The 46,559-nt window shown below is 38.5% G+C and carries 39 protein-coding genes, 2 tRNA genes and 1 pseudogene; 15 read left to right on the top strand and 27 right to left on the bottom strand.

Annotated features, from left to right (window positions below; all coding sequences use genetic code 11):
• Positions 1–103 precede the first annotated feature (103 nt).
• The 4 genes and pseudogenes from BVC88_RS21795 to BVC88_RS20600 form a co-directional block, all read right to left on the bottom strand.
• Positions 104–388: pseudogene (locus tag BVC88_RS21795) on the bottom strand (GIY-YIG nuclease family protein); the annotation flags it as partial.
• A 98-nt stretch (positions 389–486) separates the two neighbouring features.
• Positions 487–559 (bottom strand) — tRNA-Thr (locus BVC88_RS20590).
• A 99-nt stretch (positions 560–658) separates the two neighbouring features.
• The gene (locus tag BVC88_RS20595) at positions 659–2,797 is read right to left on the bottom strand and encodes a DUF349 domain-containing protein (protein ID WP_075352629.1); all 2,139 of its coding nucleotides are present in this window, start codon (positions 2,795–2,797) and stop codon (positions 659–661) included.
• 48 nt (positions 2,798–2,845) lie between these two features.
• Positions 2,846–3,415 (bottom strand): YqgE/AlgH family protein, encoded by a 570-nt coding sequence (locus BVC88_RS20600; protein ID WP_075352630.1) that lies wholly within the window; start codon positions 3,413–3,415, stop codon positions 2,846–2,848.
• A 101-nt stretch (positions 3,416–3,516) separates the two neighbouring features.
• Here BVC88_RS20600 and pdxH point away from each other — a divergent pair, with 101 nt between their 5' ends.
• Positions 3,517–4,149 carry a pyridoxamine 5'-phosphate oxidase gene (gene pdxH / locus BVC88_RS20605; protein WP_075352631.1) on the top strand — a complete coding sequence of 211 codons (633 nt, stop codon included), beginning with the start codon at positions 3,517–3,519 and terminating at the stop codon, positions 4,147–4,149.
• On the opposite strand, the gene bshB1 is transcribed toward pdxH, so the two are convergent.
• The 8 genes from bshB1 to BVC88_RS20645 form a co-directional block, all read right to left on the bottom strand.
• Positions 4,150–4,866 (bottom strand): bacillithiol biosynthesis deacetylase BshB1, encoded by a 717-nt coding sequence (gene bshB1 / locus BVC88_RS20610; protein ID WP_075352665.1) that lies wholly within the window; start codon positions 4,864–4,866, stop codon positions 4,150–4,152.
• Between the two features lie 13 nt (positions 4,867–4,879).
• Entirely contained in the window at positions 4,880–5,920 is a 1,041-nt protein-coding gene (locus BVC88_RS20615) for a peptidoglycan DD-metalloendopeptidase family protein (protein WP_075352632.1), read from the bottom strand.
• A 9-nt stretch (positions 5,921–5,929) separates the two neighbouring features.
• Positions 5,930–6,874 carry a thioredoxin-disulfide reductase gene (gene trxB / locus BVC88_RS20620; RefSeq protein WP_075352633.1) on the bottom strand — a complete coding sequence of 315 codons (945 nt, stop codon included), beginning with the start codon at positions 6,872–6,874 and terminating at the stop codon, positions 5,930–5,932.
• Between the two features lie 153 nt (positions 6,875–7,027).
• A complete protein-coding gene (locus BVC88_RS20625) occupies positions 7,028–7,891 on the bottom strand; it encodes a sigma-70 family RNA polymerase sigma factor (protein ID WP_075352634.1) in 864 nt (287 codons plus the stop codon).
• Positions 7,892–7,951: 60 nt separating this feature from the next.
• Positions 7,952–10,099, bottom strand: coding sequence for a polyribonucleotide nucleotidyltransferase (gene pnp, locus BVC88_RS20630; RefSeq protein WP_075352635.1), 2,148 nt, complete (start codon positions 10,097–10,099; stop codon positions 7,952–7,954).
• 99 nt (positions 10,100–10,198) lie between these two features.
• Positions 10,199–10,474: a 30S ribosomal protein S15 gene (gene rpsO, locus BVC88_RS20635; RefSeq protein ID WP_075352636.1), complete on the bottom strand. Its 276-nt coding sequence runs from the start codon at positions 10,472–10,474 to the stop codon at positions 10,199–10,201.
• A 60-nt stretch (positions 10,475–10,534) separates the two neighbouring features.
• Positions 10,535–12,352, bottom strand: coding sequence for an LptF/LptG family permease (locus tag BVC88_RS20640; protein ID WP_075352637.1), 1,818 nt, complete (start codon positions 12,350–12,352; stop codon positions 10,535–10,537).
• Between the two features lie 72 nt (positions 12,353–12,424).
• Positions 12,425–12,820: an START-like domain-containing protein gene (locus BVC88_RS20645; RefSeq protein WP_075352638.1), complete on the bottom strand. Its 396-nt coding sequence runs from the start codon at positions 12,818–12,820 to the stop codon at positions 12,425–12,427.
• Positions 12,821–13,240: 420 nt separating this feature from the next.
• Here BVC88_RS20645 and BVC88_RS20650 point away from each other — a divergent pair.
• A tRNA-Met gene (locus BVC88_RS20650) sits at positions 13,241–13,314 on the top strand.
• Between the two features lie 216 nt (positions 13,315–13,530).
• The gene (locus tag BVC88_RS20655; RefSeq protein WP_075352639.1) at positions 13,531–14,859 is read left to right on the top strand and encodes an Nramp family divalent metal transporter; all 1,329 of its coding nucleotides are present in this window, start codon (positions 13,531–13,533) and stop codon (positions 14,857–14,859) included.
• 51 nt (positions 14,860–14,910) lie between these two features.
• Here the strand turns inward: BVC88_RS20655 and rplT are convergent, their stop codons facing one another.
• The 6 genes from rplT to BVC88_RS20685 form a co-directional block, all read right to left on the bottom strand.
• The gene (gene rplT / locus BVC88_RS20660; protein WP_075352640.1) at positions 14,911–15,255 is read right to left on the bottom strand and encodes a 50S ribosomal protein L20; all 345 of its coding nucleotides are present in this window, start codon (positions 15,253–15,255) and stop codon (positions 14,911–14,913) included.
• A 107-nt stretch (positions 15,256–15,362) separates the two neighbouring features.
• Positions 15,363–15,557 carry a 50S ribosomal protein L35 gene (gene rpmI, locus BVC88_RS20665; protein WP_075352641.1) on the bottom strand — a complete coding sequence of 65 codons (195 nt, stop codon included), beginning with the start codon at positions 15,555–15,557 and terminating at the stop codon, positions 15,363–15,365.
• A 26-nt stretch (positions 15,558–15,583) separates the two neighbouring features.
• On the bottom strand, positions 15,584–16,138 hold the full coding sequence (gene infC / locus BVC88_RS20670; RefSeq protein ID WP_075352642.1) for a translation initiation factor IF-3: 555 nt from the start codon (positions 16,136–16,138) through the stop codon (positions 15,584–15,586).
• Positions 16,139–16,222: 84 nt separating this feature from the next.
• Entirely contained in the window at positions 16,223–18,169 is a 1,947-nt protein-coding gene (thrS, locus tag BVC88_RS20675; protein ID WP_075352643.1) for a threonine--tRNA ligase, read from the bottom strand.
• A gap of 109 nt (positions 18,170–18,278) precedes the next feature.
• Positions 18,279–19,418, bottom strand: coding sequence for a 6-bladed beta-propeller (locus BVC88_RS20680; RefSeq protein WP_245803695.1), 1,140 nt, complete (start codon positions 19,416–19,418; stop codon positions 18,279–18,281).
• A 119-nt stretch (positions 19,419–19,537) separates the two neighbouring features.
• Entirely contained in the window at positions 19,538–22,015 is a 2,478-nt protein-coding gene (locus tag BVC88_RS20685) for a DUF5686 and carboxypeptidase-like regulatory domain-containing protein (protein WP_075352645.1), read from the bottom strand.
• A gap of 165 nt (positions 22,016–22,180) precedes the next feature.
• On the opposite strand from BVC88_RS20685, the gene lhgO reads away from it, so the two are divergent.
• A complete protein-coding gene (gene lhgO / locus BVC88_RS20690; RefSeq protein ID WP_075352646.1) occupies positions 22,181–23,383 on the top strand; it encodes an L-2-hydroxyglutarate oxidase in 1,203 nt (400 codons plus the stop codon).
• Here lhgO and BVC88_RS20695 read toward each other — a convergent pair.
• The 6 genes from BVC88_RS20695 to BVC88_RS20720 form a co-directional block, all read right to left on the bottom strand.
• Positions 23,380–24,897 (bottom strand): FMN-binding glutamate synthase family protein, encoded by a 1,518-nt coding sequence (locus tag BVC88_RS20695; protein WP_075352647.1) that lies wholly within the window; start codon positions 24,895–24,897, stop codon positions 23,380–23,382. The two genes, lhgO and BVC88_RS20695, sit on opposite strands and share 4 nt — an antisense overlap.
• A gap of 56 nt (positions 24,898–24,953) precedes the next feature.
• On the bottom strand, positions 24,954–25,913 hold the full coding sequence (locus tag BVC88_RS20700) for a YheT family hydrolase (protein ID WP_075352648.1): 960 nt from the start codon (positions 25,911–25,913) through the stop codon (positions 24,954–24,956).
• Between the two features lie 149 nt (positions 25,914–26,062).
• Positions 26,063–26,410, bottom strand: a complete 348-nt coding sequence (locus tag BVC88_RS20705) for a hypothetical protein (protein ID WP_075352649.1) — start codon at positions 26,408–26,410, stop codon at positions 26,063–26,065.
• Entirely contained in the window at positions 26,407–27,621 is a 1,215-nt protein-coding gene (locus BVC88_RS20710; protein ID WP_075352650.1) for a BaiN/RdsA family NAD(P)/FAD-dependent oxidoreductase, read from the bottom strand. Before BVC88_RS20710 ends, BVC88_RS20705 begins: the two co-directional genes overlap by 4 nt.
• Before the next feature lie 21 nt (positions 27,622–27,642).
• Positions 27,643–29,172 carry a helicase HerA-like domain-containing protein gene (locus BVC88_RS20715; protein ID WP_075352651.1) on the bottom strand — a complete coding sequence of 510 codons (1,530 nt, stop codon included), beginning with the start codon at positions 29,170–29,172 and terminating at the stop codon, positions 27,643–27,645.
• An 88-nt stretch (positions 29,173–29,260) separates the two neighbouring features.
• The gene (locus BVC88_RS20720; RefSeq protein ID WP_075352652.1) at positions 29,261–29,668 is read right to left on the bottom strand and encodes a DUF4332 domain-containing protein; all 408 of its coding nucleotides are present in this window, start codon (positions 29,666–29,668) and stop codon (positions 29,261–29,263) included.
• Positions 29,669–29,852: 184 nt separating this feature from the next.
• Between BVC88_RS20720 and BVC88_RS20725 the strand changes: the two genes are divergently transcribed.
• Positions 29,853–30,560 carry a molecular chaperone DnaJ gene (locus tag BVC88_RS20725; protein WP_245803696.1) on the top strand — a complete coding sequence of 236 codons (708 nt, stop codon included), beginning with the start codon at positions 29,853–29,855 and terminating at the stop codon, positions 30,558–30,560.
• Positions 30,561–30,612: 52 nt separating this feature from the next.
• On the opposite strand, the gene BVC88_RS20730 is transcribed toward BVC88_RS20725, so the two are convergent.
• A complete protein-coding gene (locus tag BVC88_RS20730) occupies positions 30,613–31,215 on the bottom strand; it encodes a tetratricopeptide repeat protein (protein WP_075352654.1) in 603 nt (200 codons plus the stop codon).
• A 10-nt stretch (positions 31,216–31,225) separates the two neighbouring features.
• The gene (locus BVC88_RS20735; RefSeq protein WP_075352655.1) at positions 31,226–32,041 is read right to left on the bottom strand and encodes a 2,3,4,5-tetrahydropyridine-2,6-dicarboxylate N-succinyltransferase; all 816 of its coding nucleotides are present in this window, start codon (positions 32,039–32,041) and stop codon (positions 31,226–31,228) included.
• Positions 32,042–32,061: 20 nt separating this feature from the next.
• On the opposite strand from BVC88_RS20735, the gene BVC88_RS20740 reads away from it, so the two are divergent.
• From BVC88_RS20740 to mnmE, 8 genes are all read left to right on the top strand, one after another.
• Complete coding sequence (locus tag BVC88_RS20740) at positions 32,062–33,189, top strand: glycosyltransferase (protein ID WP_075352656.1); 1,128 nt, start codon at positions 32,062–32,064, stop codon at positions 33,187–33,189.
• A gap of 318 nt (positions 33,190–33,507) precedes the next feature.
• On the top strand, positions 33,508–34,167 hold the full coding sequence (locus BVC88_RS20745) for a metal-dependent transcriptional regulator (RefSeq protein ID WP_075352657.1): 660 nt from the start codon (positions 33,508–33,510) through the stop codon (positions 34,165–34,167).
• Positions 34,164–35,081 carry a metal ABC transporter solute-binding protein, Zn/Mn family gene (locus tag BVC88_RS20750; RefSeq protein ID WP_075352658.1) on the top strand — a complete coding sequence of 306 codons (918 nt, stop codon included), beginning with the start codon at positions 34,164–34,166 and terminating at the stop codon, positions 35,079–35,081. The genes BVC88_RS20745 and BVC88_RS20750 overlap by 4 nt, the downstream gene beginning before the upstream one ends.
• A complete protein-coding gene (locus BVC88_RS20755) occupies positions 35,078–35,866 on the top strand; it encodes a metal ABC transporter ATP-binding protein (RefSeq protein ID WP_075352659.1) in 789 nt (262 codons plus the stop codon). The genes BVC88_RS20750 and BVC88_RS20755 overlap by 4 nt, the downstream gene beginning before the upstream one ends.
• Position 35,867: 1 nt before the next feature.
• Positions 35,868–37,160, top strand: coding sequence for a metal ABC transporter permease (locus BVC88_RS20760; protein ID WP_075352660.1), 1,293 nt, complete (start codon positions 35,868–35,870; stop codon positions 37,158–37,160).
• Positions 37,147–38,046, top strand: a complete 900-nt coding sequence (locus tag BVC88_RS20765) for a metal ABC transporter permease (protein WP_245803697.1) — start codon at positions 37,147–37,149, stop codon at positions 38,044–38,046. The genes BVC88_RS20760 and BVC88_RS20765 overlap by 14 nt, the downstream gene beginning before the upstream one ends.
• 1 nt (position 38,047) lies before the next feature.
• Entirely contained in the window at positions 38,048–38,509 is a 462-nt protein-coding gene (locus BVC88_RS20770) for a thioredoxin family protein (protein ID WP_075352666.1), read from the top strand.
• A complete protein-coding gene (gene mnmE, locus BVC88_RS20775) occupies positions 38,506–39,888 on the top strand; it encodes a tRNA uridine-5-carboxymethylaminomethyl(34) synthesis GTPase MnmE (protein WP_075352662.1) in 1,383 nt (460 codons plus the stop codon). Before BVC88_RS20770 ends, mnmE begins: the two co-directional genes overlap by 4 nt.
• Positions 39,889–39,898: 10 nt before the next feature.
• Here the strand turns inward: mnmE and BVC88_RS20780 are convergent, their stop codons facing one another.
• Positions 39,899–40,663, bottom strand: a complete 765-nt coding sequence (locus BVC88_RS20780) for an SDR family NAD(P)-dependent oxidoreductase (protein WP_075352663.1) — start codon at positions 40,661–40,663, stop codon at positions 39,899–39,901.
• 262 nt (positions 40,664–40,925) lie between these two features.
• Between BVC88_RS20780 and BVC88_RS21505 the strand changes: the two genes are divergently transcribed.
• Complete coding sequence (locus BVC88_RS21505; RefSeq protein ID WP_245803698.1) at positions 40,926–45,437, top strand: DUF7149 domain-containing protein; 4,512 nt, start codon at positions 40,926–40,928, stop codon at positions 45,435–45,437.
• Positions 45,434–46,528 carry a hypothetical protein gene (locus BVC88_RS20805; RefSeq protein WP_075352664.1) on the top strand — a complete coding sequence of 365 codons (1,095 nt, stop codon included), beginning with the start codon at positions 45,434–45,436 and terminating at the stop codon, positions 46,526–46,528. Before BVC88_RS21505 ends, BVC88_RS20805 begins: the two co-directional genes overlap by 4 nt.
• The last annotated feature ends 31 nt before the right edge of the window (positions 46,529–46,559 follow it).

The raw sequence follows: 46,559 nt of genomic DNA on the forward strand, positions 1-46,559 counted from the left end.
AATTGATCAACCGGATTTTTGCCTTAATCCGTGATAATAGAAAACACGAAAAAAATTATCAACCAAACCTTGCCTGATCCATAAGAATATCGCGGACAGCGACCTAATGATCGTGATCCAGATATTTATCGAGCAATCTTTGACCTATTTCAGGGAAACGAATACAATCCTCAACGTATTTTCTTGACCTGTTTTTCTTAATGTGGGCCTCTATTTTTATTGCCTGTTTCTTTGAGGAACAAGACATGCTTAGTTTCATTTTCCAATCAGATGCAATTTTAGTATATGAATCTTGATACAAATGAGAATTGTGTTCCATCAAACGACGATCAAGATCTTCTGTTTGACCGATGTAATACTTATCCGTTTGCTCCGAATAAAGAATGTAGACATAATGGTTTTGCCTTTGGAGATATTCTAAAAAGTATTAAGAGAAATAAAATAAGTCACAAAACAAAAAAACCACTCATTTCTGAGTGGTTTTTGAGCCTCTTGCCGGGATCGAACCAGCGACCTACTGATTACAAGTCAGTTGCTCTACCAGCTGAGCTAAAGAGGCCTTTTCCTTAATGGTGATGCAAATATAGACCTTCAGATCATTTGCTCCAAACACAGAATAAATAAAAATTATATCTTCCTTATTCTGAGTGAGATTAATTTAAAACTCTTTCAAAATTGAGAGTTTCTTCTTCAATTTCTCTACCTCTTCCTCAGCTTTTTGAATCTTCACATCAAACTGATCCCTGAGCTTATCTGCAGTTTTAGAAGCTGCAAAAAACTCCAAGTTATTTTTCCAAAGCGTGATGTTATTTTCCAATTCAGAAATTTGCTTCCGAATCCCATGCTCCTTTTTATTTAAGGTTTTGTTAGCATTAGGGTCAGATTGAATTCTATTCAAGTTCAATCTGAATAGGAAATCATCACGATCAGCACCCTCTGAACCTAATTTTTCCAAGTAAGTATCCACTGCAGTCTTGAACTCTGCCTGGATTTCTTTGATGTTTTTTCTTGGCACAAAACCAACCTCATTAAATTCTGTAATTAAGGCTGTTAATGCTTCCTCAGTCGGAGAATCTGTCGCTAATTCTATGATTTTTTGACAAATAGCCTTCTTTTTATTCAAGTTTTCTTCAAACTCGGCATTGGATTGTTGATTGGCATTTCTTCGATTATCAAAGAATGTATCACAAGCCTTTTTAAAACGCTTGTACAAGGAATCTCTATTTTTCTCAGGAGTTGGTCCAAGTTTTTTCCATTCTTGCTGAAGTTTGACTAACGCATTAGCCGTATTTTGCCAATCTGAACTCTCTGCCAGTTCGGTTGCTCTGTTAATTAGTTCTTCAGCCTTAGCCTGATTGGTAGCTCTAATTTCATCAAGTTCTTTAAAGAATAAATTTTTATTATGGAAAAACTGCTTAAATAAAGCCCAAAAGGATTTATTGATGTCTTTCCCAGATTCCCGAGTAACAGGACCGATTTTTTCCCAAGTCTTTTGAACCTCTAAAATCTCTTTGGTTTTAGTATTCCAATCTCTGATTCGATCAGCTTTGAACTCGGCAAAACCTTTTAATTTTTCGATCAAAAGCTCTTTTTCATCCTGATTCTTTTTGAAAACCTCTTTTTGACCTTCGTAAAAATCTTTTCTTCGATCATATACAGCGTCAGAAGCTGCTTTAAATCGCTGCCACAAAGATTCTTGATCATCTCTTGGGACAGGTCCTATATGCTTAAATTCTTCATGAAGATCATTCAATGATTTAATAGCATCTTTGAGATCCTTTACGTCCTTTAAAGCCTCTGCTTTCTCGCAAAGTTCATTTTTACTCTCCAGGTTTTTCTTTCTATCGAGTTCTTTTAATTCAAAATAAATGCTTCTATTGTCATAGAAACGATCCATTAGTGCATTAAAACTTGCCCATAGACTTCTATTTTGTGCAGCAGGTACTTGACCAATAGACTTCCAAGTTTCTTGAATCTCCTTAATGGCAGACATACTTAAAGTAGTCTCCTCCCCATCAACAAGTTCGCGAAGCTTATTCAAAAGCTCAGTTTTTGCATTGAAATTTGATTCTTTCTGCTTCTCAGCTTCTTTTCTCAAACTTCCAAGTTGCTTCTTGAATTCGTAATAATGTGAATTGAATTCCTTCTCTTCATCACTTGGACGGAAATCAAAGTCATCCTCTGCTCCACCTTCAGCCTTAAAACTTTCAAGTGCTTCTTCTTTTTCCTTATTGGTAAATTCATCAAAGGCAGCTTTGATTTCATGGACAATTTTATCCAATCTAAAAATATTTCCTCCTTGAACCTTTGCTTTAAGCAATTCTAATAACTGGATTTTAGATAAAGTAGAGAGATCGACCTCCTCATCATGATGCTCATCCTCTTGACTCTCATCATCTTCCTCAGAATCCCCAGATTTGCTTTCAATTTTGTCAGCTTCTTCCGAGGAATCAACTTTCGAATCTACCTTGGCGGATTCTACAGCTGCAAAATCCTCAACAAGTTCATTTGAAACCTCAGGATTTTCAGCTTCATCAACTGCCTTTTCAACAGGCTGTTCTACTTTTGAAGTGCTTTCACCAGAAGATTCCTCTTTTTCAGAAGAATCTCCTTCTATTGGTTTTTCAGATTCAGCAGTTGAGTCTTCGATTTCTAGATCTTTTTCAGCAACACTTTCAAAGGATTTCTCATCCATTGAACTTGATGTTTCTTGATTCTCACTACCCTTTCCCTCAACAGAATCGGAGGCTTGGGTCACCTTGTCTTTGTCAGACAATTCGTTACTTTTCTCAGTCATAAAAACGGTACTATTTGGAGGCAATATGGGCAAAAGTAGGCATTTTGCCTAATTTAATCTTGGGTCTAAGGGATAATTTGCGATAACCTTAAACTCTCCTCCCATGTTTTTGAGTAGGTTTCTCCAAAGTTCCTCCGGAGTAAAATCAAAATTACCAATTTCTAAATTTTCCTGGCACACAATCCAAGTATCTTCGCTTAACTCATCGGATAACTGCCCGGATCCCCAACCACTATATCCAAGGAAAAAACGTACATTTTCGGCGTTTATAGATCCTATACGCAACTTTTCCAATAACACTTCAAAATCACCTCCCCACCACAAGTCAGCTCCAAGCGAAATACTTCCTTCCAGCTGCTTTTCACCGAAATAAATAAAATGAAGTGTATTTTGTTCCACGGGACCACCAACAAAAACCTCTTTGTCTAAAAATTCCAGCTCTTCTAACAGTTCGCCAAGCTTAAGAATAGAGGGCTTATTTACTACCAATCCAAAACTACCTTCTTCATTATGCTCACAAAGGAGGACCACAGACCTTACAAAATTCTCATCTTGCAGGAAAGGCTCAGAAATTAATAGATTTCCTGGTTTCGGTTTTTCTTCGCTGTGTGGGATCATAGATGATAAAAAACGATTGAAGGAAAAATATAAATGATAAATTTATAAATCCAATGGCAAGAGTACTTTTATCTTAAAGTTTTAACAAGTCAATAGAATTCATGAATATTTCAGCGATACGTAAAGATTACGCACTTAAAACTCTTGAAATCAGTAATATAAATGAAAATCCTTTTGAGCAATTTCATGTTTGGCTTCAAGAAGCAATAAAATCAGAAGCCTTAGAAGTGAATGCAATGACGCTTTCAACATTGGGTTTAGACGGTTTCCCTAACGGCAGGATAGTTCTTTTAAAAGGAATTGATTCAGGCTTTGTTTTCTTTACTAACTATGAAAGCCAAAAAGGAAAAGAACTCGAAAACTCTCCAAAAGCCTCCCTAACATTTTTTTGGCCGGAACTGGAAAGGCAAGTTCGAGTAAATGGCCTCGTTGAAAAAATCTCAAGCGAGGAGTCGGATGAGTATTTCTTTTCTAGACCTTTGGGCTCTCAAATAGGTGCATGGGCCTCTCCCCAAAGTAAAAAAATTTCTTCTAGAGAATTACTAGAACAAATGAAGCTTGATGTAGAAAAGGAGTTTTCAAATAAACCTATTCATAGACCACCCCACTGGGGAGGTTTTCGTCTGATTCCAAATAAGATTGAATTTTGGCAAGGAAGACCAAGCCGACTTCATGATCGCTTGATTTTTGAATTGAATAATGAATCTTGGGAAATATCTAGACTTGCTCCTTAATCAAATCAAATCAAAAAGATCATTTACCCCAGGCATCCGCTCAACAGTAAAACCTTCCCCGTATTTAACCAATATTTTGTGCCCGTATTCACGTGCCCTAGCCTCGATAAAAGGCAAAAAATCAGGGTCTGATATAAATGATTTTGGCTCTTGACTACTTGGATCATAAAATTGTGACTTGAAAGCCAAAATACTTTCAATTTTGGTCTTCCAAAAAGGAGTAATATCCACCACAAAGTCCGGCTCGATATAATTATTCTGGATATAATGATAAACTGCCTTAGGACGCCATGGCGTTTGACTCTCTCCATTGTGCAGAGTTTCGATTTTTCGTAATCCACTCATAAAACAAGCATGAGATGCCAGACTTGAACCTTTTCCATGGTCCGGATGACGATCGGATATGGCATTAGCCAATACTATTTCTGGTTGATATTTACGGATCATCTCAATCATTTTCAACTGATGAAATTCATCGTCTTGAAAATAGATGTCTTTAAACCCCAGATTTTCTCTTGCAGAAAGTTTTAAAATTTTCGAAGCTTCTTCCGATTCTTGAAGACGAATTTCAGGGGTTCCTCTCGTGCCCATTTCGCCTTGCGTCAAATCAACAATTCCAACTTTTTTTCCTTTGGAAATATGTGATGCTATTGTACCAGAACAACCTAACTCTGCATCGTCTGGATGAGCTGCGAAAACTAATATATCAAGTTTAATCATTGCTTATTTTTTACCGAATCCTCAAATTTTGACCTATTCTTAAAATCGACCTTGAGGAAATTCCATTCAACTTAGTAATTGTGGAAACTGAAACACCATATTTTCTAGCAATCGACCCTAAGTTTTCTCCTTTCCTAACCTTGTGATAAGCACTAGAACTAGCTTTGGCTACATGCGAAAATAATGATGGAGTTATCAAAAAATTTGGATCAACGATGGATGGAGCGGAAAAATCATAAACCTTTTGAGGATCAAATGCCAACCCTTTATACCGAAGTTCATAATGTAAATGAGATCCGGTACTCCTACCTGTGTTTCCACCTTTAGCGATAAGATCACCCGCCTTTACTTCCTGACCTACTTCAACCAGTTGCTTAGACAAATGTCCATATAGAGTTTCAAGACCGTTTTTATGCCGAACGACTATGTAATATCCGTATCCGTACCTATCATAGGACTTTACCCGGACGATTCCATCAAAGCCACTATAAACTGGATCACCTGTATTTAGGTCTAGGTCGGTTCCATAATGCCAACGTCTCCAACGGAATCCAAAAGGAGAAGTGACGGGTGTGGTATCTAAAGGCATTTTCCACTCATATCCGAAAAAAGAATCATATAATCGGATATTCACAGTATCTCGAAATGACTTTAAATCAAAATTATAAATATCGATTTTATTAGAGTCCCAAGAGGAATAATGCTCATAAGCAGTAACCCAAATACTATCAATCAAGATTTGTTCGGAAACCTTAACCAATTGATTTGTAGGCGCCCAAAGCATAGTATTTCGATCTTCACTTACGATTGATCTTACTCTACCAAGATTGACATTATTTTCAAAAATGATTGAATCAGTAAATGAGGAAAGTGTTCTTAAATAAGACTCTTGATCAAATGTCCGAAGTTCTATCGACTTCCTTTCCTGACTGGTAACAGTAGAATTAGTATTATTTTTCTTAATAATCTTAGGAAAAATTTGAGCATTGGCTTCAAAAAAACCAATGCTCAAAAAAATACTTAAGAAGATTATTACAAATGAATACTTCATGAATTAGTATTAGTGATTCTCAAACTCTGCCAAATACCGCTCTGCATCCAATGCCGCCATACAGCCGGTTCCGGCAGCGGTGACAGCTTGTCGATAGATATTATCCTGAGCATCCCCACAAGCAAAAACGCCTTCAACATTTGTTTTGGTACTTCCAGGGATAGTTTTAATATATCCAGACTCATCCATATGAATGAAATCTTTGAATATATCGGTGTTTGGTTGATGTCCAATAGCAACAAAGAAGCCAGAAATTGGAATTTCTCTTTTTTCTCCTGTTTTATTGTTTAAAACTCTAACTCCTTTTACTTCATCTTCTCCAAGAATCTCATCGGTCTCTGAATTCCAAAGAATTTCGATTTTCGGATTGTTAATGACACGATTTTGCATGATTTGAGATGCTCTCATTTCATCCCGTCTTACAAGCATGTAAACTTTACTACAGATGTTGGATAAATAAGAGGCTTCTTCACATGCGGTATCTCCTGCACCTACGATTGCCACTTCTTGACCTCTAAAGAAAAACCCATCACATACAGCACATGCTGAAACACCCTTACCATTTAATCGCTCTTCACTTTCTATTCCAAGCCATTTTGCAGAAGCTCCTGTAGAAATCAAGACTGTATCTGCTAAAATCGTTATTTGCTCATCGATTTCAACTTTATGAGGACGAACAGAAAAATCTACTTTAGTCGCTAAACCATAGCGAACTTGTGTTCCAAATCTTTCGGCTTGCTTTCTAAAATCCTCCATCATTTGGGGCCCCATTACTCCATCCGGATATCCTGGATAATTTTCCACGTCATTCGTAATGGTGAGTTGTCCACCTGGTTGTCCACCAGTATAAAGCACCGGAGAGAGTCCAGCTCTGGAGGCATAAATAGCGGCTGTATAACCAGCGGGTCCAGAACCAATAATTAAGACCTTGACGTGTTCTGTTTCTTGACTCATTAATTTTATATTAAAATCTGGCAAATTTTGTTAATTCTTCCCCTTACTCAAAATTAGATTTTGTTAAAATTCCCAAAAGGATAAATCTACGGGGTTCTACTATAGATATTTTAATCAAAAAAGGGGGTTAAAAACCCCCTTTTAATTTATTGCTTAACCAAGGTAAGGCTTTAGGGTCTTACTTCTTGAAGTATGTCTTAATCTTCGAATTGCTTTCTCTTTAATCTGTCTTACTCGCTCTCGAGTCAAATTGAATTTCTCTCCAATCTCCTCTAGGGTCATGGCATGCTCGCCGTTCAATCCGAAATAAAGCGTAATAACATCAGCTTCTCTTTGGGTAAGTGTTGAAAGTGCACGTTGAACCTCTTTTCGCAATGAATCGGTCATCAAACCATCATCTGGCTTTTCATCCCCGTCATTTTCCAAAACATCAAGTAAGCTATTTTCTTCACCTTGTACGAAAGGAGCATCCATAGAAACGTGACGACCTGAGATTTTCATGGTGTCTACTACTTCATTGGCAGTAATTTCAAGCACTTCAGCTAATTCCTCCGGAGATGGCTCTCTTTCAAATTTCTGCTCCAACTCACTGAATGTCTTACTGATTTTGTTCAAGGAACCTACTCTGTTCAATGGCAATCTCACGATTCTAGACTGCTCTGCAAGTGCCTGAAGAATAGATTGTCTAATCCACCAAACTGCATATGAAATAAACTTGAAACCTCTAGTTTCATCAAATCGCTGCGCAGCCTTAATTAGACCAAGATTACCTTCATTGATTAGATCTCCTAAGGAAAGGCCTTGATTCTGATATTGTTTTGCAACAGAAACAACGAATCTAAGGTTGGCTTTAGTCAACTTTTCAAGTGCAAGTTGATCGCCTTCTCGTATTCTTTTGGCTAGAACAACCTCTTCATCTGCTGTCAACAGATCAACCTTACCAATCTCTTGAAGGTATTTATCTAGAGACTGACTCTCTCTGTTGGTAATCTGTTTGCTAATTTTTAGCTGCCTCATTCAGGTATATGATTTGTGAAATTCAATGAAATATAAAACTCAAAACAACTTAATGGCAAATTAACCTTGAGGATTAGATGCCGGCTTTTCAGGTTTAGGAAGCAATGCTTTTCTGGAAAGTTTGAATTTTCCAGTTCGCTGATCAATATCAATCAGTTTAACCATTATTTCTTCACCAGGTTCCAAGACACCGTCCATAGTCTCTACTCGCTCGTGTTTAATCTCTGAGATATGAAGTAAACCATCTTTGCCTGGCATAAATTCCACAAATGCTCCAAATGGTTGAATATTTTTCACCTTACCTGTATAAGTCTCCCCTATTTCAGGCTGAGCAACGATGGCCTTAATACGCCCAAGTGCTGCATTCAGTTTATCTTGATTTGCAGAGAAAATATTGATTTTACCTTGATTATCAATCTCTTCGATCACAATAGTAGCTCCCGTATCTTTCTGAATTTCCTGAATCACTTTACCACCTGGTCCGATAACTGCACCGATCAATTCCTTAGGAATGAACATTATAAAGGATCTCGGTGTATGAGGCTTCAATTCTGATTTAGGAGCAGACAATGTCTTTTTGATCTCGTCCAAGATATGAAGTCTTCCAGCTTTAGCTTGAAGCAATGCCTCCTTCAAAACAGAGTAATCCAAACCCTCAACTTTAAGATCCATTTGGCAAGCTGTAATCCCGGTAGCAGTACCTGTTACCTTGAAATCCATATCTCCTAGGTGATCCTCATCACCCAAAATATCAGATAGGATAGAATATTTACCTGTCTTAGAATCTGAAATCATCCCCATTGCAATACCTGTCACCGGAGATTTGATTTGAATTCCTGCATCCATCAACGCCAAAGACCCTGCACAAACAGTTGCCATTGAAGAAGATCCATTCGATTCAAGAATATCAGACACAATTCTAATAGTATATGGGTTCTGATCAGCAGGAGGTAGAACTTTTTTCAAAGCTCTCATTGCTAGATTGCCATGACCTACTTCTCTTCTTCCAGGTCCTCTATTAGGCTTTACCTCTCCTGTTGAGAATCCTGGGAAATTATAATGAAGATAGAATTTATTGTAGCCAGAAATTGTAGCTCCATCAATCATCATCTCATCCATTTTTGTACCTAAAGTACAAGTGGTAAGGGATTGAGTTTCACCTCTTGTGAAAACAGCAGAACCATGAGCTGACGGCAAGTAATCTACCACTGACCAAATTGGTCTTACTTCATCCAATCTTCGACCATCTAATCTTTTCTTTTCATCAAGAGTTAGGTTTCTCGCAGCTTCCTTATGGATTTTGCTAAAATATGGTCCTATTAAACTTGTTTCAAAACCATGATCTTCTCCAAGGCTTGCTACAAATTCTTCTTTGATTTCTTTTATTAGAGCAGAACGCTCAGATTTGTTGGCTATTTGTTTACTAACTGATTCATACAGTTTATCGTAAACATCAGCTTTCATTTTATCAAAAAGTGCTTGGTCAGACTTTTCGTGATTATATTCTCTTTTTACTTCTTTACCGACAAGCTTTGTTAGCTCGATTTGAGCTTGGCAATGTCTCTTGATTTCCTCATGAGCGTATTGCATTGCTTCTAGCATTTCTTCTTCTTGAATCTCATTTGCTTCGCCCTCTACCATAAGGATAAAGTCAAGAGAACCAGCTACGATAAATTCCAAAGATGCTTTTTCCAACTCAGTTGGAGTTGGATTTATTATTAATTTTCCATCGATCTTTGCAACGCGAACTTCAGAAATAGGTCCATTGAAAGGTATATCTGAAACTGCTAAAGCTGCAGAAGCAGCAAGACCCGCTAATGCATCAGGGAGAACATCATCATCACCACTAACTAAAGTAATGGCAATCTGAGTGTCAGCATGATAATCATCTGGGAAAATTGGACGAATAGCTCTATCTACAATTCTACTTATTAAAATCTCGTAATCAGAAAGTCTTCCTTCTCTTTTCAAAAATCCTCCTGGAATTTTACCAGATGAGGCAAATTTTTCTTGGTAATCAACTGACATTGGTAAAAAATCAACTCCTTCTCCCGCTTCTTTTTTAGAAACAACTGTAGCCAATAGCATGGCTTTCCCCATCTTCACTACGACAGAACCATCTGCCTGCTTGGCCAATGCGCCAGTTTCAATTATAATTTCTCTGCCATCTTCTAGTTTGATGGTCTTGGTGATTAAGTTTGGTAACATATAGTCGTGTTAGTAGTAAGCTTGTAAGTGTAAAAGTGATCGGAAACCTTAAAAAAGAAAAAAGTAAGGTTCTCTAACTTGAGAACCTTACTCAGTAGGTTATTTCCTGATTCCTAGTTCGGCGATGATTGATCTGTATCGCTCGATTTCTTTCTTATGGAGGTAGTCAAGTAGGCTTCTTCTCTTACCTACAAGCTTCAACAAACCAAGTCTAGTGGAGTGATCCTTTTTATTTGACTTCAAATGCTCAGTCAAATGCTTGATTCTGTGTGTAAAGAGGGCAATCTGAGACTCAGGAGATCCTGTGTCAGTAGCAGATTTTAACCGTCCATGATTCGAAAACAACTCTTGTTTTTTCTCTGATGTTAAATACATGATTAGCTAAATTTTTTAAAACAACCACAAAGGTAGGGTTAAATTCCAATAAATAAAACATCAAATCCTCTTTGGATTTAATACTTTATATCTTTTTTGAAGCTTACGCCAGATTTCGACATAGAAATCCGGCTCAAACAATCTGGCATCCTTACGAGCTTGTTTCAAGAAGAAAAGCCCAAACGGAATTAAGCAAAGATTAGAGAACCAAGTACCAAAAAGCGGATCTACCAAGCCTTCTTTAGCCCACTTTTCACCCGAAATAGTGAGCATGTAATAAATGATAAAAAATATTATTGAAATTAAGACAGGCATACCTAACCCACCTTTTTTTATAATTGCTCCTAGCGGCGCACCTATCATAAACATTACAAAACAGGCAAACGCTTGAGTATATTTCTGGTACCAAGCTATTTGGTACCTTCTATACTCTCGCTCATGCAGGTCTATTCGAAGTTTTTTCTGGTCAAAATTGTTCTTAAGGTTCCTTGAATTATTGAGTGCCATAGTAATGGCATTAGAAAAGTAGCCTCTTTTATTCACAACTGAATCAATCAGATCTTTTTCCTCTTTTGTCAAGGAAGCTGTCCGAATGGGCTTTTTTTCAACAATTTCGGGACCGGGTCCATCATTAAAAGAAGAATCAAAGGTTGAGATCCTCGCTTTAACAGATGAATCTGTTAAAGAAAGTAATTTTCTGTCCTTCGCTAATTTTCTTTTCGTAAATATAGAGTCACTTCTAGCTGGTATACTGGTAACAGTGACAGATTTTTTTAACACTGAATCTTCTCGGATTGCAAGATTTCTTGATTCCGGATTTTCAATCAAAATATTTGTTGAATCGGGTTTTTTAAGATTTTCTATTTGTTCAAGTGAATCTCTTTTCGCTCGCTCCTCCCTTGATTTTTGAACACGAACCGTGTCATCCAAGGCCTTCCTTTCAAGAATTTCATCCGTAGGATTCAACTTCCTTCCTCTGGTAAAAAATGGAAAAATACTTTCTGCCATTTGGTAATTTTGAAATTGTTCATCGTTTACCAAAGTACTTATTGAATCTAAGCCAATCTTGATTTCAGAAATATTTTTTATAGAACGATTCGTGGACCAGGCATCTTCATCAGTTCGGTTTAGCCTAAAGGCATCTAAATCAAAAATGATAATATTTTCGTCAAAGGTGGTACGCCTAAACTCAACAGGCTTTTCACTGATTCCCCTTGTTGCTCTTGTCTCCTCATAATTTTGACCATTATATAATGAAAGTCGCATGTAATTTTCATTGAAAAATGGCTCCATCGCTCCCGAATCAGCTAGAGTGACATTCAGATTACCTTGTAATCCGTTTGAATGATTATAGATAACTATATCTTTTAGGCCAAAATCACCTACTTTCTCATTCACTTTAATGCTGTAACCAGGGATACCATCATAAAAAACACCTGCCTTGATATCTAATGCGGGAGATTTCATCCGCATATCATATAGTAAACTGAAAGTTTTCAAATTAACCTTAGGGACAAGAAAATTATTGGACAAATAGGCTGCAAACGCCAAAATGATCACAAATATTCCTATTGGTCGGAGTGCCCGTAAAAGTGAAATTCCACTGCTTTTAATTGCAGTTAATTCGAAGTGCTCCCCCAAATTGCCAAAAGTCATCAAACTGGAGAGCAAAACTGCGAGCGGTAAAGCCATCGGGGAAATACTGATCACAAAATAACCGATCAGCTCCATATAAATCCAAAAGCCAAGTCCCTTTCCGAAAATTTCATCGAAGTACTTCAGCATGTTGACAGTCAACAATATGAAATCCACGACGAGGAAAGTCAATAAAAATGGGCCCAAAAAAGACCCAAGTATAAGCTTGTCTAATTTCTTCATTATTTAAACTACTGACTTTGGCATTTACGGATAGCCGCTATCGAAGTTCAAAGTTGGTAAATAGTCTTGACTTTAACCACCTATAATTTCTTTCAGTCTCCCTATCAATCCATCCCAAATTGCATAAGACTCCTCATCATCGTATTCGTCAGAATAATCAATGACAGTCAAAAAGAGAGTCTGGGTCAGATCATTTTCCTCCAATTTAAATTCAATGAAGGATTTGTCCTCTTCGTCCGGGTTTTTCGGATCATAAAACTCAAATTTCACATGCAGATTACTTCTTATTGACACTTGACGCGCATAATGGTCTTCATTATCAAAATGAAAAATGTAATGCTTATCCTCATTAATATTCACATCATCTGCGAACCACTCTGCTAATCCACTTGCTGTACTCAAATAATTGAAAACAATTTTTTTAGACGCATTGATTTGATAATCAGTAATAAATTTATTTTTAACCATGGTATTAGATTTTTCGAAGTATAAAAAATCATTTTTTAAAGAACGTCAACTTGCATTTCACATTACAAGACCACATATTTGCACTCCAATTCGGGTTACCCCGAGTTAAAAAGAGAATAAACGATTTTCTTTTTATTGGTTTTGGTTTTGCTCTGTGGTTTAATATAGGTATTAAAATCAAAAATGCACATCATAATTTACTCTTATGACAGGTTAATTATCTTTAATCCATTGTCAAATAAGAAAGGAGAAAATTAATCAGTTGATGTCAAGGCAATTATTGAAATGTTAGAAATTTGAAAAATTTCAAAGAAATATTGTAGCGAGGTATCCCGAAAGCTATCGGGAACAGGATTAATATCCGCCACGGCGGACGGGAGTCAAATCCCCAAATCGACATATTGAAAAGAATTTATAAATGGCGAGGTAGCTCAGTTGGTTAGAGCGCAGGATTCATAACCCTGAGGTCGGGAGTTCAAATCTCCCTCTCGCTACTCAAGGCTTTCAGAAATGAAAGCCTTTTTTTGTTTTAGAGCAGTATAAAACTATTGCGCAGTTTTGATATTCACCGCAGCGGACGGGTGTTTAAATCTCCTCCCGAAAGCTTTCGGGACTACTCTAGGCTTTCAGAAATGGAAGCCTTTTTTTGTTTTATTGACCAGCTGTTTCTAGGCAATTTTGGTATATTTCAACAGATTTAATGTCTGAAAATGAACTATCAATCCATCAAAAATCCCCCAACTACTATAAAAAAAATGTTTGGGTTTTTGGGGCCGGGGTTTATTCTATCAGCCTCAATTGTTGGATCTGGTGAATTAATAGCCACTACCGTACTCGGAGCAAAGGCTGGTTTTATTACTTTTTGGGTGATACTTGTCAGTTGTATTATTAAAGTTGGTATTCAACTCGAATTTGGAAAAAATGCCATAGTTTCTCAAAGCTCTATCATAGCTGAGTTAAATCAATTAAAAGGACCACGTTTGAGTAAGGTAAACTGGTCGGTTTGGATGACTTTCTTATTGACAAGCCTCAAGATTCTACAGCTTGGAGGAATGCTTGGAGGTGCTGCAATTGCATTTACATTGATTTTCACTTGGCTTCCTTTAAACTTTACGGTTATATTTTTAGGGTTAAGTGTGAGTCTTTTGGTTTATAAAAATTATTACAGTTTGATTGAAAAAATTGCCACTTTGATGGTTTTTGGGTTTACCTTTTTCACTTTGCTTTCGCTTATTGCTGTTTTTTTTACTCCATTCAGATTTTCATTCGAAGACGTATTGAATGGATTAAGTTTCGAATTACCAAAAGAATACCTTTTTGTTGCGATTGGAGCATTTGGAATTACGGGTGTGGCGAGCGACGAAATCATAGCGTATACCTATTGGTGTAAGGAGAAGGGATATGCGGCTTTTGTTGGAGAAAATGATGGAAGCGAATCATGGAAAATCCGAGCAAAAGGCTGGATTAATGTCCTGTATTTGGACGCATTCGTAGCCATGGTTTGCTACACGATCGTCACAGCGGCTTTCTACTTGTTGGGAGCGGCCATTCTTCATAGTACTGAGAATGTTCCAGATGGGAATGACCTGATAGGATACCTAGCAACTATCTATACTAAGTCACTTGGATCAGGGGCACGTTTAGGATATCTGATAGGAGCATTTATTGCCCTTTATTCCAGTGTATTTGCCACGCTGGCTTATTGGTCACGGCTTTTTCCCGATATTTTTGTGCAATTAAAATGGTGGAAAATCACTACGCAAGCTGATAAAGACAAATCTGTCAAAATTTTGGCTTGGATATTCCCTATGCTTTGGATTATCACCTATTTATTTTTGAAACTCCCCACTTTCATGGTGCTTATTGGAGGAGTCATTGGATCAGTTCTTTTGTTGGTCATTGTATATGCAGCAATTGAATTCCGTTTAAAAAATAATTTTCTAAAACTTGGTTCCAGTAGAATTTCAAAAGCTATTTTTTGGATAAGTGTGATTTCAATCACCTTAGTTTCAAGCTATGGGATTTTAAAAATATTCTAAAAAAAAAAGCCTTCCCGAAGGAAGGCTTTATAAAATAAGGCAGTGCAGCCCTTATTTTACTTTTTCAACTACAGCTTTGAATGCTTCTGGGTGATTCATGGCTAGATCTGCCAAAACCTTACGGTTAAGTTCGATCTCACCTTTCTTCAATAATCCCATTAGTTGAGAATAAGACATGCCAAGCTGTCTAGCTCCTGCATTGATACGCTGAATCCATAAAGCTCTGAATTCTCTCTTCTTTGCTTTTCTGTCTCTATAAGCGTACTGAAGTCCTTTCTCGTACTTGTTTTTGGCTACTGTCCATACGTTGCTACCTCTTCCGAAATAACCTCTTGTGGCTTTTAGCACTTTTTTTCTTCTTGCTCTTGACGCAACCGCGTTTACCGATCTAGGCATAGTGTTTTAATTTTTGATTCGTGGTGTCCCGATTAGTTCGGGATCTTGAAAACCAACGTACCTGGTGAATAAATGAACCTTAATTTAATTTGTGTGAATGAGGAAAATCAGATTCTCAACATTGCACGAACTCTACCCTCATCAGACTCGTGTACAAGACCTGTTTTGGTCAAGTTACGCTTTCTCTTGGTAGCTTTTTTGGTCAGGATGTGGCTTTTGAAAGCATGTTTCCTTTTGATTTTGCCGGTTCCCGTTAAAGCGAACCTCTTCTTTGCACTGGATTTGGTTTTTACTTTTGGCATTTTGCTGTATTTATATTTGTTGAAATTTATTTTTTGCCTGCTTTGGGAGCAATAAAGATATTCATCCGCTTTCCTTCCAGTTTTGGAAGCTGTTCTACAGCACCATAATCTGCAAGAGCCTGAGCAAATTTCAATAAAAGCATCTCCCCTCTTTCCTTAAACACAATACTTCTTCCGACAAAATGCACGTAAGCTTTCACTTTTGCACCTTCTTTTAGAAAACTTATGGCATGCTTCAATTTGAAGTTGAAGTCATGGTCATCTGTGTTAGGTCCGAATCTGATTTCTTTTAAAACAATCTTTGCTGCATTGGATTTGATCTCTTTCTGCTTCTTTTTCTGCTCATACTTAAATTTAGCATAGTCAAGAATTTTACAAACTGGAGGATCCACATTTGGAGAGATTTCAACCAGATCTAAGTCGTTTTCCTGAGCGAGTTTGATAGCTTGTTCTAGAGGTAGTAGGGCATTTCCGCCTTCTACAAAATCTCCTACTAATCTCACTTCGCGAGCTCTGATTTTATGGTTTACTTTATAAGGTTCTTCCTGTCGACCTCTATAGGGTTGTCTTTGGTTTCTCAAGTTTGCGTTGATTGTTTTATGAAATAGGCTGCAAATATCTGAATTTTTTCTTATTAGAAAAAGTCAAATTCGATATTCTCATTTTTACTTACCCAATGATTCTGATATTATACCGTTAAAATAAGTGATAAATTCTTCCGGAGAGTAGTTACCTAAATCTCCAGCACCATGCTTTCTCACAGAAAGCTTTCGCTCATCTTGTTCCTTTTCGCCCACAATTAGCATAAAAGGCACTTTTTTGACTTCTGAATCTCGGATTTTCCTTCCGATTTTCTCATCTCTGTTGTCAATAGAACCTGTGATTCCAGCCTCATCTAAAATTGCCTTGATTTCTTCAGCGTATGCAATATATTTTTCTGATATAGGCAAAATATTAATCTGCTCTGGTGCAAGCCACAGCGGAAAATTACCTGCGCAATGCTCAATCAATACTGCAACAAACCGCTCAAGGGATCCAAATGGAGCACGGTGAATCATTACCGGTCTATGCTTTTGATTGTCTGCTCCTATGTATTCCAACTGGAATCGCTCGGGTAAATTATAATCTACTTGGATGGTTCCCAATTGCCATTTTCTTCCCAAAGCATCTTTAACCATGAAGTCCAGCTTTGGACCATAGAAAGCCGCCTCCCCTAGTTCTGTCACAGTTTCAAGGCCTCTTTCGGCAGCCGCTTCGATTATAGCGGACTCTGCTCTTTCCCAGTTCTCATCTCCACCAATATATTTCTCAGGTTTCTCTGGATCTCTAAGCGAGATCTGTGCAGTATAATCTTGGAATCCGAGTGCTTTAAACACATACATCACCAAGTCAATAACTTTGATAAACTCTTCCTTTACCTGATCTGGTCGGCAGAATATATGTGCATCATCCTGAGTAAAACCTCTTACCCGAGTCAAGCCATGCAATTCCCCACTTTGCTCATAGCGATACACAGTACCGAATTCCGCATAGCGGATTGGCAGCTCTTTGTATGAATGTGGCTTATGCTTGTAGATCTCACAGTGGTGAGGACAGTTCATCGGTTTCAATAGAAACTCCTCCCCTTCATGAGGAGTCGTAATCGGTTGAAAGGAATCCTTTCCATATTTCTCATAATGACCGGAAGTCTCATAAAGAGCTTTATTTCCGATATGAGGAGTGGTTACTTGCTGATAGCCAGACTTATCCTGCGCTTTTTTCATGAAATTAATCAAGCGCTCACGCAGCAATGTTCCTTTAGGCAACCACAACGGAAGCCCCATTCCAACTTTTTCAGAGAATGTAAATAGCTCTAATTCTCTTCCAAGTTTTCTATGATCTCGCTTTTTAGCTTCTTCAATTAGCGTCAAATACTCCTGAAGTTCTTTCGCTTTTGGAAAAGTCACCCCGTAAATACGAGTCAACATCTTTCGCTTCTCATCCCCTCTCCAATAAGCTCCTGCGATATTCGTCAGCTTGACCGCTTTGATAAAACCTGTATTTGGAATATGTGGTCCACGACATAAATCAGTGAAATTACCTTGCTCATAGAATGTGATCGAACCATCCTCCAAACCTTCTAAAAGGTCAAGCTTGTATTCATCACCTTTCTCCTCAAAATAGGCTATGGCATCTGGTTTTGAGATTTCCTTTCGGATGTATTCATTTTTGGCTCTCGCTAATTCTATTATTTTTTGTTCGATTTTCTCAAGCTCTGAGCCATCGAGCGTGTGATCTCCAAAATCAACATCGTAATAAAAACCTGTCTCGATCGGAGGGCCAATACCAAACTTAATCCCAGGATAAAGCGCTTCCAAAGCTTCTGCAAGCAAGTGAGCAGAAGAATGCCAAAAGGTATTCTTTCCCTCTAGGTCATTCCAAGTCAATAGTTGAAGTGAGGAATCTGAATCAATAGCTCGGGTTGCATCCCAAACTTGACCATTAACTTTTGCGGCTAGGACATTCCGTGCTAAACCCTCGCTGATACTGGCAGCAATCTGTAGTCCGGTAGTTCCTTTTTCATACTCCTTCTCGGTGCCGTCCGGAAGTGTAATTTTAATGTGTTCTGACATGATTGTAATTATTCTAGCCCATACAAACAGGCATTTGGATTAAAGTGCAAATATGCGAATAGCACCTTCAATCAAAAAATTTAAAGGAAAGTAATCCTGAAAAGATTCATCATTTCTTCACGGTATAAACGATTAGAACAGGGTTTTCAGAATCTTTCGCAGCAAAGGCCGCTTCCGCAAAGTTTTTACCTTTTCCTTTCACATATTCCTCAAAGCCATCCTGACCAAGTTCAGCTTTCTTTTTTTGCAAAATTTTGAAAAGATCTTTCCCAGGTATTTTACAACCAACTTTCTCCTGATCAAATCTATAAATTACCGAATACAGGTCAAAACCTTCGTTTATATCGTCCTTGATCCTCCCTTTTAATACGTGAGTTTTTTGCTTGGCTCGATCAAAAAAAACATTGAAAAACCCTTCTTCAAATTTAAACCCTGAGTAAAACTGCGAATTCGAGATGTACCAACCCATTGGAGCAAAATAAAGCTTGGCTTTTTTATTTATGAATTTCAGTTCTTCAAGACCATCCAAAGTTTCTTTATTCCTTTTCAACTCCTCAATGCTTTGTGCATAGCTTCCGAAATCAAAAACAAGTTTAGGAATGAATTTACCTGATTCGTATCTCATGATTGTGTCATGAAAAGGTCTTGCAAAATATATAGCCTCCTCCCCAACTAAATTATCTCTACCAGAATAATTTCCATAATAGGTATCCGCATCATATGGGAAAAATCTCAAAGTATCCTGAAATGATTCATTGACACTTTTTACAAAATAATCTTCTGGATCTCTGGGGTTAGAGTAAAACAAAAACCGTTTTTCCTTTTCCAAATAAACGCCAGTCTCAATGTGAGATTCCATACTAACTTCTCTCAAAAATTCTCCTTTCAAAGAAAACCACATTAATTTAGGAGGATGAACCCCTAACATCAATAATTCATTGTTGACGATAATTGCGTCGTCAAAATCAAGATATTTTTCAGGACCTTCTCCATAAGCTCTGATTTTCGAAACAAATCCCCCTTTCCTATCAAAAACTTTTATACATCTACAACCGAAAATATCCAAAACAATAACTTGGTCTTCATGAAATATAATTTTATGTAATCCCGCACTTAGCTGAGCATCCTCAGAATCGTCTTTCAACCAGATGTATTCTATATCAGGCTCAAAAAACTCAGAGAGCTTTCCTTCCCTTGCTTCGGAAAGATCTACTTTGATGATCTCTAACCCTTCATTTTTAGCATTCATATCCGATTTCTCAGATTTCGAACAGGCAAAAAATGAGATAAATAAAATGGGTAAAAAAACGTAACTCCTCAGTTTCTTCATGTCTTAAAAATAAATTAAAAACTAAGAAATTGAAACTATTAAAGAATAATCTGTGCACTCACCTTTACTGAAAAAGGTCTCGCATCAGGCGTATCCAAATAGGTCATCCGGTGAAAAAAGTCCACCCTGAAAAATTTAAAGATATTCTCCACCCCATATCCAAGTTCCACATAAGGCTTTGTCGGGTCTAATCTTCCAAAGGTCTTTAGAGGACCCCCTACCGGATCTACAGTTGGTGAATTGGCAATATTTTTATCGCTGACACTACCAAAAAGTACATTTGCATTGGCAACGGCTCTCCATTTCAGTTTTTTAATAAGGGGTATTTTATTCAAAAGAAATCCTTCGAAGAAATGTCTGTATCGTAGACTGAAGTACTGATCAGAGGCAAATTCATTGAAATTCATCGTATTGAATGCTGCCGTGGTGTAAAACAGAGTCTCATTCCCCAGATGATTTTTTAAGATTGGATAGGGCACTTCTCCAAATATTTTTCCGGCATCCAATTCATATCTAGAGACACCCAGCATCCCCATATTAAGGCGCTGATACATGTAAAAACTCAATTTCGTGTAGTCGATATCTCCGCCTAGTCCTTGGAAGCCCTTGCTAAAATTCATTTCAAAAATTGGCCATCTTGATGGTCCAAATGATACTCTTTCATTATCGTTTATAATGATGATTTCATCTCTACCGTAGCGTAAACCTGCTTTTATTTCTGTGGTTTGAAATTTTGACTGGTATTCATTCGTGCCCTTTTCCAGATAATAAAAATCGTATAATGGATCAAACTCAGCCAATTTTAGACCCGTAGTAAACAAGAATCCTTTGAAAATTTCACGTTGAAAATCTAAACGATGATTGGTGCTGAAATACGGTCTTCTCAAGGTGCCAAAACGACTGGCCGCCAGAAAAATACTGTTCCCTGCCAGACTTTCAATTTCCAATCCAACCTGATCAATTTCTTTTTGAGATTTCAAGGAGATGGTAGTCCATCTGTTTCTATTCAAAATCCGGGTAATTGACCCTGTATATTTTAATTCTTCATCCTTGAATCCATAAGCTAAGTACCCTTCCAAAAGCCATTTATTGCTAAACTTCAAATTGGTTCGAAAGCCCATTCCAAATCGGACTCCTTCGATATTATTGTAATTAAAAAAGCCAGGCCAAGGACCTATATCGATTTTCCGAACAGGCAAATAGCCTGTGGCAAAGAATTTTAATCCCTCTGAGTAAAAACGAATCACAGGTATCTTTTTCAGCGTATCGACCATCTGCAGCACTGCCAACTCCTCTAAGCTCAAGGGATCTTGTCGATTAACTTTCCAAAAATCCTCGCTTGCTTCATTAAAATCCGGTTTCAAGACAACCGCTTGATTAAAGAAATTAGTCGGCTGAGGATCAACGATTTTAATACTATCTGCCGAGGTGTAGAATTTAGCCAAAAGACCAGCTGTTTTAGGAGTTATCTGCCCTATTTTGATCTGCACACGGGTTTTAGAAGCAATCAAGGGCCCCGCACTGGTTGGCACCAGTTCCTGTTGGATTTTGATACGCTCGATAAAGTTTAAGTTTGCTTCTTTTGGAATGACCAAATCCACTTGCTTCAAAGCGTAGGTTTCTTTATTTATCCAGATCAATCCGGAAAAGGCCAAATCCTGCTCTCGAAGTGGATATACTTTTAGCAAATAGGCGGAGTCTCCAGAAACATAAACTGAATCCAACAGATCATAGTCATAGAACCCTTTCCACCCATCAGCAATCGGTGACACGAATTCCTTTTCGAGAATATTCAACCAGTTTTTATAAAAATTATATTCCTGAAAAGCCGAGCCAGTAATCTGTGAGGTGGTTGAACCATCGGTTATCCCCACTCCTGTGACTTTGGATTTTTCGACAATCTCCTTTTTAAGTTCGGGATTTGTTCGGAAATAAAACTTGGAAAGTGTTTCTGAGAAAAAAACAGGAAGAATCTTCTCTCCTTCATCATTGGTCAACTGCTTAATAGAGTCTAAAACTGCAGTGACTTTTTGCACCGTCTTACGTTGAGTAAACTCCTCAGAGACATGATCAATATCAATTTCAATCTTTGTATAATTCTTTGTTTCGTAAGCACTTAGATTCCTTTTATCAAAGTCTTTTTTTCGTGCCACAGCCCTTCGAATCACTTCAAAAGCAGGATTCTCTCCAGCTTCAAACACAAAGGCTTCCAACTGGAAATCGGAAGGGACCAATTGGAAATTAATAGTCTGGTTAGAATCTTTTGATAAGGGTTTAACACCAGAAATATATCCCAAATAACTCACCATAATGCTATCAGATAGCACCTTGGAATCAATCTGGTAATTCCCTTCAAAATCGGTGGATATTCCAATGGTTGTGCCTTTAAGTAATACCGAGGCAAAAGGAATCGGATCTCCTGTTTGCGCATCTGTCACTTTACCTTTAATACTGAATTGGGCGGACGCAGTGAGACAGATTAGGAAAAATAGAAAAGTAAAAAAACTTCGGATCATCAATTTAAGGTTGGTTAGTAAACACAACGCTGCAAAATAAATTCAATCTGTAAGGAAATTATCCCTCTACCGATATATTTTATCATTTTTAAGAAAAAGTGAAACTCAATTATCTCAGGATTTTGATTCCATCACTATTATATTTGAATAATTTAAAATCAAAACATGAGCTACGATATTGTAATTGTCGGCGGAGGAATCGTCGGACTGGCAACAGGTCTTAAACTCCAATCCAAAAGGCCTAACCTGAAAATAGCAATCCTTGAAAAAGAGGATCAACTTGCCAAGCATCAAACAGGAAATAACAGTGGTGTCATTCATTCAGGATTATATTACAAGCCAGGATCCCTTAAAGCAACTAACTGTATCAATGGTTATCATGAATTGGTGAAATTTTGCCAGGAGGAAAAAATCCCTTTTGAAATAACTGGAAAGGTGGTCGTAGCCACTCGGGAAGAACAAAAGCCTTTACTCAAGACCCTTTTTGAACGTGGCCTCCAAAACGGCTTGACGGGGACTCGATACATTACTTTAGAGGAATTAAAAGTATATGAACCACACTGTGCGGGGGTAGCTGCGATTCATGTCCCACAAACCGGAATAGTTGATTATTACCAGGTGGCTTTAGCATACGGTCGAAAAATAATTCAACAAGGAGGAGAAATATTTTTAAATCATAAAGTATTAAAAATAAGCACAAAGGAAAGCTTGAATTATATTGAAACTTCAAATAAAACCTTTGAATCAAAACTCGTAATTAATTGCGCCGGATTGTACTCTGATAAGATCGCTCAAATGAGTGAGGAAGATTCAATCGACGTGAAAATTATTCCTTTCAGAGGAGAGTATTACAAGTTGAAATCCGATCGTGAGTTTTTAGTTAAAAACTTGATTTACCCTGTACCTGACCCCAATTTTCCATTTTTAGGTGTCCACTTTACAAGAATGAAAAAAGGTGGTGTGGAAGCTGGGCCTAATGCAGTTTTAGCTTTCAGAAGAGAAGGTTACAAAAAATCCCAAATCAATCTTTTCGAATTGGGAGAAACATTAGCTTGGCCAGGATTCCAAAAAGTAGCTGCAAAATATTGGCAGACAGGTTTTGGAGAATTATATCGTTCCTTTTCCAAATCAGCATTCACCAAAGCCCTTCAAGAGTTGATCCCTGAAATCCAAGAATCTGATCTTGTAGAAGGTGGAGCAGGCGTTAGAGCTCAGGCATGTGACCGAACAGGAGGCTTATTGGATGATTTTGCCATTCGGGAGACCGCTAATGCTATCAACGTCTTAAATGCTCCTTCACCAGCAGCGACAAGTTCACTTTCTATCGGTGGTACAGTTGCAGATCTTGCTATCAAACGATTTAGCTAAACTTGAGTATTCACTGAATCCGGAAAATAGCGATTTGCCAAAGCTACCATTTCATCACCTCTGACCAAATCATGGATTGTAAGTTCAGAGGTATGGCAATGTCCTGACGCCCCCAGCAATTCCTTTAAAGCATGAATGGTGTTTTTGTGGAAATTATAAACTCGCTCGGATTTATCCGTAACCACCAACCCTTTGGCCAAGGAAGCTTTTTGCGTGGCTACACCAGTTGGGCAATCATTGGTATTACATCTTAAGGCTTGGATGCATCCTAAGCTGAACATAAACCCACGTGCAGAATTACAAAGATCTGCACCAAGAGCGATGTATTTTAAGATTGAAAATGCACTAAGCGCTTTTCCTGAGGCTATAATTTTGATTTTACCTCTTATTCCAAATTTGACCAAAGTTCCTCTTACAAATATTAAAGAGGGCTCCAAAGGTAATCCTACACTATCTGAAAACTCCAAAGGCGCTGCACCTGTACCTCCTTCTGCTCCATCTATAGTGATAAAATCAGGAAAAATCTGATGAGCTACCATAGCTTTGCAGATTGCATTAAACTCCTCTGTCCTACCGATACAAAGTTTAAATCCTATAGGTTTTCCACCTGAAAGCGCTCGAAGCTTTCCTACAAATTCTATTAATCCATTCTCCTCCTTAAAGGCACCATGAGAAGGAGGTGAAAGGATAGTGGTTCCTTTTTCCACACCTCTTATTTCTGCTATTTCAGCTGTATTTTTGACACCAGGAAGCACACCTCCGTGACCGGGTTTTGCACCTTGAGAGAGCTTTATCTCAATCATCTTGACTTCCGGCCAATTTGCCTTTTCAGCAAATTTGACTGGGTCAAAATTCCCATGTTCATCTCTACATCCAAAGTAGCCCGTTCCGATCTGCCAGACCAAATCCCCTCCCTGACGGTGATAAGAAGAAATTCCCCCTTCCCCTGTATTATGGTAAAATCCGCCTTTTTTTGCTCCTAGATTAAGCGCCCTGATAGCATTAGAACTCAATGAACCGAAGCTCATCGCAGAAATATTAAAAACAGATGCATCATAAGGATGCAAACATGCATCTCCTCCTATCATCACTCGGGCATCTGTCTTATCCGGAGAAACAGCATAAATAGAATGTCTCAATGCCATATAATCCACTTCATTCAAATCTCGTTGTGTTCCAAAAGGATGGGTATCATTCGCATTTTTTGCTCTTCTATAGGCCAAAGCCCGTAGGTTTCTATTAAAAGGGCGGCCATCTGTATTACTTTCGATAAAATACTGCTGAATCTCTGGACTAATTGATTCCAGAATATACCTCAAATGTCCCACCACGGGGAAATTTCTAAGGATTGCATGCTTTTTCTGAAGCACATCATAAATCCCCACCAAAAAAAGTCCTCCTAGAATCCAAAGCACGAATTGCCCAAGATTGAAATTCATAAATTGGAAATACCACATTAGGAAAATAGTGAGCAACCCAAGTAAAAAAAGGGAGCCAAAAAAAAGCTTTCTCATAATTGAAGTTGTTTAGGGGAACAGTACCACAATATAGTATTTGATTACAATCAAATCTATTTGAGAAGAAAATCGAGGATGCGGTATTCGGCCCAAGTAAATTCTTGGGAGCGATTTACAAAGCCAGTATGACCACCAAATTTTGGCATTTCCAAAATAATTTCAGGCTTACTTTCGGCCAAGGAAACCGGATAACAAGCAGGTCCCAAAAGTGGATCATTCAAAGCATTTATGATTAATGTTGGGATTGAAATTGCCGGCATCCAGTTATCCGCACTCACACTTTGATAGAAATCATCTGCATCTTTAAACCCATGAATCTTTGCCGTGAAAAAGGTATCAAAGGTGTCAAAGTCGTCGACCTTCTCCAACATTTCTAAATCGATCAACTCTGGAAATTGCAAAGCTTTAGCGGCCATTTTCTTCTTTAGCTTACCCAAAAATCTCTTTTTATAAAAAACGTTCCTTTTTTCCTTAAGCGTGGCAGCACTGGATGGAAGATTACATGGGGTGGAATAAACAGCTGCTTTGACTATTCTAGCGTCAAGATCCAGCCCTTTTTCTCCCAGATATTTCAATGTTTGAGCGCCCCCCATACTAATACCTGATAGAAAAACTGACTTGTAATCATTAGTGCTAAAGACATGCTCAATTACCGTATCGAGATCATAGCTAGCCCCGTGATGATATAGAATCGGCTTCAGATTTAGTTCTCCCCCACAGGTCCGATTATTCCAAACTAGCGCATCAATTCCATTTTGATTGAAAAGCTTCACCAATCCCATGATATAATGTCGTCCTGAATCTCCCTCCAGACCATGGGAAAGAATAAGGAGTTTGTCACTCCCTACTTTTGACCAATCCAAATTGAGAAAATCTTCATCAGGGGTTTTTATTTTTTCGCGCTGATAGTTGACTCCCGTTACCTTTCTAAATAAACTCGGGATAATAGTCTCTAAATGACCGTTAAAAAGATAAAAAGGTGGTCCTGAATAGTTGGATTTAAGAATCGGCATAAAGCAGAATATAAGGAAGAAAGCTTTACAGGAAGTTCACAATTAAGTAAAGTCCACTAGCGAAACAAAATTTACTTTTGACAAACAAAGTAAAATTTCTTCATAGGGTTTAAATATTGAAAAATGGAGCTGCAAGTGCGCTCCTTTTTTTATTTAATCAACGATCGAGATTCACAGATTGCTGCTTCCAAAAAAGAGAATAAGACCTCTTTGTGGGCTTCAAAGACTATATCAAAGCCATTAGAATCTAAAATATCTTTTCCATTTTGGAGCTCAGCAATGATATCATTGAAACCAAACATAGAAAGTGTTGGCTTGAGTTTATGACGGATCTGCTTAATAATTTCCTCGTTCTTGGTAATCGAAGCTTCAAGATATTTTTCCTTTAGCTCATTCAACCCTTGGTGAATTGCAGTCGTCAATTGATTTTCAAACTCGATATCACCATCAGACATTTCAGAAATGAGAGATCTAAGTTCAGGATACATTAATTTCATAAATCAGAAATATGGGTTGATTTTCCGGCAAGAAATCCAGTAGACCAGGCTGCTTGAAAATTAAAGCCTCCAGTGATACCGTCTATGTCTAATACTTCGCCAGAGAAATATAAATTCGGGTGATATTTACTTTCCATGGTATTCGGGTCTATTTCATCAAGTTTAATTCCTCCTGCGGTCACAAACTCCTCTTTAAATGTGGTTTTCCCTTGAATGCTCAAAGTATAGCAAAAAAGATTTTGGATCAATTTATTCAGCTGTTTTTTAGAAAGATTGTTAAAAGTTTGATCACTTTCTATTCCCGCCTTTTCACAGAAATGCCCCCAAAGTCTGGATGGCATCTCAAAAAGTGGATGTGAAAAAACTTTTCGATTAGGGTGATTAAAGCTATAATTCTTCAAATGTTCTTCATAATCCGTCTCTCCCAAATCGCCATTCCAATTGATTAAGGCTGTAGCCTGATAGTGCTGGTCATGAAGCCACTTGGCTCCAAAAGATGAAAGCTTCAGCACAGCCGGCCCACTTACTCCCCAATGGGTAACCAATATCGGACCTTGATAACTTAGTTTGGTACCTGCGATTTTGACAATTCCATTCGGAACAGAGATCCCCATCAACTCTTTCAAAGTCTCTTGCGGAGTATTGAAAGTAAAAAGTGAAGGTATAGGATCAATAATACTATGATTCAATCTCTTAAGAAAAGAGTAACTCTCTGTTTTTGGAAATCCACCTGTAGCAACAATCAACTTGTCGAATGCAAATTCACCCTGACTTGTAGACAATTTAAAGCCAGAGCTGATAGGAAGGATTTCTGATATTCCACAAGATTTAAGAATTTGAATATTCAATTTACTCGCTTCTTTCACCAGACAATCAATGATCGTTTGAGAGTCATCAGAAGTTGGAAACATCCGGCCATCTGGTTCTACTTTCAAGCTGACCCCTCGCTTTTCAAACCAAGCGATGGTGTCATTTGAGTTGAACCTTGGAAAAACTTTCTTAAGGAATTTTTCACCTCTGGGATAATTTTTGACCAATTTGGAGACCTCCATCGGCTGATGTGTGACATTACATCTTCCTCCTCCCGATACTTTGACTTTGGATAATATTTTAGGAGATTTTTCAAAGATGGTCACCGATCTTCCCGGTCCACTTGCATGAATTGCAGCAAAAAATCCTGCAGCCCCCCCTCCTATAATTGCTATTTTCATGGATTCCCGAGCAATCAGCTATTAACGTTTTCTTGAAAAAGACCCCAAAATCCCTCGAGTCAACTCTCTGAAAATAGTCCTTCCAAGTTGTCTTACCATGGTATTCTTGCTCAATTCCTCGATAAGTGACTCTTCTTCTTTTGCCTTGGATCTAGGTAGAGATGGCTTGGGCAAAGTGGCTTTTTGCTGCTCTTCTTCTACTTGGATCATCTTTTTCTCAAGCATTTCAAATGCACTCTCCCGGTCTATGTCTTGATTGTATTTGTTTACTAATTTAGAATTAGACACTAAATCTAGGATCTCTGAATTTTCCAGAATATCCATTCGAGTGATTGGTGCTCTCACCAAAGTGTGCGCTAGAGGGGTTGGGATCCCTTTTTCATTCAATGCTGTCACTAATGCCTCACCGATACCCATTGCCGTAAGGACCTCTGAAGTCTTGTAAAAAGGCGAATCAGGATAGTTTTCTGCAGTTTTTGAAATCGCCTTTCGATCTTTTGCAGTAAAAGCTCTCAAAGCATGCTGAACTTTCAGGCCAAGCTGACCAAGAATATTCTCAGGTACATCAGTTGGTGTCTGTGTACAAAAGTAAACCCCCACTCCTTTTGATCTTATAAGTTTTACAATTGCCTCAATTTTCTCCAATAAATCATTAGAGGCATTCGAAAAGACCAAATGTGCCTCATCAATAAATAAACAAAGCTTTGGCTGATCAGCATCTCCCTGCTCAGGAAATGTCTCATAAATCTCCGAAAGCAAACTTAACATAAAGGTAGAAAAGAGCTTAGGACGATTTTGAATATCAGTCAATCGAATAACAGAAATCACTCCTTTTCCATTTTCTGTACGGACGAAGTCCTCAACATCAAAAGATCTCTCCCCAAAAAATTCTTCTGCACCCTGCTGCTCAAGCTCGATGATCTTTCGCATGATCGTATTGACAGAAGCAGAAGATACTTGACCAAACTCCTTTTGAATCGCTTCTTTTCCCTCGTTCGTGATGAACTGAAGTACACGTTTCATGTCTTTCAAATCAAGAAGTGGAAGATGATTAACATCACAATACCTAAAAATCAGTGAAATAACTCCACGCTGGGTATCATTCAATTCAAGAATTTGAGAAATAAGTACCGGCCCAAATTCAGAAACCGTTGCTTTCAACTTAACGCCTTTCTCATTTGAAATGGACATGAGTTCAACTGGCAATCCCATTGGATCATAATCGACTCCAATGACCTCAGACCTCTTTTTGATAAAATCATTTGCTGTTCCAGGTTTAGCCAGACCGGAAAGGTCGCCTTTCAAATCCATCAAAACAGAAGGAATTCCCTTCAATGATAGCTGTTCTGCAATGACCTGAAGTGTTTTAGTTTTTCCTGTTCCGGTAGCTCCGGCTATCAAGCCATGACGGTTAAGGGTTTTAAGCGGAATTTTAATTTGGGCTCCATTTATGGATTCCCCGTCCAGGATTCCGGTACCCAAAATGATAAAGTCCTTCTTATATACCTGACCATCAGCCAAGGTAGAGATGAATTTTTCTGTATTGCTCATTTCATTTTTCTTTAAAAATTTAAACTACAAAAAAAACCTTGATGCCAAGAGCAAAAAGGTTTTCAAATGAAAAAGGTATTGTAATTAATTAGTATGTCACCATTGGAGCAAGTTCTTTGGCTTGAGCGATGAAGTCTTGAATCTTAGACAAAGCAGGAACTGCCTTTGTAAGTCCTTTCTCTTCTTGTGTTTTTGTCAAAGCCGCATGCAGGTTTTCAGCGTTTCGGTTTCTCAATTCTTTTACGGTATCCACTCCTGCTGCTTTCAAAAGCTCTGCAAATTGACTTGCAACACCTTTGATTCTAAATAGGTCAGCCATATTTACCCAATCCAAAATTTTACCCTCATCTATTCCTGAAGCTTCAGCAATTGATTTTCTTCCTGATTTAGACGCTCCTTTTTCAAGAAGACCTTCGATGGTTGATATTCCGGCATCGGAAAGTTTTCCTTTGTATACTTCGCCGATTCCTTCGATCATTGTAATTGCTTGTGCCATGTTTCTTTTGGTGTTTATGATTATTGTAAAACTTAATTTTTGAATGAATCCCTAAAATAAAGACAATTTTTAATTTCCAAAACCCAAATAAGAATTTGGGAAAAGAAATATCGATTTGTAAACATTAACTTTACATACTCATTAATACTCTTTTTATTTGGTTTCAATGATCCGAAAATTAACCTTGAAAAGCCCCCTCAAGTCTCCCGCGTTATTCCTTTTGATTGCTTTTGCATTTTGCCTTACCCATTTTGCCAATGCTCAGATTAGTCCAAACCTAGGGCAAACCGACCGTTGGATGAAAGGTGCTCAGGCTGCGATGGAACGAAATGAGTATGAAACAGCTAACTCAATTTTCAGAGACCTCATAGATTCTGGACTCCCCCTACCTGAAGAAATGCCTTATTTCTTCGCCGAGACGCTTTTTGAGTTGAAGCAATATGACAATAGTGCAAACTTTCTAAACAAGTATCTAGAGCTAAGTGGATTTGCCGGTGATCATTATCAGGGTGCTCAGGAATTACAAAAAAAATTAGCCGGTCCATTAAATGAAATCAAAGTTTGTCAACTCTGTGACCGAAGAGGGTACAGATATAAAGTATGCTTTACCTGCGAAGGTGCAAGACAGATTGAGCAAGACTGTGACTATTGCAAGGCAAAAGGCGTAGTAGGTTGCAGTCGATGCAGTGGATCAGGAATGATCACACGTGTCAATATCTTTAAAATCGTAGAATATTTCGAGTGTGAACGCTGCAATGGAAATGGAAGATTGACTTGTCCTGTTTGTGAAGGAAGTCTAAAAGAGGTTAGTTCTTGTAGAACCTGTAACGGAAGCGGAAAACTATCCTCTGAAAATCTTTGCGATCATAAGGAAGAGTCCCACGTTCATTAACAAAAAAAGACCGGTCTGAGACTGGTCTTTTTTTGTTAATGAATTTTTGAGATTACTTGCAATACTTTTTGAAAGCTTCTGCTGCACCAGGATATTCCAACGCCGAGCTCAGTTGAAAATCCTCACAAGCTCCTTTGACATTTTTTATTCCAATTTTCAATAATCCGCGATTGTAATAAGCCTGACCGAAATCTTTGTCCAAAGTGATTGCATTACTGTATGCTTTCAAAGCATCATCTGTTTTTCCCATCTGATGCAATGCTCTGGCTTTCATAAATGAAGCCATTGCCGGAGCACCGGGAATATCTGCTGCCCTATTAGAAAATAATAATGCGTTGGTAAAATTTTTCTCCTTATGATGAAGATTTGCCAGGCTTAATAGAACTTGAAAGTTATTTGGATCCAAATCCAAAGCTGCTTCAAAGTCAGATTTAGCTTCTTCAAAATTACCCAATTCTTCATATGCTCGACCTCTATGATATAAGACTCTCACATCATTAGGAGCATATTTCAATTCATTTGAATATTCGTTGATTGCTTGATCAAACTGAGAATCATTGTAATACTTATCTCCATTACTTACATTGTTTTCACTACAGGAAAAGACAAAGAGGCTGGAAATCAAAGAAATAACTACTAGGGTACTTTTTTTCATTTGAGTTGGTTTAGACTGCTACACTGTTGTCTCGAAGCGCATCATTGAGGGAAGTCTTGAGATCAGTGGAGGCCTTACGCTGGCCTATAATTAAGGCACATGGCACTTGAAAGGTTCCGGAGGCAAAGGTTTTGGGAATAGTACCCGGGATCACTACTGATCTTTCCGGCACATATCCTTTGTACTCCACAGGTTCTGGCCCTGTCACATCGATGATTTTTGAACTAGCTGTCAGCGTTACTCCTGCTCCGATTACTGCTTGCTTACCGATTCGAACACCCTCTACTATGATTGCTCTTGAACCAATAAATGCTCCATCCTCTATGATCACAGGTGCTGCTTGCACAGGCTCTAATACCCCACCAATACCTACTCCACCACTCAAATGAACGTCCTTGCCAATTTGCGCGCAAGATCCTACAGTTGCCCAAGTGTCAACCATCGTGCCACTGTCTACATAAGCTCCGATATTAACATAACTTGGCATCATCACTACTCCACTTGCCAAATAAGCACCATACCTCGCTACTGCGTGCGGAACAACTCTCACGCCTTGCTTTGCATAGTTTGATTTCAAGGCCATTTTATCGTGAAACTCAAAAGGTCCAACTTCAATTGTCTCCATCTTTTGAATAGGGAAATACAGGATCACTGCCTTTTTCACCCAGTCATTTACCTTCCAAGAACCATCACCTACTGGTTCAGCAACTCTCAAAACTCCGGAATCCAGATCCGCAATGATAGTTTTAATCGCAATTTGAGTTTCTTTTTCTTTCAATAATTCTCGGTTATCCCAAGCTTTTTCAATGATTGTTCTGAGTTCCATATTTTTGGTTAGTTTCGTTTATGAGTGAAAATTCCGCTTCGCGAATACCCATTCTTATTGCTTCTTCCCTCAAACCAACCCATGATTCACGGGTTTGGGAGAAGCTTGGTATTTCGCTGCGTGAAACAAATAAATACGAATTAAACATCATAGGCTTTTCTACTAAAAAGGAAGAAAAGATCGAAAGTGTTAAGTTTTATTCTTCTTTCGCCCGTCCCGGCTCAAAGCTTTCCCGCATCCTGTCACTTGTTCGGTTTACAAAAATCCTCTTTCGAGTCCGACCGAAAATTCTCATTTGTTGTACCTACGAATACTTACGCATCGCCTCTTTTTTCAAAAATCGGATTGGGTATAAACTTGTCTATGATGTACAGGAAAACTATGCAGCAAACCTGAATCTGAATCCAACATTGTCTTCCTCGCAAAAATCAAAAGCAGCAAAGTTGATTCGAAAAATGGAAGACGTAAAAGGAATTGATTTGTACTTTTTAGCTGAACGATGCTATCAAAATGAGATGCCTGAAAAATCTCCGTTTCTAATTTTGGAGAATAAATTCAAGGGTGAAATACTTGAAAAATCCGATTTGGTTTTGAGTAAAAAAGATAAGTTTTCATTCCTGATTTCAGGCACTATTACTCCGGCTTTTGGGATTTTTGATGGGATCGTTTGGTTCAAAGAAATTCTAAAAAAATACCCCAAATCTTCACTCCATATTATCGGTCATGTTCCGCTACGGAGTTTTGAAATTGAACTGGAAAAACTAACTGAAAACAGTCCTCAAATCAGCATTCAAACCAGTCAGATTCCAATCGATCATCAGGAAATTATGCAGGCCTTTTCTTCGGTTGATTTCTGCCTTTTACCCTATCAAAATCATCCGGAGATTTGGGATAAAATGCCGACCAAATTATTTGAAGCAGCTGCTTTAGGTGTTCCTGTTTTGATTTCACCTAACACAAAATGGGAGGAATTTTTAAAAGACTTTTCCGGAGGATGTTCCATTGATTTTTCAAAACCCAAGCTTGCAATTTCACAATTCGACCAAGCGATCCAACAAACTTTTTTTACTGCCAATCCAAGCCCTTCCATTCTTTGGAATTCCCAAGAAGCCGATTTTTTATCGGCAATCGAAAATCTCCTTTCCTAAAATCAAATCGTGGATAAACTCCAAAAGTTATCCACTCATGCCCAATTCTTGACACTCGATTCCTGAGATTGGAAACTCCATTTTCAAAAGTCATTTTTTAAAATGGAAGCTAGACTTCCTTAATTCCATCATTCAGTTATTTGATTATAAATGCTTTCTGATTTTTTTTAAGTCTTGTCTAAATTTATATTTCGTAAAATCTAAATCGGTGCGCACAACTAATTTCAGGTTATCCACAGTCCTTTTAGCTTCTTATAAATATTATTTTAGATATAGCTAAATTATTTTTTATATTTGCCATAGCATAAACAAGAGACGATTTTGACTACAGCAGAAGAGAATTATTTGAAAGCTATCTATCACCTCTCCGAAGACGGAAAGAAGAGTGTATCCACCAACGATGTGGCCCGAGAAATGAAAACAAAACCTGCCTCTGTCACTGACATGCTTCGTAAACTTGGGGAGAAGGAGATGATCGAGTACCGAAAATATTACGGGGTTCACATCACCGAAGAAGGGAAACGGATGGCATTGCAAACAGTCCGGAAACATAGACTTTGGGAAGTCTTCCTAGTGGACAAATTAAACTTCGCCTGGGATGAAGTTCATGAGGTAGCCGAGGAGCTCGAACACATCCAATCCCCCCTACTCATCCAACGATTGGACGCCTATCTCAACTATCCAAAATTTGACCCACACGGAGACCCTATTCCGGATGAATTTGGCGATGTAAAAGCAAAGCCAAGAGTAGCTCTAAACGAGATGGAAATCGACCAAATGGGACAGATCGTAGCAGTCAAAGACAGCTCGGCAGCATTCCTAAAATACCTCGATAAAGTAGGCGCTTATATCGGTGCCAGAATCAAAGTTTTGGACAAGGTGGATTTTGATGGATCGATCGAAATTTTAGTCGATCAAAAGAAAAATCTCTTTATGTCAAAAGAAGTCGCAATAAACATTTTGGTACTTCAGTCATGATCCCAGTTCGAATCATATTGCCTCTACTCCTATTTATTTTTGCCAGCTGCAAATTTGAAAATCCGGAGGAACGTCTCAAACCCCAAATCGTCACGACAACCAGTATTTTGGCAGATGGAATTCGGAATTTGGTAGGAGATTCGGCAGAAGTAGTTGCACTGATGCCGGCAGGTGTTGACCCCCACTTATACAAAGCTTCCGCTCGGGATTTGGATCTATTGCAGAATGCAGATTTGGTTATTTACCATGGACTTTTTCTGGAAGGGAAAATGACAGAGATTTTCGAAAAGCTGGAATTTAGTCAGGTCCTGATCAATGTATCAGAGAAAATCCCCAATGATCGTCTCCTTCGATCTGGTCCCGAGGCGCACTCAGTCGATCCACATATTTGGTTTGATGTGAACTTGTGGTCCATGGCTATGGCTCATGCTGCTGAAGAAATCATTCTTTGGAAACCAAATTGGAAAACAAGTATTGAAAAAAACGCTGCTGTTTTCCAATCAAAGCTTTCAGATCTAAATCAGGAAACCGCCAAAAAAATGGAAGAGCTTAAACGTTCCAATCAGGCGCTCATTACAGCTCATGATGCATTTGCATACTTTGGTCGAGCTTATGGAATCGAAGTTTTAGGATTGCAAGGCTTATCCACACTCAGCGAACCCGGTCTTCGGGATCTGACTGGTTTGGTTCAGTTTATTGTAAGCCGAAAAATCAAAGCAGTTTTTGCAGAGCAAACCATTTCTCCAAAAGCAATTGAAGCAGTAGTCGCAGGTTGCAAAAACCAAAACCACGAGATCAAACTTGCAGGACCCTTATTCACTGATAGCCTTGGCGATCCTAATGGCTCTGCCGGAACCTATATCGGAATGGTCAACACCAATGTTAACGTCATCTTTGAAAGCCTTAAACCATGATAAACCACATAGAACACCCCATCATCGAAATTCATGACCTAACGGTAAGTTATGATCAAAGTCCCGTTCTCTGGAATGTGGACTTAAGTCTCCCATCTGGAAAATTGATCGGAATTCTGGGCCCAAACGGGGCTGGAAAAAGTACACTTATAAAGGCTATCATGGGCCTAGTCTCTCCTTCTGGAGGATATGTCAAGCTTTTTGACAAATCCTTGGAAGAAGTACGCAGCAGAATCAGCTACGTACCACAGCGAGAATCAGTGGACTGGAATTTCCCCGCATCTGTGCTTGACGTGGTATTGATGGGAACCTACGGCAAACTTGGACTTTTTAAAAGACCTGGGAAAAAGGAAAAGGAACTCGCGATGGAATGTTTGGAGAAAGTAGGGATGCAGGGTTTTGCAAAGCGGCAGATTTCAGAACTCTCCGGTGGACAGCAACAACGGGTTTTTATCGGAAGATCACTAGCGCAGAATGCAGATCTCTATTTAATGGATGAACCTTTTGCTGGTGTAGATATGGCTACAGAGACCGCCATTTTCGAACTTTTGAAGCAAATGACTGCAGAAGGAAAAACAGTAGTGGTGGTCCATCATGACATTTATTCCGCTGTGAATTACTTCGATTGGTTTATCATGCTCAATCTTCATTTGGTCGCTTCTGGCCCAAAAGAAACAGTAATTACTGAAGAGCTACTTCGCAAAACCTATGGTGGAAAACTGAATTTACTTACCAAAGTGTCTGATTTAATTCGTCAGAAAGAATTCAATCCTTTGAAAAACTGATATGAGCGATTTTCTCTACTTCTTCACTTTTCAAGACTCTTCGATTGCATTTGTGGTAATCGGAATTATTCTACTTGGTGTAGGTTCAGCTTATGTCGGAACTTATAGCTTTTTGGATAAAAAAGCGCTACTTGGAGATGCTATTTCTCATGCAGTTTTGCCGGGGATCTGTCTGGGTTTTATCCTTGCAGGAACAAAAAACCCAGTTTACATCGTATCAGGAGCATTCTTTTCAGGAGCTTTGGCTACGTTTTTAACCTCATGGCTTCGCAAAAACACCCGATTGAGTGAGGATGCAATTATAGCTTCCATCCTATCCATTTTCTTTGGATTCGGGATCGTATTGTTAACAGTGATCCAAAAGTCCGGAAACCCCGAAATGGCTGGACTGAATCAATTTATCTTTGGAAATGCTATCGCAATTTTAGAAGAAGACCTTTGGATTTATGGTGGATTAGCAGTTTTCATCATTCTTTCGCTGAGCATCTTTCAAAAGGAATTTAGTCTGCTAGTCTTTAATGCCGAATACGGGAAGGCTATTGGCTATCCAATGGGATTGATCCGATTGGTTTTTAATGTACTGATGATCTTATCTGTTGTGATCGGAATTCAGGCGATCGGGGTAGTTTTGATGGCAGCACTGCTAATTACCCCTGGGGCTGCTGCAAGATTCTGGACTGATAAGCTGGGGAATTTAGTGATCCTTGCAGGGATCTTTTCCGCAGTATCGGGCGTGATGGGAACATACATTTCCTTTGTTCTACCGCAAATGCCAACCGGTCCTTGGGTCGTAGTCTTCCTTTCGTTTTTAGCCTTGATTTCATTTCTATTTGCACCAAAGCGAGGAGTCCTTTCACGCTATATTTCCAGAAGAAGCTATCTCAAAAAAACACATCAAGACCATCTATTAAAAGCATTATATCGTGCACTTGAAGCTGGGAAGAAAAACATGACCATAGAAGAAATCTATGAGGCCTACCCCTTCCAAAAGAGAGAATCAGACCAATCTATTGATAATTTAATTAGTAACGGTTTAATAATTAAAAATCAGTCTATTATATCACTCACTCCTAAAGGAAAATCAGAGTCTAAACGTATCGTACGACTTCATAGACTTTGGGAACTATACCTAAATGAGTACATGAATATTGCACCGGATCACGTTCATGATTCAGCCGAAAAACTCGAGCATATCCTCACTCCTGAGCTGGAAGAACTGCTTGAAAACAGACTTAATTATCCTAAACTAGATCCTCACCAGGAGACCATCCCCCGCGACCATGATGAGCTTTGACCAAAATGCATTTCTGATCATATTCACCGCTTCGATGATCTCGATTTCCTGCGGTCTATTGGGAGTGTTTATGATGCTCCGCAAAATGTCCATGACAGGCGATGCCATTTCGCATGCAGTTTTACCGGGAATAGTAATCGGCTTTTTCGTCTCCGGAAGTCAGCGGGGACTTGAAGTGATTATTGGAGCTGGAATTTTAGGGATTTTAGCAACGCTAATGATCGATTGGCTGAGAAGAAAAGCAAGAGTTCAGCTTGACGCTTCGATTGGAATCACCTTTACCCTACTCTTTGCTATCGGAATTATCCTGATCAATCTGTTAGCTTACAAAGTTGACCTAGACCAGGAATGTGTGCTTTATGGGGAAATCGCCTACTTACCAATTGATCTCTGGATAACTGGTGGTGGTCAAAATATGGGGCCAAGAATCATGTACCTCGCACTTCTAAATTTAATTTTAGTAGGAGGATTCATCTACCTGTTTTTTAAAGAGTTAACCGTAACCAGTTTTGATGAAAACTTCAGCATGGTGATCGGAATCCCAGCAGGAGTTATCAATCTAGGGTTAATGAGTATGGTATCTTACACTACTGTAAGCAGCTTCGAAGCGGTGGGCGCGATTTTGGTAGTTGCACTCCTAGTGGTACCTCCCGCAACGGCTTTCCTTTGGACTAAAAAACTAAACCAATTGATCAAAATCACCATTGGAATTGGAATAGGAATCGCCATTTTGGGATATTACTTGGCATATTTCTTCGATAGTTCCATCGCGGGAATGGTTGTAAGTGTAGCCGGAATTGTATTTTTGGCAAGCGCATTGTATAAAAGTAAGCTATTCAGTAACAGATTTGGAACTTCAACAAAGCAAGAGTCGTTTGGAAATTGATATGGAAAAAATAAGAATATTCTTCTTTTTATTAGCCCTTGGCTTCTTGAGCCAAAATGTAAATGGGCAAGATCAAATTGAATGGATGAAATTCGAAAAAGCTGTGGAAGCAAACGAATTTCAAAAAAAGATGCTTTTTGTGGACGTGTACACCGATTGGTGCGGCTGGTGCAAAAAGATGGATAAGGACACTTTTACAGATCCTAAGGTCATCGAATACATCAATGCAAACTTTTACGCCGTGAAATTGAATGCCGAAGACACCAAACGCACTTTTAATTTTATGGGAAAAGAATACAATGAAGCCCAAATGGCAGCTGCGATGCGGGTTCGCTCCTATCCCAACTTTGTGATCATTGATCCTACTTTACAGAATATCACCCAAATGCCTGGCTATAGAGAGCCTGTTCCTTTTTTGGAAACCTTAACAGGGGTCGTTGCTAATGCATTTCCAAAGAAATGAGTTTTACCCTTTCTGATCAAAAAGACACCATTATTGCACTGGCAACCCCACAGGGAGTTGGTGCAATTGCAGTTATTCGACTTTCCGGACCCGAGGCTATTCGTCTAACCAACGAAGTGTTCTTTGGAAAAAACCTGGAAAAACAAGAATCTCATACCATTCATTTTGGCACCATCCGAGATGGAGAAAAAATCATCGATGAGGTGTTGGTATCCCTGTTTATTGCACCAAAGTCATTTACCAAGGAAAATGTAGTGGAAATCTCCACGCACGGTTCTTCTTATATCATCAACCAAGTACTTAAGCTATTTGTCCGTAAAGGTGCGCGTCCTGCCAAACCAGGAGAATTCACACAGCGCGCCTTCCTAAATGGACAATTTGATTTGGCTCAGGCTGAGGCTGTTGCAGATTTGATTCATGCAGATTCGGAGACCAGCCATCAAGCAGCATTGAATCAAATGCGTGGAGGATTCAGTTCTGAAATTCAGCAGCTTCGCTCCCGATTGATCCATTTTGCTTCTATGATTGAGTTGGAACTGGATTTTGGCGAGGAAGATGTGGAGTTTGCCAGTCGGGATGAATTACGGGCGCTTGTGGAGCGACTGCTTCGAGTAGTGGAAGAATTGATTTTGAGTTTTGATCTGGGAAATGTTATCAAAAACGGCGTTCCAACAGTTATTGCTGGAAAACCGAATGCAGGGAAATCCACCTTGCTCAATGCCCTGCTCAACGAAGAGAAAGCGATTGTCTCGGAAATTGCAGGAACTACCCGTGATTTTATCGAGGATGAAATCAGCATAGGTGGCGTGATCTTTCGCTTTATCGATACAGCCGGACTTCGGGAGACCACAGATACTATCGAAGCGATTGGAGTAAGTCGAACACAGGAGAAAATGAAGACTGCTTCCTTGATTTTATACCTCTTTGATTTGAGTGATACAGACTTGGTAGAAGTCAATCGGGAGATCAATAAACTCGAGAATCAAGGTGTCCCTTTTCTTAAAGTAGCCAATAAGACTGATAAAGCTAAAGCCAATATTAGTAGTGAGTTAAAGGAACAGCATCCGGATACGATTTTTATTTCCGCAGGAAAAAAAGAAAACCTCGAAGAGCTAAAAATTCGAATTTTAGAATTGGTAAATCTGGACAAATTCAGAACCGGAAATACCATTGTTACCAATGTGCGGCATTACGATTCCCTGGTCAAAACCCGGGCTTCCCTCCTAGATATTCTCAGTGGTTTGGATAATCAAATCAGCAATGATTTTGTAGCGATGGATATCCGTCGCTCACTACATTTCCTCGGGGAGATCACCGGAGAAATCACCACGGACGATCTCCTCGAGAATATTTTTAGGAATTTCTGTATCGGGAAGTAATCCCTCGAACCTAAGCTGTAAATCCTCCATCAACCACATTGATTGATCCAGTCACAAACCTACTTCGGTCTGATGCCAAGAAGAGAGCCATTTCTGCGATGTCTTCATTAGCTGCATAGCGACCAAGAGGAATCATTTTGGTAAAACTTTCTTTTACCGCTTCACCAGCTCCCGGTGCAAAACCTTCTTCCAAAGAACGCATCATCCGATTATCAACCGGAGAGGGATGGATAGAATTTACCCTAATTTTATCAGGCGCACCTTCCAAAGCTCCCGTTCTCATCAATCCTATCGTAGCATGTTTGCTGGCTATATAGGCTGAAACTTGAGCAGTTCCCCGAAGTCCCGCCACCGAAGAAGTGATAATTACTGAACCTCCGCCTCCTTGTTTGAGAGCAGCAAATCCATATTTCATCCCCAACCAAACTCCTTTGACATTGACGCCCATTACATGATCAAATTCTTCCTCAGGATATTCTGACATCGGCTTGACCACACCCTCTACCCCTGCATTGAGGAAGATCACATCGATTTTCCCAAAGTTTTTGAGTGCCTCATCTGTGTATCGCTTCACGTCAGCAGCTTTGGACACGTCAGCCTGAATGAAAAGGACATTTTTTCCTTCAAGTTCCTTTTTAGCCTCATCTAGGTTCTTCTGACTGAAGTCCACCAAAGCAATTCCCTTTGCACCTTCTTTCAGAAAAAGTTTAGCAGTGGCAAGTCCGATTCCGCCTGCTCCACCAGTAATGATTGCAATTTTATCTTTCAGTTCCATGGTATACTGTTTTTGGTTTAATAAATCCAATTTAACCAATTGAAAAAGAATAAGTCATGACATGAATCATGTCTTCAGATTATGTTTATACTAGTCTCGGATGGTTTAGTCTGTCTTGAGCTGTGAAAGGACTGCATGTATTCTACCGAATTTCAAATTCAAGCCAATTGTCGCTAAAACTTTAAAAAGAAATTCTGAACTCTTGCTGGCTTAGTTAAAAAAAATTATCTTGGTTTCAGTTTTTTAAGCAAGACAATTTCGAATGGCATTTACAATTCTTAAGCCCAAACAAGCACTCAATAAAGCATTCCTCAAAGTAAAGCCCAACCGTACAGAAATAGAGGGGTTTAAGTCAAACCTGATCCAACTAATTGATCATAGCAATGAGATAGAATCTGAGGAATTTCATAAAAATCTGGTTATCGATTTTCTTAAAAAGACCTACTACGATCCCAATCATTACATTAATACCAAAGGTCGAAATGACTTAGTAATCCATAATGGAGACAAGGCAAAGTCCACCGTTGGGGTAATAATAGAAGCTAAAAAGCCCACTAATAAGTCGGAAATGCCGAAGGCATTCGCGAACACAGATAAAAGCAATACGCCCAGTGAGCAAATGCTCAGTGCATCAAATATCAATTATAAAGCATTTCAGGAATTGGTTTTGTACTACCTGCGCGAGCGAATTACTCACAAGAACCTTGAGGTAAAACACTTGATAGTAACAAACATCAACGAGTGGTTTATCTTCGATGCACAGGTTTTTGACAGGAATTTTGCACAGAACAAAGGGTTGGTCAAGCAATTCGAAGACTTTGAAGCGGGTAGATTATCCGAGGTTAAAACGGATTTTTTCTATAAACACATTGCCGAACCAGAAATTGAGAAAGTCAAAGCACAGATTGACTTCACCTATTTTGACATCCGAAGCTATGAAAAGCCGCTTCGTAACGCCGATAAAAAGGATGATTCGAAACTAATCGCGCTCTATAAACTCCTTTCTCCTGAGCATTTATTGAAGCTTCCTTTTGCCAATGATAGCAATAGTCTGGACAAACGATTTTATAGTGAATTGCTTCATATCATTGGGCTTACGGAAACAAAGGAAGGCGGAAAAAAACTAATCGGAAGAAGCAAAGCTGGAGAGCGCAATTCTGGAAGTATCCTAGAAGATGCAATAATTCAACTGGATTCTTTGGACAAGCTTGGTCAACTCGAAAAGCCAAGTCAATATGGCAATACAACTCAGGAACGTCTATTTAATGTAGGACTGGAACTCAGCATCACTTGGATCAACCGAGTGCTTTTCTTAAAACTGCTGGAAGCGCAATTAATCACCTATCATAAGGGGGACAAATCATATGCGTTTTTAAACAAGAAAAACATTCATGATTGGGATGATCTGAACTCCCTATTTTTCCAAGTTCTGGCAAAGAAGACTGAGGATAGAAATGAAGATGTCAAGGCACTTTTTGCGAAAGTCCCCTACCTGAATTCCTCGCTTTTTGAGCCTACGCCGATGGAGCAAAAGACGATCATGATCAATTTCCTGAAAAATGAAAAGACCATTCCAGTCATTTCATCTACGGTATTGAAAAATGAGCAAGGAAAAAAACTCACTGGATCACTCACTACGCTTGAATACCTTTTTAAATTTTTGGATGCTTACGACTTTGCCAGTGAAGGCTCAGAGGAAATCCAAGAAGACAATAAAACCCTGATCAACGCTTCTGTACTCGGTTTGATCTTCGAAAAAATCAACGGGTACAAGGACGGATCATTCTTTACTCCGGGATTTATTACCATGTACATGTGCCGGGAGACGATTCGAAGGGCTGTGCTGCAAAAGTTTAGGGAAGCTTTAAATAACCTCAGCCAAAATCCTGCTCGTTCTGCAAAGAATACAAACCTCACCCCTAACCCCTCTCCTTCGAGGAGAGGGGAATTGCCAAGATCCGATTCTCACACCTCCCTCTCCTTTGGGAGAGGGATTGAGGGAGAGGGAAATATTAAAAAAATTGATCCAGTTCTGCTTCAGCATGCACGGGAAATGAGAAAAAATCCTACCCAAGCAGAAGACTTTTTTTGGCAATTGGTTAGAAACAGGAAATTACTTGGTTATAAATTCAGAAGGCAACATCCAGTTGACCAGAAATTCGTTCTCGACTTCTTTTGTAACGAACTGATGCTGGGAATAGAATTGGACGGTGGATATCACGAGGACATTGGACAAAAAGAATATGATGAAGGAAGATCCTATGAACTAAATGAGTTAGGGATTACAATCCTTCGATTTTCAAACGAAGAAGCAATTTGGGAAACCGAAAAAATCTTTGAAGCAGTAAAACACCATTCGGAGAAGATCCACTCCTCCCTCTCCTCTGGGAGAGGGATCGAGGGTGAGGGTTTTATCAAGAGAGGGACCGAGGGTGAGGGTATTATCATCAGAGGGATCGAGGGTGAGGGTCAAAAAACCAGAGAAATAAATTCGCTCTCCGACGTCTATGATATCATCGGCCCAAACGAACTCTTCTCGTATGCAGAGGCTAACTCAATTGTCAACTCCATCAAAATCTGTGATCCTGCCGTTGGTTCTGGGCATTTCTTGGTTTCTGCGCTCAATGAAATCATTGCGGTAAAGAATGATCTCAAAATCCTCCAAGACCGAACAGGAAAACGACTCAAGGAATATCATGTAGAAGTAGTCAATGATGAGCTGATCGTTACGGATGAAGATGGTGACCTATTTGAATATAATCCTAGCAATAAAGAATCCCAACGCATTCAGGAAACACTATTTCATGAGAAGCAGACCATTATAGAAAACTGTCTTTTTGGGGTAGATATCAACCCTAATTCTGTCAAAATATGTAGACTTCGACTGTGGATAGAATTGCTGAAGAGTGCGTATTACAAAACCCTCACCCCCGCCTCTCCCAAGGGAGAGGAGCCATCCTCCCTCTCCTTCGGGAGAGGGATTGAGGGTGAGGGATTTGTGAGGGAATTGGAAACTCTCCCCAATATCGATATCAATATCAAATGTGGGAATTCTCTAGTTTCCCGTTTTGCACTGGATGAAGATCTAAGTCAGGCATTAAAGAAAAGTAAATTCTCCATCGATGCCTATCGCTTGGCTGTGGATCGCTATCGTAATGCCGAAAGCAAGGAAGAAAAGCGGGAAATGGAAAGTTTGATCAACACCATCAAGTCTGACTTCCGTTCAGAGATAGCTAAGAATGATCCCAAAATCAAAAAGAAAGCAGCGCTTGGAGGCGAACTCTACAACCTCACCATGCAAACGGGACTCTTCGAAGAAACCCCAAAGGATAAAAAAATCAGACTGGTACGAGTAGAAAAGGTCACCGCTGAACTGAATAAACTGGACTCTGAAATCGAAGAAATCAAAGCAAACCAAATTTTTGAAAATGCTTTTGAATGGCGATTTGAATTCCCTGAAGTGCTGAATGATGCTGGTGAATTTGTTGGTTTTGATGTTGTGATTGGGAATCCACCTTATATCAGGCAGGAGGAGTTTTCGGCATTGAAACCATACTTGCAAGATCGATTTACAACTTACGCAGGTACAGCAGATCTCTATGTCTATTTTGTAGAGCTGAGCATGACCTTGCTTAAAAACTCAGGCAATTTTGTCTTTATCATTCCTAATAAATGGATGAGAGCCGGCTATGGGAAAGCACTCCGGAATTATGTCAAAACCTTCGAAATACATGAATTGCTGGACTTTGGGGATTTGCAAGTTTTTGAAGAAGCCACTACCTATCCGCTTATAATAGGAATAAGCAAAAACATTCCGAATGAGAAGTTCACCGCTGTCAATCTAGATACTCTGGATTTCCCTCTTGGAATGAATAATTATTTAGATGATAATCGTATCGAGGTCCTAACAGTAGGACTTTCAGCCGATGGCTGGACACTGACCGACAGTAAATCACAACAACTACTTCTTAAGCTAAAATCTCAAGGTGTTCCTCTTTCTGAGTATGTGGAAGGGAAAATCTATCGAGGTGTTCTTACTGGGTTAAATGAAGCCTTTGTAATCGACCAAGAAACGAAAGACAGGCTGATCGCCGAAGATCCAAGAAGTGCAGAAGTGATCAAGCCATTTTTGGCAGGAAGAGACATCAAACGCTATCAGCAACCAAAGAGTGATAAGTTTCTGATTTTTACTCGAAGAGGAATAGCTATAGAAAATTACTCAACAATACTTTCCTATTTGGAAGGTTTTAGAGAAGGACTTGAGCCAAAACCTAAAGACTTTAAAGGAAGTAATTGGAAAGGCAGAAAGCCTGGAACCTATAAATGGTATGAAATCCAAGATGCGGTGGATTATTATGAAGAGTTTGAGAAGGCAAAAATCTTATGGCCAGGAATAAGTAGTGAAATTACAAGCTTTGGATTTGATCAAGAGAATTTCTATGGCAATGATAATAATCAAATGATCATTACAAATGACCTTTATTTATTAGGCTTTTTAAATTCTTCTGTATCAAAATTCATTTTAAAGAACACCTGTGATTTTGTAAGAGGAGGATTTGCAAGGCTTAAAATTTCATATGTAAGCCAAACACCAATTTACAAAGCAACAACTGAACAGAAAGAAATAATCTCAGAAATATCAATGAAGATTATTGGAAGTAAAAAAGACTATTCAGATACTATAGCTCTCGAAAACCAGATCGATCAGTTGATTTATGAGATGTATGGATTGAGTGAGGAGGAGATTGGGATAGTGGAAGGGAGGAATCAATGAAATCGAAAAAAAATATAAAAATTAACAGAGATAAAAAGAAGAACAAAAGAATTCTTAAATTCAAGGTAAAAAAGAAAATAAGAAATAAAATAAATAATAGTATTTCTGAAGTAGATAAATTTAGAAACTATTATATAAAGAAGCAAAAACAAAAGTTATTTACTGATTTAAGATCTAATATTGATTATACAAATGTATTTGCACCAAAAGTGTTAAGCCTAATAAATAACCCAAATCAAGTAATCGAATTTATAAACAAACTTAAAAGATCTTATAATGAAAGAGAAAAAGTGTTTGTTGATCTTTCGAGTGTTATAGAAATTGGACATGATGCCATAGTTATTTTGTTGTCCATAATGATTAAATTTAAAGCAAATAAAATAAAGTTTAACGGGAATTTCCCAAAATCAAAAAATGCAAGGAATATTCTCTTTGAATCAAAATTTTTTGATCATTTAAATGAAAATATTTCATCTAGTAAAGATTATAACATTGGGGATAGTAAGTCAATACATACACATGGAAACTTAATTGTCGATAGTGAATTAGCAGGAACAATATTGCTAGGAGCCTCAAATACAATATTAAACAAATATTCACATCCTAAAGGAGCATATAGAGTTTTACAAGAAATTATGCATAACACTGTTAGTCATGCGAAGGGACTTAAAGAAATAGAGGCTAAACATTGGTGGCTTTCTGTTGATCATGATAAAATAAATAAAATTGTAAAATTTTCATTTATTGATTTTGGTGTAGGAGTTTTCCGAAGTTTAATTGATACTCCAAACAATTCAAAATGGTCGAAAGGGGTTGAATATTTCAAAAAATTAGTAAATTTGGATCAGAATGAAATATTTTTTCAAGAAATAATAGAAGGTAAAATCCATGCAAGTGTAACAGGTCATCATTATCGTGGAAAAGGAATTCCTGGTGTAAATCAGACATTTAAGAGAAATCAAATTAATAATTTATATATAATCACAAATAATGTAATGTATATAGGAAAAAATAATTCATTTATAAAATTATCAACATGGTTTGAAGGTACATTTTATTATTTTGAACTTAATGAAGATTGTTATGAATAATAAAAATAAAATAGAATTAAATATTGCAAAA

The organism is Algoriphagus marinus (genome assembly GCF_001936475.1).
GTDB lineage: Bacteria > Bacteroidota > Bacteroidia > Cytophagales > Cyclobacteriaceae > Algoriphagus > Algoriphagus marinus.

What these genes read in the sequence shown, in the direction of transcription:
- BVC88_RS20595 (WP_075352629.1), bottom strand. Translation starts at nt 2,797, where the DNA reads ATGACTGAGAAAAGTAACGAATTGTCTGACAAAGACAAGGTGACCCAA.
- BVC88_RS20600 (WP_075352630.1), bottom strand. Translation starts at nt 3,415, where the DNA reads ATGATCCCACACAGCGAAGAAAAACCGAAACCAGGAAATCTATTAATT.
- pdxH (WP_075352631.1), top strand. Translation starts at nt 3,517, where the DNA reads ATGAATATTTCAGCGATACGTAAAGATTACGCACTTAAAACTCTTGAA.
- BVC88_RS20615 (WP_075352632.1), bottom strand. Translation starts at nt 5,920, where the DNA reads ATGAAGTATTCATTTGTAATAATCTTCTTAAGTATTTTTTTGAGCATT.
- trxB (WP_075352633.1), bottom strand. Translation starts at nt 6,874, where the DNA reads ATGAGTCAAGAAACAGAACACGTCAAGGTCTTAATTATTGGTTCTGGA.
- BVC88_RS20625 (WP_075352634.1), bottom strand. Translation starts at nt 7,891, where the DNA reads ATGAGGCAGCTAAAAATTAGCAAACAGATTACCAACAGAGAGAGTCAG.
- pnp (WP_075352635.1), bottom strand. Translation starts at nt 10,099, where the DNA reads ATGTTACCAAACTTAATCACCAAGACCATCAAACTAGAAGATGGCAGA.
- rpsO (WP_075352636.1), bottom strand. Translation starts at nt 10,474, where the DNA reads ATGTATTTAACATCAGAGAAAAAACAAGAGTTGTTTTCGAATCATGGA.
- BVC88_RS20640 (WP_075352637.1), bottom strand. Translation starts at nt 12,352, where the DNA reads ATGAAGAAATTAGACAAGCTTATACTTGGGTCTTTTTTGGGCCCATTT.
- BVC88_RS20645 (WP_075352638.1), bottom strand. Translation starts at nt 12,820, where the DNA reads ATGGTTAAAAATAAATTTATTACTGATTATCAAATCAATGCGTCTAAA.
- BVC88_RS20655 (WP_075352639.1), top strand. Translation starts at nt 13,531, where the DNA reads ATGAACTATCAATCCATCAAAAATCCCCCAACTACTATAAAAAAAATG.
- rplT (WP_075352640.1), bottom strand. Translation starts at nt 15,255, where the DNA reads ATGCCTAGATCGGTAAACGCGGTTGCGTCAAGAGCAAGAAGAAAAAAA.
- rpmI (WP_075352641.1), bottom strand. Translation starts at nt 15,557, where the DNA reads ATGCCAAAAGTAAAAACCAAATCCAGTGCAAAGAAGAGGTTCGCTTTA.
- thrS (WP_075352643.1), bottom strand. Translation starts at nt 18,169, where the DNA reads ATGTCAGAACACATTAAAATTACACTTCCGGACGGCACCGAGAAGGAG.
- BVC88_RS20680 (WP_245803695.1), bottom strand. Translation starts at nt 19,418, where the DNA reads ATGAATGCTAAAAATGAAGGGTTAGAGATCATCAAAGTAGATCTTTCC.
- BVC88_RS20685 (WP_075352645.1), bottom strand. Translation starts at nt 22,015, where the DNA reads ATGATCCGAAGTTTTTTTACTTTTCTATTTTTCCTAATCTGTCTCACT.
- lhgO (WP_075352646.1), top strand. Translation starts at nt 22,181, where the DNA reads ATGAGCTACGATATTGTAATTGTCGGCGGAGGAATCGTCGGACTGGCA.
- BVC88_RS20695 (WP_075352647.1), bottom strand. Translation starts at nt 24,897, where the DNA reads ATGAGAAAGCTTTTTTTTGGCTCCCTTTTTTTACTTGGGTTGCTCACT.
- BVC88_RS20700 (WP_075352648.1), bottom strand. Translation starts at nt 25,913, where the DNA reads ATGCCGATTCTTAAATCCAACTATTCAGGACCACCTTTTTATCTTTTT.
- BVC88_RS20705 (WP_075352649.1), bottom strand. Translation starts at nt 26,410, where the DNA reads ATGAAATTAATGTATCCTGAACTTAGATCTCTCATTTCTGAAATGTCT.
- BVC88_RS20710 (WP_075352650.1), bottom strand. Translation starts at nt 27,621, where the DNA reads ATGAAAATAGCAATTATAGGAGGGGGGGCTGCAGGATTTTTTGCTGCA.
- BVC88_RS20715 (WP_075352651.1), bottom strand. Translation starts at nt 29,172, where the DNA reads ATGAGCAATACAGAAAAATTCATCTCTACCTTGGCTGATGGTCAGGTA.
- BVC88_RS20720 (WP_075352652.1), bottom strand. Translation starts at nt 29,668, where the DNA reads ATGGCACAAGCAATTACAATGATCGAAGGAATCGGCGAAGTATACAAA.
- BVC88_RS20730 (WP_075352654.1), bottom strand. Translation starts at nt 31,215, where the DNA reads ATGAAAAAAAGTACCCTAGTAGTTATTTCTTTGATTTCCAGCCTCTTT.
- BVC88_RS20735 (WP_075352655.1), bottom strand. Translation starts at nt 32,041, where the DNA reads ATGGAACTCAGAACAATCATTGAAAAAGCTTGGGATAACCGAGAATTA.
- BVC88_RS20740 (WP_075352656.1), top strand. Translation starts at nt 32,062, where the DNA reads ATGAGTGAAAATTCCGCTTCGCGAATACCCATTCTTATTGCTTCTTCC.
- BVC88_RS20750 (WP_075352658.1), top strand. Translation starts at nt 34,164, where the DNA reads ATGATCCCAGTTCGAATCATATTGCCTCTACTCCTATTTATTTTTGCC.
- BVC88_RS20755 (WP_075352659.1), top strand. Translation starts at nt 35,078, where the DNA reads ATGATAAACCACATAGAACACCCCATCATCGAAATTCATGACCTAACG.
- BVC88_RS20760 (WP_075352660.1), top strand. Translation starts at nt 35,868, where the DNA reads ATGAGCGATTTTCTCTACTTCTTCACTTTTCAAGACTCTTCGATTGCA.
- BVC88_RS20765 (WP_245803697.1), top strand. Translation starts at nt 37,147, where the DNA reads ATGATGAGCTTTGACCAAAATGCATTTCTGATCATATTCACCGCTTCG.
- BVC88_RS20770 (WP_075352666.1), top strand. Translation starts at nt 38,048, where the DNA reads ATGGAAAAAATAAGAATATTCTTCTTTTTATTAGCCCTTGGCTTCTTG.
- mnmE (WP_075352662.1), top strand. Translation starts at nt 38,506, where the DNA reads ATGAGTTTTACCCTTTCTGATCAAAAAGACACCATTATTGCACTGGCA.
- BVC88_RS20780 (WP_075352663.1), bottom strand. Translation starts at nt 40,663, where the DNA reads ATGGAACTGAAAGATAAAATTGCAATCATTACTGGTGGAGCAGGCGGA.
- BVC88_RS21505 (WP_245803698.1), top strand. Translation starts at nt 40,926, where the DNA reads ATGGCATTTACAATTCTTAAGCCCAAACAAGCACTCAATAAAGCATTC.
- BVC88_RS20805 (WP_075352664.1), top strand. Translation starts at nt 45,434, where the DNA reads ATGAAATCGAAAAAAAATATAAAAATTAACAGAGATAAAAAGAAGAAC.